Origin of the sequence: Paenarthrobacter sp. 2TAF44, assembly GCF_052114885.1 — a bacterium.
Classification (GTDB): domain Bacteria; phylum Actinomycetota; class Actinomycetes; order Actinomycetales; family Micrococcaceae; genus Arthrobacter.
Genome location: NZ_JBFRFP010000004.1, coordinates 57344 through 114572 on the forward strand (window position 1 = coordinate 57344; position 57229 = coordinate 114572).

A 57229-nucleotide genomic window follows, 5' to 3' on the forward strand; every position below is an offset into this window, starting at 1 on the left:
GATCGAAGGTCCAGTCGACCATCGGGTTCACCTTGACCAGGCCGAAGCCCTCGTCCCAGGTGATCACTGGCGTGTTGGTGCGGGTGGGTCCTTCGTCGCGTCGCACACCCGTGAACCACACTTCGTAGCCCGCAAGCGAGCGACGAAGCGGCTGGACCTTGCGCAGCGCGCAGCACTGGGCGGGGTCGCGGGCGAACAGGTCCTTGCCCAGCAAACGGTCCTGCTGTTCCACGGTGTTCTCCGGGAGGACGTCCACCACGTTGACGCGCAGGTTCGCCGCTACTTCATCGCGGGTCTCGTACGTTTCCTTGAAGTGATAGCCGGTCTCAAGGAACAAAACGTCGACGCCGGGAAGCTGGTCCGCGACCAAGGCCGGAAGAACGGCGTCGGCCATGGAGCAAGCCACGGTTACCGCGGGCAGCTCGAAGTTCCGGGCTACCCAGGCGATGACATCGCGGGCGGGCGCGTTCCAACCAAGCTCTGCAGCTCCGGCTTCGGCCAGTGCCTTGAGTTCTTCGTGTGAGCGAAGTGCGGGGCGTGCCGGCAGCGTTTGGGGATCTGTCACTGGAGGTCTCCTTCGTCTGCGGAGAGTGCCCATTCGGCGAAGGTCTGGCCCTCGGCGCCGACGGCGACGAATTTGCGGACCACACGCTCCACGTAGTCGGGCAGGTTTTCGACCGTGACCTTGAGGCCGCGGACAGTGCGTCCCAAACCGGCTTCCTCACGCTCGTTGTTAGCCAGCCCGCCACCGAGGTGGACTTGGAAACCCGGGGTGGGGTCGCCGTCGGGCGTTGGCAGCATCATGCCCTTGAGGCCGATGTCCGCGGTTTGAATGCGGGCGCAGGAGTTGGGGCAGCCGTTGATGTGCAGGGACAGTGCCTGCGGGAGCTGCTTGGTCTCCACGAGGTCGGCCAGGCGGCGTTCCAGTTCAGCAATGGCGGTTGCCGCGGTGACCTTGGTTTCCACGATGGCCAGCTTGCAGAACTCGATGCCAGTGCAGGCGATAGTGCCGCGGCGGAACACGGACGGACGGGCGGAGAAGCCCAGCGTGTCCAGTTCGGCGATGAGCGGCTCTACCTGCTCCTTGGCGACGTCCAGGATGACGAGTTTCTGGTGAGGAGTAGTGCGGAGCCGGTAGCTGCCGTGCTTCTCCAGGGTGTCGGCCAGCGTGACAAGTGCCTCGCCGGAGGTACGTCCAACCGTGGGGGTAACGCCGATGAAGAACTTGCCGTCCTTCTGCTCGTGGACGCCGATGTGGTCTCCGGGAGCCGTGGGCTTGGGAGCTGCGGGGCCGTCCGGGAGCTTGAAGCCGAGGTATTCGTCTTCAAGGATCTGGCGGAACTTGGCGGGGCCCCAGTCGTTCATCAGGAACTTCAGGCGGGCCTTGGTACGCATGCGGCGGTAACCGTAGTCGCGGAAGATGCTGGTGACGCCGAGCCACACTTCAGCGGCGACGTCGGCCGAGACGAACACGCCAAGGCGCTCTGCCAGGCGCGGGTTGGTGGACAAGCCGCCGCCAACCCAGAGGTCGTAACCGGCACCGAGTTCGGGGTGGACAACGCCCACCAAGGCGAAGTCGTTGATCTCGTGGACCACGTCCTGGGAAGGGTGGCCGGTGATCGCGGTCTTGTACTTGCGCGGCAGGTTGGCCAGCTCGGGGTCGCCGATGAAACGCTCGGCGAGCTCGTGGATGAGCGGCGTGGGATCGATGATCTCGTCCTTGGCGATGCCGGCAACCGGCGAACCGAGGATGACGCGGGGAACGTCGCCGCAGGCCTCGGTGGTGGACAGGCCGATGGATTCAAGACGGCGCCAGATTTCCGGCACATCCTCCACGCGGATCCAGTGCAGCTGGATGTTCTGGCGGTCCGTGAGGTCGGCCGATCCGCGGGCGAAGTCCACGGAGATCTGGCCGATAACGCGCAGCTGCTCGGTGGTCAGCGCACCGCCGTCGATGCGGACGCGAAGCATGAAGTACTTGTCTTCGAGCTCGTGCGGCTCAAGTGTTGCGGTCTTGCCGCCGTCGATCCCGGGCTTGCGCTGGGTGTAAAGACCCCACCAGCGGAAACGGCCGTGGAGATCGGTGCCGTCGATCGAGTCGAAGCCCTCTTTGGAGTAGACAGACTCAATCCGCTCACGGACGTTCAGCCCGTTGTCTTCCTGCTTCCAGGTTTCGTTGGCGTTGAGCGGCTCAGTGCCATCAACCTTCCACTGGCCGTGAGGCTTGGCGGCAGGGCGGGTGCGTGCTGGGCGCGAGGGGACTGCGGAGTCCGCGGGCGCACCGGCTACAGCTGTATCTGTCATACGTCGACTTTAGGTGTGGCCAGTTTTGGTCAGCAAAGGTCCGGAAACGCTAAGTCACCTAGGGAAACATTTCGTCACGAACACGCCAGCGGCCTTGTCCCAAGAGCCTGTATATGCAGGTCCTTTTTGGGCTCCCGCCGCGCAAATAAAGGTTAGGACGCCCTTGCCAGTACGGCGTCAAAACGCTCCAGTGCTATCTCCGCGAGAACCGGCGACGGCAACAGCGGAGCCGTAACAATGTCCGCCCCAGCCTTGGCCAGCTGGTCGTGGAAATAACCCGTTGCGAGCAGGTACGAGGCGATGAAAACCCTCCCGTTTGCCCCGTCGTCGGCGAGTTCGGCACGCAAGGAGGCGACGCCGTCGGGCACTGTCGGCTGCGCGCTGGCACCGTAGGCCACCCGCACCTTGTTCGGCAGCAGTTCTGCGAGGAGTCGCGCCTGCTCCTCGGAGTCCACCGAGCCGTCTGGAAGGGACGATCCCGCGGCAGCCAGCAGCACGCCGTCGTTCTCGTTCAGCCCGGCAGCGCGCAAGTGGGTGGCAAGCAGCTCCGCCAAGCGCGGATCCGGACCCAGCGGCCTCGCGGCCACGACCTCCGGCCGGCTCTTGATCGCCTTGGGCACGTCAACCTTGATGTGGAAGCCGGTACTCAGCAAAAGCGGCACGACGACGGCGGCAGTCCCCGCGGGCAGGCCCTCCACCACCCCGGACAGCTCAGGCTCCTGCACGTCCACGTACGCCTCAAGGACCTGGAGGCCGGGACGCTGGGCTTCAATTTCTGCCATGACGCGGCGGATGGCGGCCTGGCCTTCGGCGTTGCGGGTTCCGTGGGCACAGGCGATCAAAACGGGGCTGTTCATGGGAGCTAGCGTAACGTTGAGCCAGCACCTACTGAGAGTCGCAGGCAGAAAGAACCCGTCCACTTGATTTCCATCGACATTGTCCTTCTGTGGCTTGACCTGGTCGGCGTGTTTTTCTTCGCGGTCTCGGGTTCACTGCTGGCGGCCCGCAAACAATTCGACATCGTGGGTTCGGTGCTCCTGGCATCCATTGTGTCGCTGGGTGGCGGTGCGATCCGCGACGTCGTCATCAACGCCGGCCCGCCTGTGGCGTTCACAAACCCGGTCTACCTGATCCCGCCCCTGTTCGCCGCCCTGCTGGTGTACTTCCTGTTTTCTTCCGTGCAGCGCTTCACGTCCTTGTTAACACTGTTCGACGCCGGCGGGCTGGCCCTGTTCTGCATCACCGGGACGTTGAAGGCACTCACGTCCGGCATGAATCCCGTGGCTGCGATCCTTCTGGGAGTGACAACAGCAGTGGGCGGCGGCCTGTTGCGCGACATCACCGCCAACGAGATTCCTACCCTTTTTGATGCCCGCGACATCTACGCGCTACCCGCATTTGTGGGGGCCGGATTGACCACCCTGCTCTGGCACCTCGGCCTGTTCAGCGGGCTCACCGCATGCTTAGTGGCAGGCATTGTTTTCGCCTTCCGTGTCACAGCCTGGAGGCGCAGTTGGTACGTTCCCCTGGCCGTGCGCGGATGGCAGCGTGCAGGCACCGGCGGGGGCGCAATTTCGGGTGCCCGCGATTAGCTAGGATAAGAGCATGACTGACATGTTCCTCGAGAAGTTCCGCGCGCTGGTCCCAAAGTATCTCGAGGATGAATGGCAGGAAGAAGACGGGCTCACCTCCGGGGAACTGGACGAGGCCCTCGCCGACCACTCCTTCACCATCCCGCTGGTTCTGCGCGAGTTCTACCTCGCCCTCGGTGGCTGCGAAGACCTCATGGAGGCCTACCACTACTTCTGGGATCCCGAGGAACTCGAGGTGGATGACGAAGGCTTCCTCATGTTCCTGGAGGACGAAGAGGAACAATTCACCTGGGGCTTCCGCATTGCCGATGTCAGCATCCCGGACCCCATCGTGTGGCGCCGCAACAATGCCCGCGGCCAGTGGAAGAGCGAAGAAGGCACATTCTCCGAGTTCGTCTTCGACATGTTCGAGTGGGCGTTCAACGACGAAGACTAAGTTTTGGCTGGCAGCCCCTGCGCCCCCGTTTGGGGGTGTGGGGGCTGTTTTGTTTGGGCGGCCTGTGCGGCCACCACCCACTTTGAATTTGGAACTGCCCTGACACGCCGCTTCCGGGGTGTTTCGCCGGAAAATTGGGGTCAAAGTAGGTGGTTGCGGGACAAACTCACGACGACGGAACCCACGCAGGCGCGTACCTCGCCGGCGCGAAGCGGCCAACTTCCCTGTTGAACAGGACTGCCATGACTTCGGCGACCATCCTCTCCGGATGATGAACGACGTCCACGTAGTAGTAATGGAGGCTCAATAGCCCTCTGCGCATGCCTGCGTTGTTCCTATACTGATCCTTCTTGACCTGTTTTCCCTCAAGGTGCGTGCCGCCGTCGAGTTCAACGATCAGGCATTCGTTTACCAAGCAGTCCACCTCCCCTACGCCCGGGATGTCCACGTGCATCTGGACCCTAAGACCTGCGCGGGTGAAGTGGGTGTGCGCGAGTACTTCCAGGAGTGAGTCGGCCCGAGGCAGAACCAAGTCCAGGGTTTCCCGAACCTTGCCGTTCCTGTTGCCAGGAAGCTTTGATTCCAGGAAATCCTTGGAAAGGAGCGCCAAGCTGACCGCGCTCTGCACCATGACCAGCGCTTCGAGTTCAGGCAAACATCGGAGGGCGTGGATCAGGACATCGGCCACGCCCGCTATAGGCAGATACGAGTGGACTGGGTGCAGGCAGGCTCCGTGGTGGACTACACCCGCCTCGCTTGTCCCGTGCTGCAGCTGAGATGGAGAGCGCCTGCGCCCCCTAGTGTCCAGAGACCATAGAAGCGCCCTGCCGAGATGCAGGTAATTAAGCCGTCGGCTCGGAAGGCGGCAACGACGTCGGGGTCTGATGCCCGGGACATGTAGACGCCGCGATGAAGGCGATTGACTACTCCGTCCCTCACTGCCTTTGTGAGCATGCGGCGACTAAAACCCGCAGTCATCAGGGTGGACGTGGTTGCTACTCCACGCCGGCTTCGGAGGAAATTGTCGATGTCCATACAGCCATGCTGAGTTCTTCGTAGCCTCTGCAATGGGCGCGAAGTCCCCTATGTGGATAACTGCCGCGTACCTCCCCCACCTGATTTGGGGGCCCTGAGGTTGTGGCACACCCCAAATTCGGCGAGTCCTCCCTCCCGAAAATCCGAAGTTAGTGGTGGAGGACCGGCGCTTGGTTGTAAACCACTCTGCGGGACCGCGAAAACCATTGACTCGAAGAGTTGCATATGTGACAGGATTGTCATAAGCTATTTACGGATCCACTAAATGCCTCCGGTGGGTCTGATGCGAACGGAGATTGTGGTCCCGGTTCGGTGCAGCGTATGACTCGTAACGTTGCAGCGAGCCGGGGCCATTCCGTTTTTCCAGGGGACTAAAAGTTTGGGCGCGTACGGCCACCACCCACTTTGGTTCCACCGATGGCACAACACACCGCAACCACCGGCGTGTCACCACGCCCGCAGCCTCAAAGTGGGTGGTGAGGGTACACCAAGGCCCGGGCCCAAAATGCGCGGAACAACAAGCAGGCGCCCGGCCCACGAAGGTCCGGACGCCCGTCAAAAGGACGAAGCTAGCTGCTCCGATCCACCACTGCGTGCGCGAAGTTAGTCAGCGACGCCTTCACAACGCCCTCCGGCAGCGGCGCCAAGGCGGCAACGGCCTCGGCGGACCACTGGCGGGCGATCTTCCAGGATTCTGTGGTCACCGGGTGCTCGCGCAAACCAGCCACGGCGTCGGCAAGGGCGGCATCTGACGTCAAGTCCCCGTCCACAAGTTTCAAGAGCGCAGCCGCTGAGGAATCACCTGCAGCAGCATCGCGGCGCAGCAGCAGCACGGGCAGTGTGGGAACACCTTCGCGGAGGTCGGTGCCCGGGGACTTTCCTGACTTGACCTTAACGCCGGTGACATCGATGACGTCGTCGGCGAGCTGGAAGGCCACGCCAACCTTCTCGCCGTACTCAACCAGGAGGTCCTCGTACGCGGGATCGGCACCGGCGAAGATCGCGCCGAGTTGGCCGGAGGCTGCAACCAGGGATCCAGTTTTGTCGGCGATGACGGACAGGTAGTGCTCCACTGCGTCTTCGTCCTCGCGCGGGCCGACGGTTTCGTGGAGTTGGCCGAGGCAGAGGCGTTCGAAGGTCCGGGCCTGGATGCCGAGAGCACGGGAGCCGAGCTCTGAGACCAGGATGGAGGCCCGAGCAAAGATGAGGTCGCCGGTGAGGATGGCCACGGAGTTGCCCCACACTTCGTGGGCGGTCGGAGCGCCACGGCGGAACGGTGCAGAGTCCATGACGTCGTCGTGGTAGAGCGTTGCGAGGTGCGTCAGTTCAACCACGACTGCAGCCTGGACAACTTCAGGACGGGAAGCATCTCCAAGGTGCGCGCACAGCAGTGTGAGCAGCGGACGGATGCGCTTGCCGCCGGCTTCCACCAGGTGGCGCGACGTTGCGTCAGCCAGGGGGTCCGAGTTGGAGATGGCTTCGCGAAGCTTCTTTTCCACGCGGGCGAGGTTGGTGGTGATGGCTGGGCCGAGTTCGGCGTCGCCGGCGATGGCGGCAAAACCGGCGGGCAGCTGGAGGCCCGTTGCGATCGCGGTGGTGTTGGGGGCAGGCTCAACAGAGTCCGGCAGGCCGTGCCCGGCATGCGTCCAGCTGTGTTCGGCAGAGTTCGTCACGGCTTAACCCTAACTAGTTGTTGCGGAAACCGCGGTGTCGGAGTCTGCCGCCTTAAAAGGGCGGACAGAGGAAGTGTTGGACGTGGCCGGAACGAGCATCTCAAGGACGCGGATTACGCGGTCTTCGAAGCCCTTCGCGGACGGATCCGTGAGGTTGGCGAGCATACGCACCACAAAGCGCATCAACATCGGAATCGGCATACCCGTTCGCAGGGCAAGCTTCATCACGGCCGGCTTCCCGATCAAGGAAGCAAACATTCGACCCAAAGTGAAGTGCGATCCCCACTGGTCCCGCACATAGTCCGCGTACCGCGAAAGGTGGGCGTCGGCGTCGTCGGCGGTCCATCCGGCGGAGGCCGAACGTGAAGCAGCGTCAATCAGGAACTCAGCCGCGAACCGGGCAGACTCCATGGCGTAGGAGATGCCCTCGCCGTTGAACGGTGACACCATGCCGCCGGCGTCGCCCAGCAGGAGCAGCCCGGGCGAGTAGTGAGGCGTGCGGTTGAAGCCCATGGGCAGAGCGGCGCCGCGGATCTCCCCAACCTGGTTCTCAGGGGTAAAGCCCCAATCAGAGGGCATTCCAGCGGTCCATTCGCGCAGGACCTGCTTGTAGTCCAGCTTGCCGAATTCCTTGGAAGAGTTCAGGATGCCAAGGCCGACGTTGGACGTTCCGTCGCCGACGCCAAACACCCAGCCGTAGCCGGGCAGCGGTTTGCCCGACTTGCCAGGGAGCTCCAGCCAGCCTTCCATCCAGTCGTCTTCGTGCCTGGGGGATGTGAAGTAGGTGCGAACGGCGACACCCAGCGGGCGGTCGTCACGCTTGTGCATACCCAGCGACACGGCGGTTCGCGTGGAGTTACCGTCCGCGGCGAGTACGACGTCGGCATGGAAGTCGCGCGTTTCGCCCGTCTTGCGTCCGGACTCGTCAAGGATGGAGGCCCGTGCGCCGATGACGCGACCGTCGTCGGACTGCAAGGCTGAAGTGACGCTGTGGCGTTCAAGCACGACGGCGCCCGCGGACTGCGCGTGACGGGCCAACTCTTCGTCGAACCCCAGACGTGTCCGAATCAGTCCGTACGTGGGAAAGTCTGAAACCTCGGGCCACGGCAGCTCAATGGTACGGCCGCCTGCAATGAGTCGAAGCCCCTTGTTTCGGCGCCAGCCCTCGGACTCAGCATGCGGCAATCCGAGCTTCTGGATCTCACGGACGGCGCGGGGGGTCAGACCGTCGCCGCAAACTTTTTCGCGGGGAAAGGAAGTCTTTTCCAGCACTGTGACATCAATGCCGGCTTGGGCGAGGTAATAGGCCGCGGTGGACCCAGCGGGCCCCGCGCCAACAATCAGTACTTTCACGTCGTCCTAAATAAGTGGCACGTCAGCTGGGCTGGCTGCCGGACCGGCGCGGTTTGATCTGGCGGCGGAGCTTGGCCACGGGAACGCTTTCGCGGTGCTCGGCCGGCTTCTGTGCGCGGTGTACCGCGACGATGCCGCCGCTGAGGTTGCGGTAGGTGATGTCCGTCCAGCCTGCTTCGCTGAGCCACTGGGCCAGGTGGTCCTGGTCCGGCCAGGCGCGGATGGATTCGGCGAGGTACACGTACGCGTCCGGGTTGGAGGAGACCTTGGTGGCGATGGCCGGGAGGGCGCGCATCAGGTATTCGGTGTAGAGGTTGCGCCACAGCGGCACCACGGGGTGGGAGAACTCGGCGATGACCAGCCGGCCGCCCGGCTTGGTGACGCGCAGCATTTCCTCGAGCGCTTTGCGCGGTTCGACAACGTTCCGCAGGCCGAAGGAAATAGTGGAAGCGTCAAAGCTGTTGTCCGCGAACGGCAGGTTGGTGGCATCTCCGGCGATGAAGTCGATGTCCGGGCGGCGTCGTTTGCCCACTTTGAGCATGCCCAGGGAGAAGTCGCAGGCCACAACATTCACACCGGCATCGGCGTACGGTTCGCTGGAGGTGCCCGTTCCAGCGGCGAGGTCCAGGACCTTCTGGCCCACCTTCACATCCATGGCATCCACCACGATCCGGCGCCACCGACGCGTCTGCCCCATGGAGAGGACGTCATTCACGACGTCGTATTTAGGGGCGACATCGTCAAACATCGTCGCAACTTCGTCCGGACGCTTTTCCAAGGATGCTCGGTTCACCCTGCAATTGTCTCAGACATTCAGCCGACTTTGCTGCGCTGTAGAACTCGGCTCAGGTTCTGGTGGCACGCGGGAGTACTGTTGTTCCATCATGACGAGCACGCTCCGTACCTTGACAGTCCCCCTCGATGTCGAATCATCCTCCGGGGGGCTGCCGTCGTTTCTGGTCCGGGACGACGTCCTCTGCTGGTCACGCCGCGAAGCCGGCCTGGTGGGGTACGGCGAGCTCACACGGTTCAACGCCTCGGGCCCTGAGCGCTTCCTTGAGGCTGATATCTGGTGGCGGCACCTCATTCTTGAGGCCGAAATCACTGATCACGTGGAGATTCCAGGCACTGGCCCGGTTGCGTTCGGATCGTTCGCTTTTTCCAAGATGTCCCCGCACGTTTCCCGGCTGATCGTCCCTGAGATGGTGATTGGCATGCGCGACGGCCGCGCCTGGGCCACCCAACTAACGTTCGACGACGCCGAGCTCACCGAGGCGGGCGTCCTCGCCGCCCTGGACCGCTGGCTGACAAGCGCCGACCAATGCGAAGACGATGGTGAGGCCCTAGCGGCAGGACGGGCCGACGTCGGGCTGTCACCTGACGCTCTTTCGCCCAACGGTGCGGCTGGTTACCTCAGCCGCGGTTCCTTGAGCGAAATGGATTGGATGCAGGCCGTCTCCAACGGCGTGGCGGAAATCCGCACCGGCAAGCTGGAGAAACTTGTCCTGGCGCGCGACGTCGTAGCCAACCTTCCTGCCGGCGTGAACGCTGCGGAGGTGCTTCGCCAGCTGGCGGCACGGTACCGGGAATGCTGGACGTATGGTGTTGACGGTTTGGTGGGTGCGACACCTGAAATGCTGATTCAGGTGGAGGGTCGCACGGCCCAGGCCCGCGTGCTGGCCGGAACGTTGGATCGCCGCGACGCCGAAGGTGTAGACGGATCCCCCATGGCGTACGCCGAGCGGGTTCTGGCCGGATCTGAAAAGCAGCGCCACGAGCACGAAATCGCGATTGATTCGCTGACCCGCCAGCTGGCGCCGTTTTCCGAGGCGATGAACTCCCACAGCGAGCCCTTCATTCTGGAACTGCCCAATGTGTGGCATCTGGCCTCGGACGTCAAAGCTGAGCTTGCTGATATCGAAGGCCACGTGCCCACGTGCTTGGCCCTGATCAACGCGCTACATCCAACTGCAGCTGTCTGCGGAACGCCTACCTTGGTGGCCGGTGCGCTGATCCGAAAACTGGAGCACCTGGACCGTGGCCCCTATGCCGGGCCGGTGGGTTGGCTGGACGCTGCCGGCAATGGCGAATGGGGCATCGCTTTGCGCGGTGCGGTCATCGAGGACGCCAATACAGTGCGCCTTTACGCGGGCTGCGGGATCGTGGAGGGTTCACAGCCGGAGGCTGAGCTTGCCGAGACGTGGGCTAAATTCCGGCCAATGCTTGAGGCCCTGGGCATTCAGCGTTGAATCTGGGATCTCAGACTGGGACTCGCCGAGGGCGCTTGCATATTCGCTAAACTAGTTATCCAATAGTGAAACTTAGTTTCCTGTGATGCACATCTCAGGTTCGGCGCTACACTAAAACCGACTCAGTTCAGCATCCACTGCAACAAAAGGTAAAAAACATGCAGATCTCCCGTTCGGTTCTGTCCGGCACCAAGATGGCCGCCGTGCTCGCAGCAGGCGTCCTGGCCCTGACCGCCTGCGGTGGTGGCTCCTCCACCCCGGCAGCCTCGAGTGGATCGGGCCCCAAGCTCATCAACGCCGGCAAACTCACGGTGTGCTCGGATGTCCCCTACGAGCCCTTCGAGTTCCAGAAGGACGGCAAGATCGTCGGCTTCGACATGGACATCGCCAATGAACTGGCCAAGGACCTCAAGGCCGAACTCAACGTGGTGGACAGCTCCTTCGAAGCCATCGAGACCGGCACCGCACTGACTGGTTGCGACGTCTCCATCTCCTCAATCTCCATCACGGACACCCGCAAGAACGTCATGGACTTCTCCAACCCGTACCTTGACGACGACCTCACCCTCGTGGCCTCCTCGTCTTCCGGCATCAGCAACCTCGATGGCGCCAAGGGCAAGAAGGTGGGTGTCCAGCAGGCCACCACCGGCGCCCAGTACGCCAAGGACAAGGGAATCGACGCGCAGCAGTTCGAAGACTCCGGACTCCTGGTTCAGGCCCTCAAGGCGGGCACCATTGACGCCGCCGTCGGCAACCAGTCGGTTCTGGGTTACGCCATCAAGGACGACTCCAAGCTCAAGCGCGTCGAAGACTACGCAACGGGCGAAAAGCTCGGCATCTCCATCAAGAAGGGCAACACCGCCATGGCGGACGCCGTCAATGCCACGCTCAAGCGCCTCACTGATGACGGCTCCATGAAGAAGTTCGAGACGACCTGGTTCGGCGAAGCCACCAAGAAGTAGTCCGAGCCCCGGCTCCCAAGAATCACGCAGGCGGGCCCCGCAACGATCTGTTTAGGCAGTTCCGTTCGGGGCCCCACCTGCGCAACACGAATGTGAGAACACCATGGCAATGACTGCACGTCAACGAGCCAAAGTCAGTCTGTACGTCCAGGCCGGGATCTTCGTTGTGGCCGTGGCCGCAGTGATCCTCGCCGTGGATTGGAAGACCGTTGGAAACAGCGTCTTCAACTTCGCCAAAATTGGCCCGATGTTCCCCGACATCTTCCTCATCGGCCTCAAGAACACCCTCATCTATACGGCGCTTGCCTTCGTTGTGGGCCTCTCCGGTGGTCTGCTGCTCGCCCTGATGAAGCTCTCCTCCTTCCCGCTGTACCGCTGGCTCGCCACCGGATACATCGAGTTCTTCCGCGGCGTCCCCGCCCTGCTGGTGTTCATCGCCTTTGGCTACGGCGTGCCCCTGGCCTTCGGCGTTCAGTGGGACGTCAACATCGTGGTGATGGTCTCCCTCGGTATGGTGGCCTCCGCATACATCGCCGAAACCCTGCGCGCTGGCCTCCAAGCCGTTCCCAAGGGACAGATGGAAGCCGCCCGCTCACTTGGCATGCCCCACTGGCGCGCGATGGTCTCCATCGTCATTCCGCAGGCGTTCAAGATCGTCCTGCCGCCGTTGACCAACGAGATCATCCTGCTCACCAAGGACTCCTCGCTGATCTACGTCCTGGGCCTCACCGCGTCCCAGTATGAGCTGACCAAGTTTGGCCGCGACGGCATCTCCAGCCTCGGAGCCGGGCTGACCCCGTTGCTCGTGGCCGGCGCCTTCTACCTGGTCATCACCATCCCCTTGAGCCTCCTGGCACGGAAGTTCGAAAGCCGCTCCGCGCGGACGAAGCGATAGGCAGGACAGTCATGAACGACGTCGTCAACAACTCAGCGACCGTCCAGGCCGCGGGCGTGAACATCAAGGATCTGCGCAAGTCCTACGGAAGCAACGAGGTCCTCAAAGGAATCTCGCTGACCGTGAAACCCGGTCAGGTTGTCTGCCTGATCGGGCCTTCCGGCTCCGGAAAATCCACTCTCCTGCGCTGCGTGAACCTGCTTGAGCACCCGAATGCGGGCACCATCAACGTGGGCAAGTTCGAGGCAACCGATCCCGACGTAGACCTCAACCGCATGCGTCAAAGCGTTGGCATGGTGTTCCAGCACTTCAACCTGTTCCCCCACCTCAGCGTGCTGGACAACTGCACCATCTCCCAGATGAAGGTCCTCAAGCGGTCCAAGTCCGAAGCCGCCGAGGTAGCGCGTCGCAACCTGGAGCGCGTTGGCCTTGGACACTTGGCTGACCGTTTCCCGGACCAGCTCTCCGGTGGCCAGCAGCAGCGCGTAGCCATTGCACGCGCGCTGTCCATGGACCCGCAGCTGATGCTCTTCGACGAGCCAACCTCTGCCCTTGACCCGGAGACGGTGGGCGATGTCCTTGCCGTTATGCGCAAGCTGGCCCAGGAAGGCATGACCATGCTGGTTGTTACCCACGAGATGGGCTTTGCCCGCGAAGTGGCTGACCGTGTGGTCTTCATGGATGCCGGCGTCGTCGTGGAAGAGGGCCCGGCGGAACACGTCATCAGCGCTCCGACCCAGGCACGAACCAAGGAATTCCTGCGTCGCGTCCTGGACCCGACGCACATCGACGTCGTGGAGGACTAGGTCCTTTCGGCTCGCTGATTCTTGCGGTTTGCTGGACAGCTGGCGCCATGAAAACGGGAGGGTGACACCTACATATAGGTGTCACCCTCCCGTTTTGTGTCCGCTATGAATTTGGCTGGCGGCGGGAACCCTACTAGCCCGCCGTCAGGACCTTACCCACGGCACCGGAAACTGCTTCCTTGATGCGGGCATGAAGTCCCCGCAGGCCCGCCCGGTCAACGCGCACCTCCACAATGGTGCGTCCCTTCAGCGGCGACTTGAGCGCCTCCGCGAGTTCCGCCGTCGTGCTTACCGCCTGATGCCCGACGCCGTACGCGGCCGCGAGTGCCGCGATGTTTACGGAGTGTGGGGTGCTGAAGAGGCGTTCGACGGCGGTGCCGTAGGCCCCTGAGTCCTCCACCGCGCCGTGTTCGAGGAGGCTGAAGATGGCGCCGCCGGAGTCGTTAAGGACCACGATCCGAAGATCGGGAATGGGTTCGCCGTGGCCCAGAAGCAGTCCGCCGGCGTCGTGGAGGAAGGTGACGTCGCCCAGCAGAAGCGTGGTTTCGCGTCCGCTGCCGAGGGCAATTCCGGTGGCCGTGGCGATGGTGCCGTCGATGCCGGCAAGGCCCCGGTTGGCGTAGACGGTGGCGATGGGGTCGGGGTGCGGTTGGCCGGCGAGGTCGACGTCGCGGATGCCGTTGGAGGATCCGAGGACCAATTTGCCGCGCGAGTGCTCCCAGACAGTGGCTCCGACGGAAGGACCGTTGGCAGCCGATTCCCCGGCCAATATTCCGTCCAAGGCATGTTGGGCGGCAGCCCCGGCCAAGAGCCAGGAATCCAGCCAATCGCCTGAGCCCTGGCCGGCAAACCTGGCCAACTCAGGGAGGGTTTCGATGGGTGTCTCGCGGCGACGGCCCGCCTCGTACCAGGCCACGGGGACCGGCTGGTAGATGGCGGATTCGACGGTGGGACGAGCCAACAGCGCGGCCACCGGTCGGGAAAGGGTGGCCCTGCCGAACAGGACCACGCGCTCAATCGGTGTAGCCGAGTCCGGGCCGAAGTGCTCCAGCAGAACCCGGTATGGGCCCACGGCATTGGGGCCGAAACGCGCGTTGGATGAAGGTTCGGCAAGCAAAGGAAGGCCGTGCGCGCGTGCGAAGGCCTCGGCCACGGGACCGGCATCATGGCCTGCGAGAACCACGGTGCGTCGCTCGGCGAGCGCGTTCGAAGCCGCTGGGAGATCCAGTGCCTGGGGACCGGCGTCGTAATGGAACACGCTGTGACCAGCCGCAGTGGGAAGGGCATCGCCCGCGCTTGGAACCAACGGGTCGCGGAAGGCGAGATTCACCTGCACCGGGCCCGGCGGCGTGTCCTCGAGGGCACCGGTGGCGGCATACAGCGCAGTGGCAACTGCCCGTTGAGGGCTGTCCCCCGCGGCGACGTCGACGGCGAAGCGAACGTGATCGCCAAACAAGTCCAGTTGGGTTGTGGTCTGGTTCGCGCCGGTACCGTGAAGCTCCTCGGGCCTGTCCGCGGAGACGACCACCAGCGGCACAGCTGAGTGGTTGGCCTCCATCACGGCGGGCAGCAGATTCCCGACGGCGGTCCCCGAGGTTGTCAGGACGGCGGCGGGCGCTTCGGTTGCGAGGGCGAGACCCAATGCCGTGAACCCTGCATCCCGTTCGTCGATCCTGACATGGAGGAGAACTTTGCCCGCCGCTTCTGCCTCGGCGAGGGCGTAGGCCATGGGTGCAGAACGCGAACCCGGCGCCACCACCACGTGCCGCACACCACCGTCGAGCAATGCCGTAACGGCGATTCTGGCGGCGGCGATGGATGTCAGAGAGTCCTGGGAAGTCACCATTCCAGTCTATTGGCGTCCACCCGCCCCCAATCCTTCTCCCACATCCAACGGCCTTCCACGGGATCCTCTCGCACATCCAACCGGCTTCCACCGGATGCTCTCGCACATCCCACCGCCTTCCACCGGATCTTGTCGCACATCCAACCGGCTCCCACACGATGCTCTTCCACATCCAACCGGCCTCCACCGGATGCTCTCGCACATCCAACCGGCTTCCACGGGATCCTCTCGCACATCGTGGGCCACTAAAAGGACCGGCCCGAGCCCGTCGGAAGTGAAAGAACAACCGCCTAAAGGCCGCAGGAAATGATAGAACGATCGCCCAAACGCCGCAGGAAGTGACAGAGCGATCCCCGAAAGTCCGCGGGAAGTGAAAGAACGATCGCCCAAAAGCCGCAGGAAGTGAAAGAACATCCGTCCGAAAAGCCGCAGGAAGTGAAAGAACAACCGTCCAAAAGCCGCAGGAAGTGAAAGAACAACCGCCCAAAAGCCGCAGGATGTGAGAGAGCATCGGGAAGACAGAAGCGCTCCCCCACCCGTCGACCCGGGCGAGGGAGCGCTTCGTCGGCTACGTTACTTGCGGAAAACCTGGACGATCGACGGCCGTGGCGCCCGCACCGTACCGGCGGCAGGCGCGGCTCCAGCGTCCACGTAATCTGGGAAGAACGAGTGCTGGTCCGCGAACGTGCCTTCCTCGCCCGGGTGCTGGACCGCTACGAAAACGCTGCGCTCCTCGTCGTGGACGATCGGGCCACAGGTCTCGGCTTCGCGCGGGACTGCGAGGAACTGCTCCACCTTTCCGCGTTCGGGGCCTTCGAGGGTGACCTTGAACAGCCCGTCTGCGTAGCCGATGGTGGACGGTGCACCGTCGGTGGAGATCCAGAGGTTGCCTACGGAGTCGAAGGCCACGTTGTCCGGGCAGGAGATCGGGGAAACCTTGTTCGCCGGGAATCCGGAGAAGTACGTGGACGTGTTCTTGGCAGGGTCGCCAGCCACGAGCAGCAGGGTCCAGTTGAACTTGGTGCCAGTCTGATCCGGGCCCTCAGTGATTTCCACGATGTGGCCGTCACGGTTCAGCGTTCGGGGGTTGACCTCGGTGGCGCCTTCCTTGCCGGCCTTGCCGCGGTCCGAGTTGTTGGTGCAGGCCACGTAAACCTTGCCGGTGAGCAGGTTGGGCTGGACGTCTTCGCAGCGGTCCATCTTGGTTGGGCCCACTTTGTCAGCGGCAAGGCGGGTGTAGACAAGGACTTCAGCAACAGACATTCCGGGAACCGCCGAGACACCACCCACTACGAGGGGCAGCCACTCGCCGGTGCCATCGAAGGCGCCGTCGGCAGGAACCTTGCCAGTGCCATCAATTTCTGCCGCCGGGGAGTCACCGGTGAAGCGGGCAACGTACAGGTCACCTTCGGAGAGCAGGCTCATGTTGTTCTTGCGGGCATCCGCTGAGTCGCCGGGCTGGTATTTGCCCTTGGACACGAACTTGTAGAGGTAATCGAAGCGCTCGTCGTCACCCATGTACGCCACAACCTGGCCCGACGGAGCCACAATCACGTTGGCGCCTTCATGCTTGAAGCGGCCCATGGCGGAGTGCTTCTTCGGAGTGGAGGTGGGGTCGAACGGGTCAACTTCCACGATCCAGCCGAAGCGGTTGGTCTCGTTGGCGTAGCCGGCGTTGCGCGTGTCGAAGCGGTGCTCGTCCAGTTCCCATTGACGCGTGGTCGGCTTCGCAGAAATGCCGTAGCGCTTGTCGCTGTCGCTGGTGCCGGGGGCGGCAAAATAGCCGTTGAAGTTCTCTTCGCCGGAAAGGATGGTTCCCCACGGAGTGGTTCCGCCGGAGCAGTTGCCCAAGGTTCCCTTGATCCAGCGGCCCTCCGGGTCATCGATTGTCTTGACCAGGTTGGTGCCTGCAGCAGCGCCGGTCAGCTCATAGACGGTGTCCGTGAGGAAGCGCCGATTCAGGGGTGCACCCTGAACGTAGCTCCAGGGCTGGTTCTTGTTCTTGCGCTCCAACTCCACCACCGTCAGGCCGTGACCGGCTCGACCAATGGCACGGGTTTCAGCGGCGTCAAAACCTGCCGGCAGCATGATGTTCTCGTTGGTGTATTCATGATTCGTGAACAAGACGGCTCGGCGGTCCTTGGACCCGGGAACCGGGACGATGTCCGTGTAGTCGTTGTTGTAGCCGAATTGGCGTGCTTGGCCAGCAGCCGTCTGCGCGTTGAGGTTGAAGGCCGGCGAATCGGCGAAAAGGGGGTCACCCCAGCGGATGATCGGCTTCCAGTCGAACCCCTCTGGAACTGTGAAAGCGTCAACAGCGGCGTCAACAGGCTTGATTGCCGTGAACTGGAGCTTGGACTTCCCGAAGCCCTTCTTGGCTGCGTCCGACAAACCGTTGCCGGCATCGGCAACCGCAGAGTCGGCACCAGTCACTGCACTACCAAGAACGACGGCGAGCGCACCGGCGGCGCCAAGCCCCAGGGCGGCGCGGCGGCTCATGGCCGTTGAGGCGATGTCGCGGAAGTAGCCGTTGGAGCTGGTGTTGCAAACATCGCCGGCACAGGCGTTGTCGCACTTGAGAGCGCACGTGACCGCGCTGCGCTTGCCTTTGGTGTGGCCGAACATGGGCAGCAGTGGGAATGTGCGTCCAGTGGTATCAGACATGAGGGGACCTTCCAGAGAATGTACGAGGTTCCCGCTGAGCCTTTCAGCGCAATCGGAATCCGAGAGGACTCTCTGGTTAAGTTTCGGTGAACAGGTCTTCTTGGGAGGACGCGAGCGCCGAATGTACGCGTCTGAGCCTCTCTAACCACCAGTCCCGACGTTCCCCCGGAGCCGCATAGTGCTCCAGCAGCCCAGGATCGGCGACGGCCTCGCGAAGGCGGATGGCGCCGTCGTCGGCTACCAAGGGATCCAGTGTGATGTCCGAGGCGAAGAGCGAAACGGTGCCAAGCCCGCAGGCGTATGGCAGCGAGGGCAGCGCGGCTGCGAGCGCCAGACCGCCGCGGATTCCGATGGAGGTATCCAGGGCGGAGCTGACGACGGCGGGAAGGCCGGCCTGGGCGACGATGTCCAGGGCGCGTGCCACTCCCCCGAGCGGCGCTACCTTGACGACGATCAGGTCTGCAGCCCCCGCCCTGGCAACGCGAAGGGGGTCGGCCTCTTTCCGGACGCTTTCATCGGCGGCTATCAGGACGGGTGTTCCCGCGGCGGCAAGGCGACGGCGCACCTCAGCCAGACCCTCAATGTCCGGCACGGGTTGCTCTGCATATTCAAGTGCGACAACTGACAGTTTGCCCAATGCCTCTACAGCCTGATCAACATCCCAACCCCCGTTCGCATCGACGCGGATGGCTGCGTCGGGAAGGGCGTCGCGCACGGCGGTGACCCTTGCGAGGTCGTCGGCAAGAGATTGCCCACGCTCAGCAACTTTGATCTTGACGGCATCCACTCGGCCGAACCGAGCAAGTACTTCCGGCACACGCTCCGCAGGGACTGCGGGAACGGTGGCGTTCACGGGAATGCTCTCCCGAAGAACTGGAGGGAACCCAGTCCAGCCTGCTTCCAAGGCGGCAGAGAGCCAACGCGAGGATTCGTCGTCGTCGTATTCCGGAAAGGGGCAGAATTCACCCCAACCCAGAGGCCCTTTCAAGAGAAGTGTTTCCCGCTCCATGATGCCGCGGAACTTCACGCGCATGGGCAGTGAAACAACGTGGGCATTATCGAGGAGTTCTTCGAGCGGCGGCACATCAGGAAGGCGAGCGGGCATATTGCCACTGTACCGGCGGCTCCTCACGCCTAAGGCACGTCAATTGGGCTATGTGGACAACTGGATCAGGGAGCTTTTGGCGGCCGCGGACTCTTCCACGGCAGCGAGGATGTGCTGGACGTTGAGGCCCTCTTCGAATGATGGCGAGGGCTGGTTTCCGTCCCGAATGGCAAGGAGGAAGTCCCGGATTTGGTGGGTAAAAGTGTGTTCCCAGCCGATGATGTGGCCTTGGGGCCACCACGCACCCATGTAGGGATGTTCGGGTTCGTTGACGAGGATCCGTCGGAAGCCTTGCTCTCTGATGGGAGAGGTCGCGTCCAGGAAACCGAGCTCGTTCAGGTTCTCGAGATCAAAGGTCAATGATCCGGATGAGCCGAAAACTTCGATTCGAAGGCTGTTCTTCCTGCCTGTGGCAACCCGGGATGCTTCGATCGAGGCGCCGACGTTTCCTGTGAGGCCAAGGGTTGCCCAGACAGCGTCGTCCACCGTCACCTCCTCCATTCCGTCGGGACCGGGGCGCGCGGCGACAAAGGTCCGCAACGTGCCAGTGACCTCCGTGATGGTTTGACCGGTGAGGAACAGCACCTGGTCGATTGCGTGGGAGGCGATGTCACCCAAAGCCCCGGAACCAGCCATTTCCTTCCGCAAACGCCAGGTCATGGGTGATTTAGCGTCGGCGAGCCAATCCTGGAGGTATGCGGCGCGGACGTGACGGACTGTACCCAATCGTCCCTCGGCGATCAGTTCGCGGGCCAACGCCAAGGCCGGAACGCGACGGTAGTTGAACCCGATCATGGACTGCACGCCCTTTCCCCGAGCGATACCGGCGGCTGCGGTCATGGCTTCGGCTTCAGCCAAGGTATTGGCCAGGGGTTTCTCCACGAGGACATGCTTGCCGGCTTCCAGTGCGGCGATGGCGATTTCAGCGTGCATCCAGCCAGGGGCGCAGATATCGACGATGTGGATGTCGTCGCGTTCAATGACGGACCGCCAGTCGGTGGCGGACTCAGTCCAACCGTACTTGGCGGCGGCCTCGGCTACCAGGGAGGCGTCGCGGCCAACCAGGACCTTCTGCTCAAAGGCCGGGACGTCGAAAAAGCTTGCTACGTTCCGCCATGCATTTGAATGGACCTTGCCCATGAAGGCGTAACCAATCATGGCCACGCCCAAGGGACGGTTCTGTTCCCGCTCGAAGCTTGGTTTCGGGGATTTCAAGGCGGTCTCCTACAGTGTTTGGGCCGACGGGTCCCAGTCCTCCGGGAGGGCAACGGAGGCTGGTGCAAAGCTTTCGACGTCGATGAAAGCGCCGGATTCGATTGATTCGTTGATGGAGACCATCGCGTCCAGGACGTGGTAGGCGAGGTTCCCGGTGGCCCGGTGTGGGACGCCTGAGCGGATGGAACGGGCCATGTCCAGCACTCCCAAACCGCGGCCATCTGAAGGGCCGGTAGCCGGAATCGTGGTCCAGTCCTCGTCCCCGGCCTTCCAGATACGGACGTCACCGTCGAATTCGTTGGGATCAGGAAGGGAAATGGTGGCCTCCGTCCCTGTGATCTCCACGAATCCCATCCGCTCACGTGGTGATTCGAAGCTGAAGACGCTGTGGGAGGACGCACCGTTGTCGAACTGGGCCATGGCGAAGACGTGCGTGGGTACGTCGACGGCGAACTCCTCCCCTGCCCTTGGTCCGGACCCGATCACGCGCATCTCCTTGGCTTTTGAGCCGAGGGCAGCAACTCGCCGGACAGACCCGAAGGTCTGAACGAGGGCGGTGAGATAGTAAGGGCCCATGTCGAACAGCGGTCCGGCGCCGTACTGGAACAGGAAGCCAGGGTTGGGGTGCCAGGATTCCGGGCCAGGTGTCTGGAAAGTGGTCATGGCCGTGAGGGGCGTTCCGATATCCCCGCGCTCAATAACCCGCCGCGCCGTCTGCAGCCCGGCGCCCAGGAACGTATCGGGCGCGCAACCCAGACGAATACCTGCTGCGTCGGCTGCCTTCAGCAGGCCAAGCCCAGATTCCCGGTCCAACGAAAACGGCTTTTCGGTCCAGACGTGTTTTCCGGCCAGGACCGCAGCAGTCGCAACTTCCACATGCGCGGCCGGGATGGTCAGGTTCACTACGATTTCGACGTCGGGATGGTTCAGCGCCGCTTCGACCCCACCCCACTCGGGGATGCCGTACTCCGTGGCCCGCGATTTGGCCGCATCCTCGAACAGGTCCGCAATGATGTGGACTTTCAGGTCAGGGAAGCCTGTGAGGTTGTCCAGGTACTGTTTGCTGATGTTGCCGGCGCCGATGACGGCGACCCCGACCGGCCCGTTGCCGGTGGCGATTAGGCCGTTCATGCCGGCTCTCCTGCGTTTACTGCTGCATTCTCCAGATACCTCAAGCTCTGGCTGATGCCTTCGAAGATGTCCCCTGCGTAGTCGTCGAACTCAACGACGCCCACTTCGAGGGACTTGGCTGCCGCAATGACGTCCAGGACAGCGATCCGGCCCTGGCCAGCGGGTTGCTGTGCTTTGGTGTCGGCAGTTATCGGGCCGTCCTTGATATGGATGAACTTCACCCGCTCACCGAGCCGCCGGAGGAGGGCTTCGGGATCCTGGCCTCCCACGGCCGCCCAGTAAACATCCACCTCCAGAACAACCTCCGGATCCAGCAGCCGGGCGAAATACTCAAGCGCCGGCTTGCCCTCTATCACCGACTCCAGTTCCCACTCGTGGTTGTGATACCCCACCCGAATTCCATACGCGGCGCCCTTCTTCGCCGCGGCATTGAGCTTTTCAGCCGTGGCCTGGATGTCCTCGGCCTTTTGCCAATGCTCTGCCGGCAGGAAAGGGTCGATCACCGTAGTGATGCCCAGTTCCTTCGCAGCCGCAAAGATTTTGTCCTGATCCTGACTCATCAGCGGTGCATGGCCAGAAGGCGCCGACAAGCCGTGCTCGGCCAGTGCAGCACCGAGCTCCTTGGCTGTGTCCACGAAGTCGTAGGGCTCCACTTGGGTGAAGCCGATCTCAGCGACCCTGCGGATGGAACCCGGGAGATCATCCTCCATCGCCTTGCGAAGGGTGAACAGCTGAATTGAATATGGCATTTCTTTCCTTGGAGGTTGGGCTTGGTGGCAAGAGGGGATCTCTTGCCACCAAGCGCGGTGAGGGTGGTCCCTGAAATTCAGCTGTACAGGCGCACGTCAGCGATGCTCCACCAGTTGCCGGAGTCGCCTGTGGAAGAGATGCGTATATAGCGGGCGTTGGTCGCTGAAATGTCGATGTTCGTTAGCTGTGCCGTGCCAGCCCCACTTGCTTTGAGGGCCCAGTTCGTGCCATCGGTCGAGGTCTCGAGGCGCCAGTTGCGGGCGTAGTCTCCGAGGTTGCCTCCGGAGTCCACCGCGACGCGGCTGAACTTCTTTACCTTGCCCAGGTCGATGGTGAGGTTCTGGCCTGCCGACTGCGCCTGGCCACTTGACCAGCGGGTGGAAGCGTCCCCGTCGATGGCCAAGGGCGCGTCCGTTGCAGAACTTGTCGCGGTCGCCGTCGCGCCTGTGATGTCTACCGGTGCGTGGTCGTCCTCGAGTGCCTTGGAAGCCGGCCAGGTGAAGGTCGCCAATGCGCCTCCAGGCAGGGTGTATTCGAATGAGCGGGAGCCCACCGATACGGCGAACGAGCGGGGTTCGTCGTTTTCGTTGTGCACTACGAGGGCGGTGGAGCCGTCGGGGTTTCGGAATGCGGCGTCCATGATCTGACCGTTCCACCCTGCCGTGCCAAACGAGGTACTGGCGATCCTTACGGCGCCGGGCTTCACGAACTTCGACAGGTGACCGATGGTGTAATACTCGGCGTTCGTCGTCACGGTTCCGTCTGGATGTGATGTGACCAGCCCGGTGCAGGTATTGCATCCACCCAAGTGCGGGCCGCCATTTTCGTCCAGGGCAATGTTCCAGTTCACTGCGGTTTTGGCCCAGTTACGCGTGACGCCCAAAGTCACAGTGCGGGCGTGCCAAGTGAGGGTGTCGCGGAAGAACTTTGCTGGCGGGTCATCGACGCCGTGCGAACCGGAGCATTCGGTGAACCAGATGTCCTTGTTGGGAAACTGGTTGTGCAGCTCCGTCTGGGCGCTGGGGTCTCCGTAGTAGCAGTGGAAGGCAGTCCCGGCGATCCATTTGGATGCCTTGCTTGACAGCAGTTGGGAGGCGTAGTCGGTTTCCGGGTCCTGGCCTGCGGGTGTGTTGGCGACGTCATCCGGGTGTGTAGCCCAGTTGTGGTCGTAGCCGAGGATCTTGGTGGCAGGGCTCTCCCGTTTGAGCATGGGCCCAAGGGCAGAGATCACCCTGGCTTCGTCAGCGACCGGCATGTCCGTGCCGGGATAGCCATCCGGCTTCCGGAACTGGGGTTCGTTCTGCACGGTCAGATAGTCGATCGGTACGCCCGCGTCCGCGTATGCCGTAACGAACTTGGTGAGGTATTTGGCGTAAGCGTCGGCGTAGGGCTGGCCGGCTTTGAGAGTCCCGCCGTTGAGAGACTCGCCAGTTTTCATCCATGCCGGAGGGCTCCATGGGGTTGCGACGATCTTGAGGGCGGGGTTCAGTTTTTTGGCTTGGCGCAGAAGAGGCAGGATCTGCGCCTCGTCGTGTTTGATGCTGAACTTGTCCATGGGGAAGTCGGTCTCACCCAGAGGCACGTCGTCGTAGGTGTAATGCGCAGCCGCCGCCGTGAAGTCCGAGGAGCCCACGGGTTGGCGGAGGAAACTAACGCCGATCCCGGCTTGGGGGTCGAAGAGCTTGCGCATGGTCGCTTCCCGCTGGGCTGGACTGAGCCCGGAGATCACGGCGGCCGAGGAGTCTGTTATGGAGGCGCCAAAGCCGTCCATGGTCTGGTAAGTCGTTTCGGGATCGATCACGATCGTCGGAAGTGATGAGGCAGCGGACCCGAATGGTACCGGCGCCTGCTCGTCCAGGAGCTTCGACTGGTCCACCGAGGTGAGCCACACGCGCGCCTGCGGTGGCTCCTCCTTTGCCACTGCTGGGCTGCCAACGGAGGACGCGGCCAGGATCGCGGTAGCGGCAACCGCCGCTGCTGACCGACGTCGAAATTTGGCCATTGCGCCCGGGGCGCGCTTTTCACGGCTTGGCCTACACAATTCAGCGGGGATGGTCATAGCTGCTTCCTTGGATGTGAGTGAGGGTATCGGGAGGACTGTGAAGGGCTCATTTGATGCCGGTCGCGGCTACGCCTTGGATGAAGAATCGCTGCAGGCAAATGAAAAGCACCACGATGGGGGCGATGACCAGCACCGAGCCAGCCAGCAGCAGCCCGTAATCTGTCGCGCTTTCACCGGTCGAGAACAGGGACAACGCGACGGGCAGCGTGTACTTGTCCTCGCTCTGGGCAGCGACCAGGGGCCAGAGGAAGTTATTCCATGATCCGAGGAAGGTAAGGATCCCCAATGTGGCCAGCGGCGGTCCGCAAAGCGGCATAACGATCCTGGTGAAGGTCCGCAATTCACCGGCCCCGTCGATCCTTGCCGCCTCGATCAGCGAATCCGGGATCCCCATCATGAACTGCCGCATAAGAAAAACGCCCAGGGGTGAGACCAGGAAAGGCAGGATCAACGCCGGGTAGGTGTTGACCAAGCCCAGCTTGCTGACCATGACAAACAAGGGCACGAAGGTCACAACGCCCGGAACCATGAGGGTCACCATCACCAGCAGGAACAGGACCTTCTTTCCCGCGAAGTCCATCTTGGCCAGGGCGTAGCCCACCATTGAACAGAACAGAAGATTTCCCAGGACCGTGACGACCGCAACGATGAGGCTGTTCATGAAGAAGCGGTCTATGTGCAGATCGGTGAACCAGCGCACGTAGTTGTCCAAGGTGGGGTCCTGGGGCCACCATGTGACGGGTCTGCGAAGGAGTTCCCCCTGGGTTTTGAAGGATCCCAACAGCATCCAAACAAACGGCAATATGGTTGCGGCTCCGGCAAGAATCAGCCCGCCGTATACCCACGGCTGTTTCCCGATGCCGGGCTGCTGCCTGCGCGTCGTGACGGCCCTGCGGGGCGCCGGGCGGGCCGGCGCTGCAGGAGCGGTTTTTGTATTGGTCATCGTCTACTCGCTTCAGTCTTTGGAGCGGAGGGTACGGAATTGGATCAGGCTCAGCAGCGCAATGGCTATGAACAGCACGTAGCTGGCGGCAGAGGCCAGTCCATACTTACCGAACCCGAACTGGTTGAAGGTGAAGTAGCTCACCGAGAGCGTGGAGTCCAAGGGACCACCCTTGGTCATCACGAAAGGCTCCTCAAAGAACTGCAGGAACCCGACCGAGAGCAGGACGGCGCCCAGCAGCAGGGTGGGGCGCAGGATAGGGAGTGTTACCCTGGCGAATCTCTGCCAGGCGTTGGCGCCGTCCACTTGTGCCGCTTCAAGAATCTCGGTGGGGACGTTCTGCAGCCCCGCCAGGAAGATGATCATCAGGGTGCCCATGTTCCGCCATACCGCCATCAGGATCATCGCAGGCATGGACCATTCGGTGCTGTTCAGCCAATCCGGCCCGGCGATGCCCACCCAGCCCAGCACGAGGTTCAGTAGCCCGTCCGGTTGCAGGATGAACCGCCATACGACGGCGATGGCGACGATGCTGGTCACCACCGGTGTGTAGAAGCCCACCCTGAAGGCGCTGCGGAACCGTGTAATGCCGTTGTTCAGTGCCACAGCCAGGGCCAGGCCCGCCGCCATGGTCAACGGGATTCCGACGACGACGAAGTAGCCCGTGTTGAGCAGCGAGTGAAGGAACTGCTGATTGGAGAACAACTCAGCGAATTGGTCCAGGCCGACGAAGCCGACGCTGAAGGGGTTCCTGACGTCCTTGCTGGTGAAGTCCGTGAAGGACATCACGAATGAAGACAGCAGCGGCATCAGCATGAAGACACCGAATATGAGGACGAATGGCAGGGCGAACAGCCAGGCGACCAGTGTTTTCCTGCGGCGTCTGGAGGCTGGACTACGGTATTCCGGCGTCCGGGGCAGGCCAGCGGACGGGGTCCGGCCGGTCTGCCCCGTGGCCGTTGCGGCGGTCATGGTTACTTCCCGGTTCCGATTGAATCGGCCGCGGCCTGGAGGTCCTTCATCGCCGCTGCGGGATCCTTGCCGGCCTTTACGATCTGTTCAAGCTGCGTGTCGGCCGCCGCGGAAACCTGGGTCCAGGTGGAGATGGTGGGAGGGAAGTTGGTGTCCTTCAACTGTTCACCGAAAACGGCCAGCTTCTTGTCATCAGCCAATGCGGGATCCTTCCAAGCGCTTTGCAGGGCCGGGAGGCTTCCCGATGCCTTGTGCCACTTGATCTGGACTTCCGGCTTGGCCAGCCACTGTGCAAGCTTCCAGGCACCGTCCCGGTTCTTGGCGTCCTTGAAGACCACCATGTCTGATCCGCCGATGAATGATGTCCCGCTGACCTTCTTGGGGAAGGGCGCCACCATGTACTTGTCTTCAAAGCCCGGACCGCCGGCCGCATTGAGCTGCGCGAGGCCGGAGGGTCCTATGATCATTACCGGGGCTTCGCCGTTGACAAAGGCAGCTTCGCCGGCGCCCGCCCCGGTTGCCGGGTTCTTGTTGGCAAGCTCGTCGGTGAAGAAGCTCTGGTAGTACTTCAGCGCGTCCACAATCTCAGGGGTGTCGAACGTCCACTTTGAGTTGTCCGCGCTGATGAACTGTGCACCGTTGGACCACAGGAACGGAAGCATGGACTGGAAGGAATCAGCACCGGATACCGGCAGTTGAAGTGGGTACTTCACGCCATCCTGCGACTTCAAGGCCTTCGCCATGGCAGTCAGGCCGTCCCACGTCTGAGGGAATTCCGGGTAGCCGGCCTGTGCAGCCAAGTCCTTGCGGTAATACAGGACCCGCGTGTCGACGAACCACGGCACGCCCAGGGTAGCGCCGCCGACCTCCGTGGATTTGACGGAGCTGGGGAAGAACCCGGACGTATCAAGCTCGGCCGGCTTGGGATCGAAGGCATCACTGAAATCGGTCATCCAGGTGGTACCCATCTGGGCAAGATCCGGAGTTGTTCCACCGGCGATTGCCGTCTGGTACTTGTTGTGGGCCGCATCCCAGGGGATGGCCGTAACGTTTACCTTCACTCCGGGGTTCTCAGCCTCGAAATCCTTCATCAGCTCAGGCAGCAACTTCGCTTCGCCTCCCTGCGCCCATAAATTGATCGTGCCGGTGGCGGCACCGCTCGCGATTGCCTTCCCGGTCTCCGTGCCGCTGGAAGCCGGGTTATCGCGTCCGCAGCCGGTCAGCAAAAGCCCGGCGACAAGGCCAAGCACCGCGATTTTCCTCATTCGGACGCGCGTGTCCGCAGTGGTTTGGATCATCATTGTTCCCTTCAGTCGGACGCCTGAAAGCGCCAGATGTAGACCGGATTTATGCGCTTAGACTCCAGTAAAGAAGGGATTCAATGCGCTTAGATCGGTGGATGTACTCAATCTAAGCGCATTACTGTGACTTTGACAACAGTTTCGGAAGAAACTCCGTGCGGGATTACGTTTTCGGGCAGCCGCAGCTTTCGCGAACCACGAGATGCACCGGCAGCTGCCTCTCGACCAGTGGGGAATCGGGCCTGGAGATGGCATCCACCAGGATCTCCACTGCTGTGCGGCCCATCAGTTCCATGGGCTGGCGGACCGTAGTCAAGGTAGGGCTGACCAGGCGCCCGGCGACGACACCGTCAAAACCTGTTACAGCAACCTCAGCCGGCACGGCGACGCCGGCAGCCTTAAGTGTCTCCATGACCACCAATGCTTCTTCATCGTTGGCGCACACGAAAGCCTCGGGAAGGGAACCGGAGCTCCGGAGGTCCGCGATCAACTCGGCAGTCACAGCACTGGCTCCGGGCCTGCTTTCCAACACGGGGAGAACATCCAAGCCGTGGGCATCCATGGCAGCGCTAAAAGCCTCGTACCGTGCCTCCGTCTCTACGTTGGGGATGCTGACGAACATCAACCTCCGGAACCCGTGAACTCCCAGCAGGTGTTCCATCAGCTGCCGCACGCCCGAAGAGTTGTCCACCGTCACACGGTGAAGCCCGTCATCGTGTGATGGTTCAGAGAGTTCAAGAACGGGAATGCGGGCTGAAATGCGTCGTGTCATTTCTGCGGGTATGGTGCGCGGAAAAATGATCAGGCCGTCCACGCGCCCCGCAATGTCAGTCACCGCCCGCTCGCTGCTGGCCTTGTTGCCGCCGCCGATCATCAGTGCATAGCCCCGGCTAAAACTCTCCAGCTGGACGCCTCGTTGGACTTCGTCAACCCAGACAGGAAACAAGCGGCAATTATCATTAGGCGCCACCACAGCAGCGGCGCGGTCCTTCTTCATACCCTCGGCATCGGGCAGGAAATTGAGGAAGTCGAACGCAAAGAGCCCAAGGGCACCCGTTCGACCCTTGGCAAGGCCGCGGGCGCTGGCGCTGGGCACATACCCGAGAGCCCGAGCAGCATCCAGGACAGAATTCCTCGTCGAATCCTTGACCCTGTGAGGCTGGCTGAAAGCAAACGACACCGTGGCAATCGAAACCCCCGCCCGTTCCGCAACGTCGTAAACTGTGGGTCCTTTGACCACTGCCACCACTCCCCTAGATACGCAGACTATGCGCTTAACAATAGAGGCGAAAGCGGAAGCGGATCTCGTCAACACCACGTGGCATGTCGGTCGCAGATCCCTCGACTCTTACTCCGTCCAGTATTTCCGTATCTTGCCCAGTGCATCGCTCAACTGCTCACCGGACAAGGTAAGGGAACTTTCCGGCATACCCAGCTCATCCCACCGAGCCACCAGTTGCGTATCGCCGTCGAGCGGCAAGGGCCACAACCAGTAGTGCGCCGTGGACTGAACGACCTCATCATTACTGCTACCGCCACCGCCACCCAGCGTAGTCAGCACGGGACCGGTGACGTCGTCCGTCCCTTCGTACATCGACGTCCCGTGGACGGCTGCTACTGCCTTGCGACCATCGGGGAAAGCGACACCGACCTGTAAACCTGTTCCGATATCGAGGCTTGAACGCGGATGGTTAAAGGACCGATCCATGACGTCCCGCCACTCCCTGTCCGACTCGTCGCCACGGCGAACCGACCACACGAGGTCCAGAACACATCCCGTGGAATACACCTCCACCAGTTTCAAGGCCATCACCATCTGCCGGCTGTTGTGAACGAACTCCCCGATGTGAACCACGCCAGGCAGCTCGTCCGACGGCGGACCAGACCACCCGGGGCGGAGCGGCTGGGGTTGGCGCGGACGTTGGGGTGGCTCTGGAAGATCGTCGAAGAACGTCATGTTCCATGCTTACACCGCCACGACAGCTAAAGGCAGGGTTGCCATCCGAACGGAATCGTGGAACCGCGCTATCCTCTGATTCACGACTCAATTCAGGGGAATTATGACGCACGCACCCAACGGCTCCACGACGCCCGCCGGCTGGTACCCGGATCCTTCCTTCCCGCAGCAGATGCGCTGGTGGGACGGTTTTCAGTGGACACCGCATTTGGCACCAGCCAGCCAGCAGTTCATGCCGCTCCAGCGGGTCCTGATCAGCAACCAAACGCCTGTGCTCAACCCCTTCATTTGGGCCTTGGTGCTGCTGCCGCTGGTGTCGCTCCTGCTGGTGCTTACCTGGCAGCCCGAATTCCGAACCATCACCACCAGGCAGGGCGTCACCACCCTCGACCCGATGTCGATGTACACGCCGGGCTACTTCCTGCTCCAAGCGTCAGGGCTCGTTGTTTATGGCGTATCTGTCCTGATGGCTTACTTGGACTATCGGCGGCTGGCGCGTTCCGGCGTCGTCCGTCCCTTCCACTGGGCATGGTGCTTCCTGAGCCCCGCCGTGTACGTCATCGGCCGCACAGTGATTGTCCGGAAGGTGGCTCCCGGCCGTGGGATGGGGCCGGTGTGGGGGCTCATTGGCATGGTGGTGTTGTCCCTCATCGTGGCCGGCTTCAAGATGGCCAACATGATGCAATCGCTGTACTCCCAGTTCGGTTACTCGATAAACGCCTGATGTCCTGGCAACAACGACTTAGGCAGTGAGCGCATACGCCGCACGAACCCAGCTCAGGAACTCTGCGTCGATTTCAGTGACGTCCTTCAATATGACCTCGTTGTGCCACCGGTTACTGGATACGCGCTCAGCCCGGTGAACACGGTCTGACTCGATCTCGCTCTCGAGAACTATGTTGACCAGAATGCCGCCACGACGAGGATGGATCCCCAGAAACGCGCGCCCATGTGTGACGTGGAAGGATGAGGCGTTCTCTTGTAATTCCCAGCCTTCCAACCCGGAGAGTGAACCCAAAAGGGCTTGGAAAATGCCGGATGAAGCAGGGTCGGTTTCAATGCGCTCTTTAGCGGTGCGTGCCATGCTGCCAGCATAAGTGTCGCTTCCCTGAACCGGGACGGCACCAGTCCTCACACGCGTTAGGTAGACTGCTGAGAAGTGACGGATGGAAGGACCTCCCGATGAACCGCAAGGCCACTGCACTGGACGTCGCCAAAAGGGCGGGAGTGTCCAGAAGCGCGGTCTCGCTCGTGCTCAATGGCCGCGGCGACGGCAACGTGGCCAAGGAGAGCCAGGACCGGATCCGTCTGGCCGCGCAGGAACTCAACTACTCCCCCAACGCGATCGCGCTCAGCCTGCGGAATCAGCGATCGCGGGTGATCGGCATACTCTCCGACGAAGTTGTGGTCAGCCCCTTCGACGGCAACATCATCGGTGGCGCGGACGACGTCGCCCGCAGTCGCGGCTTCGTCACTGTCGTCATGGACACCGAGCGCGACACCGCCCGGGATGCGAGCGCAATCGAAACCCTCCTGGACCGCCAAGTGGACGGGCTCATGTACGTGACCGTGGGTTTAAAGCCCCTCGACGTGCCCCCTGGCATGCTGCGCGTCCCGTCAGTCCTGGCCAATTGCTACGACAGCAGCTCCAAACCTCAACTTCATCACGTCATCCCGGACGAAGTCACCGGCGGCAGGGACGCTACCGAGCACCTGCTGAAGTTGGGTCATCGGGACATCGCCTTGCTCGCTGGCGCTGAGGAATCCCCGGCCGCTCCCCTGCGCGTCGAGGGCTACCGGGATGCCTTTGCCGCGGCCGGCCTGTCGGTTCGCGCGGACAGGATCACCATGGCGGGCTGGGATATCGACGCCGGTTTCCACGGCGCCATGAAACTGCTCGACGGCGTGTCCCCGGCCGAGCGGCCCACGGCCATCATGTGCGCGAATGACCGCCTGGCAATCGGTGTTGCCCTGGCTGCCGCCCGTTTGGGCCTGAACATCCCTACCGATCTCTCAGTGATGGGTTACGACGACGAATCACGCATCGCCGACACCATGGTCCCCGCCCTCACCACCATGGCCCTGCCGCTGCGTGAGATCGGCCAGGCGGCCATGACCACACTTCTGGACAGGATCGAGGGCGTACCCGCCGGCACAGAAGGCACCACCGACACGAGTGTGGAAACGATGGTCTCCTGCCGCCTGGTTATCCGGGAATCAACCGGCCCTGCGCCGACACGCTGACCACGTCCACCGGTTCTCTGGGCAACCCCGTTGCTGACCCGCTATTCCGTTGTTTGGCAACAACGAAATAGCGGGTTTCCCACGTCGATCCATCCACGCCGGACGCGCCTTCTATCTCTCGAGCCCGATCTCCTCGGGGTGCCGCGCAACCAGGCTCCCGAGCAGACGGAGAGCGTGGTCAGTGGCGGAGCCGGGTTCGGCTGTGAAACCCACTAATTGGAGGCCCGGATCGGTCATCAGTTGCATGGCCTCGTAGCTGAGATCCAGGTCGCCCACGTCCGGGTGGTGGAAGAGCTTCTTGCCGGCCAGGTGTATCCGCACGTCGTGGGCTTCCCAAAGCGCAGCGAACTCGCTGCTGCCGTTGATGAGTTCTTCAATGAGGTTCCGGAGGGCACGATCGGACGGAACGCGACCTGATTCAGCGCGGAGCAGGGCGACAACTTGCTCCGACGAATCGTTCCACTCGCGGTAGGCCAGCTTGGCTCGGGGATTCAGGAAGAGGAAACGCGCGAAGTTCACCGGCTCGGTGGGTTCCGCATACATTTCGGAGAACAGAGCGCGCCCCAGGGCGTTGCTCGCGAGGACGTCCATCCGGCCATTCTGGATGATTGCAGGGAATGTCATCGCGTCCAGTAGCTGCCGGGTGCCCGGGCGGATCTGATGGGTTCGGGACGCGGGCTTTCGTTGCGGCGTCCTCGCACCCCTGTTCGCGGCACGAACCAGATCATACAAGTGGGCGTGCTCGGCGTCGTCGAGCTTAAGCGCACGACTGATCCCGTCAAGGATCGCGTCGGATATCCCTGATGCGTTGCCCCGTTCCAGCCGCACGTAATACTCAACGCTCATCCCGGCGAGCAGCGCGACTTCTTCGCGGCGAAGCCCGGGCACACGACGACGACCTCCGAAGTCCGGCAATCCCGCTTCCGCCGGGGTCAGCCGCGACCGGCGCGAAATGAGGAATTCGCGAATGTTGGCGGCGGTGGTCATGCTCCAAATGTACGTCAGCGGCTTCCCCGTAGGGGGGCCCGCTTATTAACCCTATAAAGCGGGTCTGCCTCCGGTTCGCGCGTACTCCTTTACTGGATCTATCACGTCAACGGGACGACAACGAGCCAGCCCACACAACAAAAAGGACCACAAATACTATGAAAACCGCACGCCTCGGAGGCCTGGAAGTCTCCGCCATCGGACTGGGGGCCATGACGATGGCTGGCATCTACACCAGCGAAGGCTCGCTGGATAACGCGGAGTCGATCCGCACCATCCATCGCGCTCTTGATCTCGGGGTCACCCACATCGACACGGCCGAGATCTACGGGCCATTCCTGAGCGAGGAGATCGTCGGCCAGGCGATCAAGGGACGTCGCGACCAGGTCAAGATCGCGACGAAGTTCGGCTTGGTATCCCACGTCGACGGCGGCCCTGGAGTCACGGACAGCAGTGCAGCCAATGTGAAAGCCGCGGTGGAAGGCTCCCTCAAGCGCCTCGGAACAGATCGCATTGACCTCTACTACCAGCACCGCGTCGACAAGACTACGCCGATCGAAGAAACTGCAGGCGCTGTTGCGGACCTGATCGCCGAGGGCAAAGTTCTGCACTTCGGGCTATCAGAAGCCTCGCCGGAGACCATCCGCAGGGCACACGCTGTCCAGCCGGTCACTGCATTGCAGACGGAGTACTCGCTGTGGACCCGAGACGTGGAGGAGGAGATCTTGCCACTGCTGCGTGAGCTCGGCATTGGCTTCGTCCCCTACTCACCGCTTGGTCACGGCCTGCTGACCGGTCAGATCCGCTCGGTGGATGACTTCGCCGACGACGACTGGCGCAAGACCAACCCACGCTTCACTGGCGCGAACTTCCGCCGGAACCTCGCGATCGTCGAGGAAGTGAAGGCAATCGGTGCCGAAATCGGAGCCACCCCCGCACAAACTGCCCTCGCCTGGCTACTGACACGAGGCGACGACATCGCCCCGATCCCCGGAACCCGTCGTGTTTCACGGGTCGAGGAAAACACCGCCGCCGCTGGCATCAAACTCACGGACCATCAAGTGGAGCGGCTGAACTCGCTCCAACCAGCCGCGGGCGAACGCCATGACGAAGCCAACATGGCCTCGATTGACAGCTGAATCCTGACCCCACAACGCACGACGTCGGCCTGCCGCCTACTCGGGGAGCGTCAACTCCCACACGTTGGCAGTTGCGCCGGCGGGCAGGTTGAGCTGCCACTCCTCGCCGGGCGCAGGGTAGGCGCGAAGTGTCGTCGCCACCGAACCCGTGCGGTAGACCTCCACGAGGGAAGCATCGATGAAGATCCGGAGCTCCTCCCCTGGAGCCAACGAACCCGAGTAGATTACTTGCCGGTTGTCCCCGGAGCCGTCTGAAGCCGAAACGAGCACCAGCTCCACGTCACCGGAAGACACTCCGCCGGAAGACTCAGCACCAGAAGGCACAGCACCACCCGTCACGAGCACCTCGGCAAACGCGGGAACCACCACCGAGCCAACAGCCCCCTCAACAACAGCAGCACCCCTGTAAGCCAACACCTCGGGCGCCGGGGAAACAGCCAGTGCCCCGTCAACCACGGACAGAACGCGAGGATGTGTCAGCACACCCGACCATCCGGCGTCGTCGATTTCTTCCTGGGTGCGACCTCGGCGACCATCCCGACCCGGACCTTCGTTAGCCCACCCCCACAACAACGCAGCAGGCGTAGAAGAAGCGGAACCATAAGAGAGCTGCACAATCTGCGGCGCATAGAAGTCGCGACCAAGATCCGACTTTCCACCGGAGGACGCCACAAACACAGGCAACCCGGAGACAGGATCCGAAGCCAGGGAACCAATCAGGTGCCCAACCCCGTTGGCGTGCTCGTGGTCGTCGCCGGAGAGCCAGAGCGAGAACATCATCACCCATGCAGCGGCCCCGGAGGAAGAAGGCACCTGCACCAGCTGCGGGCACTCCCAAATCTCGGCCGGCGTATGAACTGCAGCGACGGGATCGGCAGAGGTCAGCCAGATGCCCTCGTACTTCCAGTCGTCAAGGGACTCCACCGTGTACAGCAGCAAAGCGGCGCGCCCATCAGATAGACCCGCTCCCTGGATGGCGTATCGAGCACCGTTGAAGTGGAAGATGAACGGATCGCGCACGGCTGTGACCAGAGGATCGGAGGGCATGGATGCGGCGACGTGGCCCGTCTGCTCCCACGTCACCAGATCGGCCGAACCACGGGCAATCACCACCTGCGAATGGCCGCCGTGGTCCTGGACACCCGAATAGCAAGCGGTGGGCACCCCACCATCAGAGGTCACCACGCCGGTCCAGCAGCCTGCGGAATCGGGACCGCCCGGCTGAGGCGAAAGCGCAACGGGGTGTTCTTCCCAATGGACCAGGTCAGAGGAACTCACATGCCCCCAGTTGATCTGTGAGTGCCGCGCAGACGAGGGGTTGTACTGGAAAAAGACGTGGTAGCGGCCGTTGATGTAGCTGATGCCGTTGGGATCGTTGATCCAGCCTTGGGCCGGGCGCGGGTGGAAGCGCGGGAAGGCCGGATCCGGGTGCGTCGAGGCAGACAACAGGGAATCAAAAAATGCAAGGTCCGTCACTGGAACCCTTTCAATCAGAGAAGCTACTTGCCCGTTCCAGCGGTGAGTCCGTCCTGCAGTGCGCGCTGGCCGAACATGAACACCACCAGTGCGGGAATCATGGAGAGGACGACGCCTGCCAGCACCACGGAGATGCTGCCGGTGCCGAGGTTGCCCTGCAGCGATACCAGGCCCAGGGGCAATGTGAAGTTTTGCTCGGAGATAGTCATGATGAGTGGCCTGAAGAACTCGTTCCAGTGGAAGTTGAACGCCAGGATGCCCACGATCGCCAGGCCCGGCACAGCCAGCGGTGCGTACACGGAGCGGAAGGTACGCCACGGCGAGGCGCCGTCGATCGCCGCCGCTTCAGCGAGCTCACTGGGCAACCCCAGGAAGTACTGGCGCATCAGGAAGGTGCCGAACGCCGTCGGGATGGCCGGAATGATCAACGCGAGCAGCGTGTCCGAGAGCCCGATGCCGCGGATCAGCATGAACACCGGCACGATCGTCACCTGCGCGGGCACCATCATCGTGGCCAGCACGATGGAGAACAAAGCGCCGCGTCCCCTGAAACGCAGGTGCGCGAAGGCGTAACCGGCGAGGGCTGCGGTGAGCATCTGCCCGACGGCGATCAGCCCGGTGACCAGGGCGCTGTTCAGTACCAGTCCCACGATGTTGAGTTGCTTGAACACCTGCTGGTAGGAGGCCAGGTCCGGGTTCAGGGGCAGGAAGGCCGGCGGCAGTTTGAAGGATTCCGACGGCGGCCGCAGTGAGGTGGATAGCGTCCAGAGGACAGGGCCCAGGACAAAAACAGCTGCGATCAGCAAGGCAGCGACACGTCCGGCAACTGACCAGTCGCGCTTCTTGCGCGTAGCCACAGGCGCCGTGGTTTCAACACGTTCTGAAATGAGGGTCATGGCGGGCCTTACTGGTAGAAGACGAATCGTTTGCTGAGCCGGAACTGAGCGGCTGTGATGGCCATGATGATGAGCGTCAGGATCACGCCGATCGCCGAGGCCTGGCCGAATTCGAGTCGTTGGAACGCGGACTCGAAGATCACCATGACGGCGGTACGCGTCGAATCGCCGGGCCCGCCGCGTGTGAGCACGTAGGGCTGATCGAATACTTGCAGCGCATTGATGATGGCCATGACCGATGCCACCAAGGTGGTGGGGCTCAGCAGTGGCAGTGTCACGTAGAAATGCTTGCGCCAGCCGGTGGCGCCATCGATCGAAGCGGCTTCGTATGTCTCCACCGGGATCGAGGCCAGCCCACCAATGAACAGCAGGAAGGAGAACCCGAAGTTCTGCCATACATACACAAGAATCACGACGGCGGCCGAACCACCTGGCGTCGTCAGCCACGGTACCGCTGGGATGCCGACGAACGAGAGCAGCCAGTTCACCACCCCAAACTGCTCGTTGAAGAGATAGCGCATGAAGATGGACACCGAGGCTGCAGACAGGATCAGTGGGAAGAAGAACGCGGAGCGGAAGAACACTCTCAGCCAGGACGGGAGCTTCTCCTGAACCATGATCGCCAGGCCCAGTGCGAGTCCCAGTTGGAGGGCTACCGCCACGATGACGAACACGATGGTGTTAAGGAACGAGACGCGGACGGTCGGGTTCTGGACTACCTCGGCGAAGTTGTCGAAGCCCACGAACGTCGGCGCGGAGATGATGTCCCAGCGGAAGAAGGCGAGCGCCAGGGACGCGACGATCGGCAGCAGGGTGAAGATGCCCATGCCCACGATGGTCGGGGCAAGGAAAGCCCAGGGCAGCCAGCGCTGTTGGACGCGGCCACGCTTGGAGGGCTGGCTGTGCTTGTGGGTGGCTTGACGGCCCGGCTGCTTCCCGGTCCCGGTGGGGGTACTGGTTGCGGTGCTCATGGCTGCCTCCTCAGGGCCAGTTCAAGATCGCGCTGCATTGATTCGAGGGCCTGCTTGAGTTGGCGCTCGTCCCCGCTGACAGCCAGGGATACGTTTTTCATGAGGGCCGTTTCGACGGCGGCCTGCTGGGGTGGTGCCGGAATGGGACCTGTGGTGGGGAACTTGTCCAAGGTCTCGTAGAAGACTTTCCAGTTCCGTGGACCTGTGCCGGCATAGAGTTTCTCGTTGACCATGGATCGGCGCGCGGGTGTGGTGTTCGGTGTGGGGAACACAATCTGCATGGCCTCTTTGCTGGAGCTGAACTTCACCCATTCCCAGGCTGCGTCCTTGTCCTTGGCGGTCTTCATGATCGCGTAGCCTGCCGTGCCGAATTGGTGGCGCTGGGTCCGCCATTTCGGGAAGAACTGGACGTCGAAGTCGTTCTCTGTCATCCCCGCCTCGTGGAGGCCTTGTACCCAATAGCCGCCCGCCGGCGTCGTACCGATCCTGTTGGAGGCGAAGAGACCGATCAGTGCGCCGCCGCCGCCTTCCTCGGGCCGGACACCAAGTCCGTCCTTGACCAGGCCGCGGAGGTAGTCGAAGGATTCGAAGACGCGGGGATCGTCAGCGTTCGGTTCGAGCCACTGGTAGCCGCCGGAGCGGAGACTGCGCGAGGGGTCGTTGGCGTAGAAACCGTCCCAGAGCCATTCGCCGCCGGTGGACTTGGTTTCCTTGAGGAAGCTTGTCTCGTTGGCGTAGAGCCATGGCACCACTCCACCGAAGAGACGGTTGGTCCAGTAATAGGGGGTGAAGTCCTGCGGCTTGGCTTTCTTCATCGCAGCGAGGGTGCTGCGGAAGTCCATGTGCGTCCAGTCGTCGGCGGGGCGTTCCAAGCCGGCCTGACGGAGTGATGCGGTGTTGTAGTACATGTTGGCGGCATTCCAGTCGATGGGGAGCTGGAACAGGCTGCCTTTGTACATGAAGGCTTCAACCAGGCTGGGGTGGACGTCTTCGAAGTACTCCTTCATGTGGTCGGCGTCGCGGCGCAGGTACTCATCCAGCGGATGGGCCAGTTTCTCGGCGAAGAGCTGGGCACCTTCAGTGGCCACGTACACAACGTCCGGCGGCGTGCCTGCTGCCACCATGGTGAGGATCTTGGTGAAGAAGTCCTTCCAGTCCACGGCCTGGATGGCTTGGACCTTGACCTTGATCTCGGGGTGGACCTTGGCGAAGGCGTCGATGACCTTCTGCCGGGCTGCGGCGTCAGCGGCGGTGCCCATGATGGCGATACTGAGGCTGTTGTCTCCCCGGCCAGGAATGTCTGTCCCGGTCAATCGCGGCCATGACGCCGCTGTTGCTCCGACTATCCCGGCACCGAGGGCTGTGAGGGCTGTTCTGCGTGTGAATTGTCGCAAAGCCCCATTGGTTCCCGGCATGTAGATTCCCTTCCCTAACACGTGTCAGGTAGCCTATTCCTGCTACCTAACACGTGTCAATCGTCACGGGAATGTTGCACCGACCTCACCCCGCCGCCCGGCCCTAACCGGAGGGCCGGAGCCACGTCATGATTCTTCGCCGAGGCATTATCCAGTTGAGTTAGGTTAGGTTTACCTTGTTACATAGTCTTTCGTGACTACCCATCCGGACGTTGCCCAAATTTCGTTCGCCACTAGCCTGGCGTCCTTCGGCGACCGCACCGCCATCAGCACAGGCGAGCACTCCATCAGCTACCGCGACCTTGCCGCGCGCGTAGAGGACATGGCGCGCCAACTCGGCCCTGAGCGCCGCCTGGTTGCCCTTGAAGCTGACAACACCTTGCCGTCGTTGACCGTGTATCTCGCGGCCCTGGCATCGGGCCATCCACTGCTGATCCTGCCGGTCGGCGGCGGAAAAGCAGCCCAAACACTCATTGCCGCCTACGATCCAGACGTCATTGCGCGGTCCTCCAACGGCGAGCCTGTCCTGGACGTGCGCCGCCATGAGACAGCACACCAACTGCACTCGGATCTGGCACTCTTGGTGAGCACTTCAGGCTCCACAGGCTCGCCGAAACTCGTTCGCCTTTCCGCGGCTTCCATTCAGGCGAACGCAGAGGCCATCGCACAGTACCTGCACCTGCGTCCGAGCGATATTGCCGCCACGACACTTCCCCTCTCCTATTGCTACGGGATGAGCGTGGTGAACAGCCATTTGCTGGTGGGCGCATCTTTGGCATTGACAGACCTCTCCGTAGTGGATCCATGTTTTTGGGACCTGGTCCGTACCGAGGGCGTGACCTCGTTCGCTGCCGTCCCCTACACTTTCGAGCTTCTGGACCGTGTGGGATTCGAGCACATGGATGTTCCGAGCCTGCGCTACATCACCCAGGCCGGAGGTCGTCTGGCTCCCGAGCGCGTCCGATCCTATGCAGAGTTGGGCCGGGAGCGCGGCTGGGACCTTTTCGTCATGTATGGGCAGACCGAGGCCACAGCCCGCATGGCTTACTTGCCACCGGACCTTGCAGCGGAGCATCCACATGCCATCGGCGTCGCGATTCCCGGAGGAGAATTCCGGCTCGAACCAGTGCCGGGCTTGGATGACTGGGAGCTCGTCTACACCGGGCCAAACGTCATGCTGGGATACGCCGAGAAGCCCGAAGACCTGGCCCTTGGCCGGGAAATCACCGAGCTCCACACCGGTGACCTCGCGAGGCTCGGCCCTAATGAACTCTACGAGATTGTGGGCAGGCGCAGCCGTTTCGTGAAAATCGTTGGGCTGCGCGTTGACTTGGGACGTGTTGAGCGACTCCTTGCAGACCTTGGCCTCACCGCCGCTGCCGCAGGTTCAGACGATCGCGTGGTGGTAGCAGTGGAAGCCCAGGATGACCTTGGATTGGTTGCCAAGAGCCTGGCGCAGGACCTGGGTGTGCCGCGCGCGGCCGTCCAACTGCATTCGGTCCCGGACATTCCACGGCTCGGCAACGGGAAGCCTGACTATCCGGCGATCCTTGCGTTGTCTACACAGCCTGAGCCAGAGCAGACGGAGCCCCACCGCGGGACAGAATTCATCCATGGGACAGAGACTTTGCTTGAGATCTTCGCAGAGGTCCTGGAACGCCCCGACATCACAGAGACTGACAGCTTCGTTTCCCTTGGCGGAGATTCGCTCTCCTACGTGGCGGCGTCGGTAAGGCTTGAGCGTGCACTTGGCCGCATCCCGCAGGGCTGGCACCTCATGCCCATTTGCGAGCTTGTCCCGGCACGTGAAGCCGAAGCCGATCCAGCCCATGAAGAGGCGCGCGCCAAGGCACTTCTCCGGAACTGGCGGGGGAAGCTGACAGCACGTATGGAAACGGGAATCGTGCTCCGCGCGGTGGCCATCATTTTCATTGTGGCAACGCACATCAAGTTCTTCTCCTGGGAAGGCACCGCCCACGTGCTGATGGCAGTGGCAGGGTATAACTTTGCCCGCTTCCAGCTAACGGGATCCCGGCGGGAACGGCTCCGGAGGCAATTACGCGCTGTCGTGCGGATCGTCGTACCCAGCGTCCTGGTCATCGGCGTCGCTTTTGCCGTGACTGACGACTACGGCTGGCACAACGTGTTCTTGTTGAATTCAATCGTTGGTCCCCAGGGGTGGACGGATATGTCCCGCTTCTGGTTCGTTGAAGTGCTGGTTCATATCCTCATCGGACTGGCTCTCCTGCTCGCTATCCCCGCTGTGGACCGTGCTGCACGCAGATGGCCATGGGCGTTTCCACTCGCCTTGGCCGCCATCGACCTCCTGCAGCGCTTCGACATCATCGAGTTGCCCTATCCTGGCCAAGGGCCTGTCTTGTGGCTGTTCGCCTTCGGATGGGCTGCTGCCGTATCGCGGGAGTGGTGGCAACGCGCCGCAATGACCGCCTTCGCCCTACTCACGATCCCCGGGTCCTTCAGCAACGAACACCGCAGCGCGACCATCCTGGTAGGTTTCCTCATCCTTCTCTGGATTCCTACCTTGCCCGTGCCGCGCGGCCTGCACCGCGTCACAGCTCTGCTGGCCAGCGCATCACTGTATATCTACGTCACGCATTGGCTGGTGTATCCGCTCTTTGGACAGACCCATAAAGGGTTGGCCCTCGCGGCATCATTACTGGTGGGCGTGGCCTACTGGGCTACGGCGACGCGCGCCATGGGCAGCGTGGAGCGGTGGCTGCGTGACCGCCAAAGGCGGCGCCACTTCAATGCTCCCGGCCCGCGGCCGGATGGCGATTCCGGGTCGGACAGGTTTCCCGAGCCGGACAGGATTTCAGTGCTGGATGCGAGGATGCCGCAGCGATCGCGTGCTCGCGGATGAGTGTGAGAAGACAGGCCGTGCTCCCGAAAACGCCCTCCTGCGGCCGTCACGGCGGCCCCTCCGATTCGAGGAGGCCCCATCTTCCTCCTGGGAATGCGACGGAGCCAACAGCACCAGCGGCACAATGGTTATCCCCAGCCAGACAATCACAGCCAGCAACGCCAGCATCAGGCCTGTAGTAGGTTCCATAGGTTAAGAATAGGCTGATTCGCCCTTGACCATAAGGCACCTTATTGGTATGCGCGCCGGTGTGTGCGCCGCGCCCGACGCGTCCTCACATGAGCCTTTCAGCGAACTGTGGCAGTCTTGATTCAATGAGTTCCCAGCAGTCCCGCCCCATAGCGATGTCCCCTGACCGGTCAGCACAAGGTCGCAAGCCCGGCGTCGGTACAGGACTGCTTTTTGGCTTGGGTACAGTCGCCAGCATCCTGGGCTTGGTGGTCACGTACTACTTCTTCGTGCGGACCACCATGGGCCAGTTCATCGACGAGTCCGCATTGGTTGAGGCCACTGAATTGAGCGGATCTGCGGGCAGGGCGTCCACCAAATTCCTGGATATGCTGCCCATCCTGTCACTGGCGATCGCTATCATCGTGGTGCTCTTCGTGACTGTGGCGCGTCGCCGTTGGACTGCCGCCGGAATTGCCGTGGCCGCCTGCATTGCCGCCAACCTGGCTACGCAGGTATTGAAGTTGTTTATCCCGGACAGGCCCGATCGCGGCGTCCAAACACTTGAACTCAATTCCCTCCCCTCTGGCCACACAACGTTGGCAGCCTCTGCTGCTGCTGCGGTTTTCCTCATGGTCTCGCCCCGCTGGCGACCCCTGGCAGGTTTCCTCGGCAGCACCTTCGCCGTGGCCACTGGGGTTTCGACACTCATCAACCAATGGCATCGGCCCTCCGACGTCGTAGCCGCCTTCCTCGTGGTGGGCGCCGTCATGCTTCCTGCCGGATGGCTGATCCTTCGCAGCGGGACCAGCTGGAACGTTTGGAAAGGCTACGGCGAGCACTGGGCAGCGTCACGACTCTGGGTATGGTTGACCGCCGTTGCCTTGCTCCTGGCAGCTATCGTCGCCGGCTACTCACTGCTCCAGGTCATGCCGGGACTCAGCCCGGACAGCACCGTTGACTACTTCTGGGCCGGGACTGCATTCATTGTGGTTGCCGGGTACCTGTCAGCCCTTGGCGGGACGTGGCTGTTCGGCCTGGCGGCCAGGAAGCGCTAAAGCACCAGGGAGTTAAGGCTCGACGGCGGCAGCTTACTTCCGCTCGATGTGCCGGGCCTGAGCTCGGATGAAGTCCCGATCCTCTTCCGTAAGCAAGGTGCCTCCGTGCCCGTCGACAGGGCTATCCTCACCCGTCTCGTTGTTGAGGATGGCCGTTTGGGTTCGTGGGATGATCATGCTTCCCGGATTATCGATAAGCCACTGCTGCGTTTCCGGTGAAAGTTGATTCCAGAATTCCTTGATGTGCATAGTAATCAGCGCCGCCCCTTCAATGGTTGAGTACATTCCCACACTGGGCAGATTCCCTCAGTGCGTCAAGCATATTTTTACGAGATTACAAACACCTTTACGGATTATTTCGGGGCTGCAACATCTTCGGTTTCAAACCCGGAAAAACTTGATCCAACCTTGAGCCAGCGCCGCATGGACCCTTGATCTGAGACCGCGAAAGTAATCGCAAGGCAGAAGCCACAACAACACGAAAGAAGGTCTCACGGTGAAAAACACAACAATGCTTAAAGGCGCAGCGGCACTGGCACTTGGTGGAGCGCTGCTCCTGGGTGGCGGAGGAACACTGGCTTGGTGGAACGCTTCGGATTCCGCGGCAGCAGGCACCATTGTCGCTGGCAACTTGAACGTCCAGGCCGCAACCGGCGTTTGGACCGACCGCGCAGGCAACCCGGTCAACCTCGCCACGTACCTGGTGGTTCCTGGCGATCTCCTGACCTACACACAGGATCTGGACGTCACCCTCACCGGCGACAAAATGGCAGCCAACCTCGTTGCCGCGAACACCGGTGCAGGCGCAGGATTCGATCCCTCCAACGTCACGGTTACGTCACCCAAGCTGACGGACGCTCACGGGGCCGTCATCGCCAACCCGCTCACCACTTCGCAGCATGTCACGGCGAGCATCACCTTCGAATTCAAGTCCAGCACCTCAACCCGCACGGACAACAACGCAAGCAGGAACCTGGGCAACGTATCCTTCACCCTGACACAGGTCCAGCAGTCCGGCCTCCAGTAGTCCTGCCCCGCAACAACTTCAACAGGAGTGTCAATGAGAATCCCCAGGAGCATCAAGACGGCTGGCCTTATGGTCGCGGCCGTGCTCCTGGGGCTCATGGCCGTCCAAGGTACGTACGCACTCTGGTCCGCTACCGCTGTTGCCCAGCCGGGCACGGTCAAAGCATCCAGTTTTACCGTCAACCTGACAGGGAACCCTTCCGGGTCCTCGGTGCCCATGACCGTCAATGACCAAGCGACCACGTTGGCACTGACCACGGCACAGGCGCCCCTGGCGGACCTGGCCCGCGGCAGCTCCGTTTACACGTCCATGGGAATCGGAAACGCCAGCGACGCCGGTGGGGTCTTTGACATCACCGTCACCGCTACGGCGCCTACTGTCAGCAACGTATCCGGGGGCACCATGGCCGGCTATCTCACTGTGACTGCCGCCAGCGCCGCGTCGAGCACCGCATGCTCATCGGCCAGCGGCTATCAGCCTTTGACCGGGGCAGGATTTACGACGCCGGCAATCGCCAAAGGTGCCACCTCCACCCTCTGCTTCAAGGTGACCTTGGACGCTGCCGCACCTTCCAGCGTCGAGGGAAATTCCGTCTCAATCACTCTTCCGCTGCACGCTCGTCAGAAATGTGGGGTTCCCAATGGTTGCGCCTAGTACCCTCGTAGATCGCAATAGCCTTGATGAGCTCGTGCTGGACACGACGATTGACACCACATTTGGCGAATCTGGCGCCGACGCGTCCGTCGCAGTCGAACCCGAAAATGGGGAACTGAAGGAAGCCGGCCGGCTTTCCTCAGAACGTTCTTCCAACGCACGGGTACTGGCCCGCATCGGCCGGGGACTCGGCGTCGTACTTCTTTCCCTTGCACTCCTGGCAGTCACGGTGCTGATCATGCTGCCCAGGGTGACCGGCTCGCAAACGTATTCCGTGCTGACCAACTCCATGGCACCGAAGTACGCACCTGGCACGTTCCTGGTTTCGCAGGCAGCGGACTTTGACGAATTGAAGCTCGGCGACGTGATTACGTACCAGATCGAATCGGGCAAGCCGGGTGTCATCACGCACAGGATCATTGCTTTCGGGTTCCTCCAGACGGGCGAGAAGACGCTCACCACCAAGGGCGACAACAACGACGTCGCGGATCCCCAGCCCGTTCGTGAGATCCAGGTGCGCGGCAAGTTGCTGTACGCCGTGCCGTTCGTGGGGTTCGTCGCGAACGCCTTGGGCAACAGCGACCGCTCACTGTGGCTGGCCGTGGGCGCGGCGGGTTTGATCGGTTACGGTGGGTTCACCATGTTCCGGGAAATCCGGGGCTCGCGAAAGGAAAGGCAGTCTGCGTGAAGCGGGGAACTGGCCCCTCGGCCAAAGCCTGGGCGGTTGGCCTTTTCTGCCTGACTATATTGGTGGGCATCGGTGGAACGTCCGCATTCGGGCTGTGGGAGCAGAGCTCCAACGCAACCATGACTGTTCGAGCCGCGGTTTCCACGCCAACGCCTACCCCCACACCAACCCCAACTCCCAGCGCGCCTGTCGTATTGACGTTGACCTGCACGCAGATAACTACGAGCACTGTCCGGATCAGCATCGCAGGTCTGAGTTCCCCCACGGTGATGACGGTCGGCGGCAAGATGAGCACCAGCAGCGTCTATGTCTCCATCCCTGTGCTGCCTCCGTCTGCAACTTTGGATTTGACGCCGAGCAGTCCCATCTTCGCCACCGCCATCCTTGACGGCCACAACCCTGAAGTCGACGTTCAGGTGACAGCGTTGCAAAACACTGGGACCACAGCCACGGGCGAGCTACGCCGTTTGAAGCTCTCCGGTAATGGAAAATTCCTGACCTGTCCGGTGTAGCGCGGGTCGGCCTCGGGCAGCTGCAACCGCCTCGATAGGCTGACCCGATGACGACGATTCAGGCCTTGGGGCCGACCCTGCTAGGGATCGGCCTCCTCGTGACCCTGACCGCGGCAGTGCTGACCACCTATAAAGTGCCGTACAGGTGGGCGCCAGCGTTGGCGATCCTGAGGGGGACAGTTCAGCTGGCCGCTATCAGTGTCATCCTCAGCGGTGTCATCTCAAGTCCCGTCTTCGTGGCGCTGGCGCTGCTGATCATGTTTGCTGTGGCTGCAACCACTGCTGCCCGGCGCATCGGGTGGAGTTGGAAAACCCTTGGCCTCGTTGGCGGATCCATGGGTCTGGGGGTCGCCGTGACGCTCGGCGTCATCTTCGCCACTGGCGCGGTTGAGCTGACTCCACGTTATGCATTGGCGATGGGTGGCATCATCATCGGCAACGCCATGACCACGGCCACTCTGGCTGGACGCCGTTTCTCGGAGGCCGTTAATGATCACTGGGAGGAAGTGGAAGGGTGGTTGGCCTTGGGTGCAACACCTCGCCGGTCAACGTTGGAATTGGCCCGTCGCGCCGTCTATTCAGCGTTGATTCCCTCCATTGACCAAACGAAGACCACGGGGCTGGTAACTCTTCCAGGTGCCTTTGTCGGTGCGATTTTCGGTGGCATTTCACCGCTCGAAGCCGGCCGGTTCCAGATTGTGGTTCTGGCCGGAATCATGGCTGGCGGTGCGTTTACCGCCGTTTCAGTCATCGCTTCCCGTGCCGCTGTTCGGGTGCGACCGGCGCGCTTGGACCGGTGATCGGCTACTGGCGTCGTGAAGGCCAACGGCGGACGGAGCTTTGGGCCGTACCTTCCCGTGGGAGTCCTGGCTTTGTCGTTGCCAAGGGCAGTGTGATCCTCATGGAGGTGCCGTCTGGGCCCGTGGAGGCCACGTCCGCGGAGCCTCCTGCGGCGACGGCGATCTCGCGAACAAGGGACAACCCGATTCCGAAACTGCGCTGCTGCTGGCCCAGGCCAAGATGGGTGGTCCGAGCAAAACGGTCAAAGATCCGGGCCCGGTCAATGCCTGTGATGCCTGGGCCCGTATCGGTCACGGTGATTGTGGCCTGGCCGCCGGCCACGTTGGTGGCGACCATTATGTGGCCTCCCGCCGGCGTATGGACGAGTGCGTTCTCGGCCAGACCCAGGATCGCACGGTGCAGTCTTTGAGGATCAATAAGCGCCCGCGGTTGCCCCACGCTGGAACAATCCAGGGTGATGCCTCGGTCAACGGCTAACTGGCGGATACTGTCCACAACATCCTGGGCAACACCCGCGACGTTGGTCAGGGCAATATCCGGTTCCTGTACTGTTCCGGTGGCGGATTCCAGCAGCTCATTGACTATCGCGGTCAGCGCGGCAGTGTCGCTCCGGATCCGGGCAAGCGCTTGGGCGGCTGCCGTATCAGGTGGTGTGCCGCGCTGTGCCAGTTGAATTCTGGCGTCCAGGATGGCCAAGGGCGTGCGCATCTCATGGCTCGCGTCCTGGACGAAGCGCCGCTGCATGGCCAGCGCTTCGCCCAGCGGACGGATCGCACTGCGGGCACTGAGCCAGCCAATGCCCCCAGCCAGCAGGATGCCGGCTGCCCCTGCGATGATCATGGCTTTGATCAGATCATTGGTATCAAGATAGGCGTACACGGCGCCGGGTTCAGCCGGTTCCGGGATGCCGGACTGGTTAAGCAGGTAAAGCGTAGACGCCGCCAGGAGGCAGAGGACCAGAACTGCGCAGGCGGCACTGATGCGAAGAGCGATCCTCATGGATGCCCTACGCAGGAATGCCTGGTCCTGGTCCAAAGGAGCAGGATGTTTAGTCATTCGCATCGCCGATCTGGTACCCCACCCCGTGCACTGTACGGATGATCGATCTGGTGATCTTCCTGCGCAGGTGGTGGACGTAGGTGTCGATCACTCCGGGCAGTTCACCTTGGCTGGAGGTGGCATTGATGAGCTCTTCCCGCGTGAAGACGTGGTCCGGCTGCGCGGCTATCGTCGCGAGCAATTCACTCTCCTTGGCAGTCAATGAGGCGAGGAATCCGTGAATGGAACGGATGGACCTGGAAGAAGGGTCCAGTTCCCAGTCTCCAATACTTAAGGTCTTGAACTCTTGCTGGTAACTCCGGGTCAACGCCCTTAGCCGGGCCCCCAGTTCCAAAATGTCGAAGGGCTTGGTCATGTAGTCGTTCGCGCCGGCGTCGAGTCCCCTGACCTTCTCCTCCGTTGCGCCGAGGGCGGTGAGTATGAGGATAGGGGTGGCGATACCCCTGGACCTGAGGGCGGCAATCAGCGCGACGCCGTCCATGCCGGGCAGGCCCCGGTCCACCACCATCACATCCCAGATCCGGGAGAGTCCCCGATGCAGGCCTTCATGGCCGTCGACGGCGACGTGAACCTGGTAGTCCGGCTCCAGCAGTTCGGCGATGAGCGGCCCGAGGACGACGTCGTCTTCCACCAGGAGCAGGGATGGCTTGGTTGCAGTGATCACGAATCCATTGTTGCGCGCCGGTCTTTTTCCGACGCACGGGCCCGCTTGTGCTTGAGGAATTCGATGCCCCACGGCAGCACGGACACCAGGACCATGATGATTGCTATGACGTCAATATTCTTGGCCACGAAGTCAAAGCGGCCCAGCCAGGAACCGAGCAGCGTCACCGAGGCGGCCCAGAGGATTGCCCCGGTGATGTTCCAGAGAGCGAAGGATCTGTAGTGGTAGCGGGCAATTCCGGCGCTGAGCGGTGCGAAGGTTCGCACCACGGGTAAAAAGCGCGCCAGGACCAGTGCCGAGCCACCACGGCGCCGGAAGAACTCTTCTGCTTTTCTCAGGTGTGCAGTCTTCAGTATGCGGGCATCATCCGAGAACCATCGGCGTCCGAACCGGCGACCAAGCAGGTAGCCTACTTGGTCGCCTGCGATCGCCGCCACGCTCACGACGATGATGAGTACGGGCAGTGTCAGATTCAGTTGCTGGTGCAGCAGGCCAGCCGTGAAGAGCAGCGAGTCGCCCGGCAGGAAGGGGAACAGGACCCCGGACTCGATAAAGATGATCAGGGCCACGACAGCCAGCGTTGCAGGGCCCAAACCCTGCAGCAGACTGGCAGGATCCAGGATTGGCAGCAGTTCGGCGGGGCTCAGTGTCGGTGCGAGAGCGAGGGCTTCCATTAAGGCTTCTTTCGATGTGGACTCGCGTCGGAACGGGATGACCGGGCGGACTGCAGCCGGGCCACGATCGAGGGTGCTTGACGGTTCCAGAGACCAGCCATCAACACGACGACGCCAATGGTTGCCGGAAACGATGCCATGACATCCAGTGGATAGTGCGCGCCGATGTAGACACGGGACCAGGCGACGATCACTGCGAGGATCATTCCTGTCCAGAGAACCGGCTTCTCCGCGCGGCTACCCCGGGCCAGGAAATACGCTGCAATGGCCAGGGCGACGGCCAGACATGTGTGTCCGCTGGGAAAGCTGTTGGATATCGGCTCCGGCGCCAGCGGGTCCAACAACAGTGTCGGGTCCGGCCGGATCCTGCCGATGACCACCTTGAACAGTTGGCAGCTCAACCATCCCGAACCCACTGTGAGGGCAAACAGCACAGCTTTCTGTGGGGAACGTCGAATCAGCAGGAGATACAGACTTGTGGCGAGCACCACCAGCGCTCCCACCACAGGCTCGAACAGCAGGTTCAAGGCCAGAGCTAAACCGGTCAGGACAGGGTTATGGTTGCGGCTGAAGTTCTGATCCACAGCCAACTCAGCCGACGTGAAGCCCGGCACGGACTGGACCGCTAGCCCGACGGCGATGACGACTGCCACCAAAATAAGCCCAACGGTCAGCCAGTGTTTGGGGGCGGGCAGCCGCTGGACTGGTACGGAGCCAGGTGTGGATTGCGGGAACATGGGACCCTTCGGCAGGACGTATCGTTCTTCCAATCCTCCGTGAGGGCAATTAAGAACTCGTTAAGAAGTGTGTCCCGGCCGGATTGAGCCCATGATGAAGGAATGCAACGCGTCATCGGTTGGCTGGCCGCAGCCATCATCGTCACTCTGATCTTCGGAAGTACCTATGTCACGCTGCAGCAATTGGGCCGGCGGGCAGCGAATGATGCGCCGACGGCTGCTGCTGCGGCACGGGTTGAAGCCATTGATTCGCCGGCGCCGAGTACGCCGCCGCTGGAATTGAATCCTGACAGCGGTGTCTTCGTCATTGTCTACGGGGCGAATAACAAGCCGGTGTCCAGCACTGCTGTCCTTCATGGGTCCTTTCCCGTCCTTCCTGAGGGCGTGCTCGAGGCGGCACGACGGACCGGATCCGATGCTGTGACCTGGCAGCCGGAGCCCGGTCTGCGGATGGCGGTGGTGGCACGAGCCGCTGGGGAACAGGTAGTCGTCGCGGGTCAGTCGCTAAAACCTGTCGAGGACAGGAACTGGATGGTCCTGATCTTCCTGTCGGCGGCATGGCTGGGCAGCATGGTTGTCCTTGGCTTGGGATACGGCGCCGCAGAGATATTTCGGGGACGTTCGCTCCGGCGCTACGCTGAAACCGGAGATGCGGGAAAGGATCTGTCATGAGTGCTGAAGGAACGAAGGAAGACCCATGGGTGCTGGTCACGGCACCGGGCTCGTCGGAGTACTCCATGTACCGCGACCCGGAGTCAGACCCACCGGCCCTCGTTTGCCAAGTAGGGTCGACGACCCTGAAGTATCACCTGCGAGCCATCGAGGATCTGTCCGCCTGGCTCCGTGAGCAGGAGGACTGGGTGCCCCTGGGCGCAGCCGATGAGAGCAAACCAGCACCGGAGGGAAGCGTCGAGGCATGGGGACGGGATCCGGCCAACCCTGTATCCGGGTGGTACGGGCTCCGCAAAGGATACCGCGGCCGCTTTGGGATGTACCTCCCCCCGCTGCTCGAAAAACTCGGGCTGGTCGAACTGACCCACGAGAAACGCAACAACATGGTTCGAGCCCTCCCCAGCTAACCCATTGCCGTGGAGAAAGCGGCTTCCCACTCCGGTTGAAAGGGCGCGGCTAGTAGTTCCGCCGATGTTTCAGTCGAGGGATCGCGACGGCGAACACGGCTGCCGCTGCGAAGCCCAGGACGCCGGTGGCCCAGACGCCAGCAGCGAGCGAAATGGCAGCAGTCAGGGCAGACAAGAGCACCGGCCCACCCGTTGCACCAGAATCGGCAATGAACCGCCAGATGCCAAGGAAGTGGCTCCTTCCATTGTCCGGTGAGAAGTCAGCACCCAGTGTCATGATCAGCCCGGAACTGATGCCGTTGCCAAAGCCAATCAACAGGGCAGTCAACAGCAGCGGAAGGAACCCACCAGTGAACGGAATGAGGATCAACGCCGTCCCCATGATCACTGTGGACGGAACCGCCACCCACTGCCGTCCCTTGCGATCCATCAGCTTTCCAGCCGGATAAAACACCAACATGTCGATGGCGCCTGAGAGGCCGTAGATCAGCGATGCTTGCGTGGCGTCCATGCCTAAGTGATCGGCCCACAACGGGATGACAACTTGGCGCGAAGCACGCAGAGCGCTGAGCAGCAGAATTCCGAAGCCCACAGACAGGAACACCCCGGCATGGGAAGCAGCCACATTTCGCAGCGTTGACGCCGGGATGACTGGCCCGCCGTCGGACGTATCGGGAGCCACCAAGTCAGGGATGGTGAGCGACAAAGCAGCGGCCGCCATCATCCCGACAAAACCAACCCAGTACGCCCCGCTGATTCCGGCGAACTGCATCACGCCGGCACCGATGAACGGACCGATGAAGATGCCGATCCTCGTAACGCCGCCCAATGTGGACAACGCACGGGCGCGGAACATCACCGGAACTGCCTCGGTGAGGTACTTCTGGCGGGCCAGGTTGAAAACGCTCGCCGACATACCCACCAAGGTCATAGCTGCTGCCAGCAACCAGATCCCGTGCTCCATCTGTGGAGCGAAAGCTGCCGCGCCGAGGGCAAGGGCTCCTACGGCACCTGCCCCAACAATTGCCCAGCGTTCGCCGAACTTTATGGTGATGAGCGATGCCGGGATATTGAAGAGCCAGGACCCCAAGCCGATCAGCGTGACGATCAACGCGGAGACTGCCACGGATGCTCCAAGGTCACGCGCCGAGAGCGCGATGACCGGAAGAACCGCCCCCTCGCCGATACAGAACAACAGCGCAGGCCCGAAGGCCGGTAAAGCAATGCTGCGGAGGCTGAAGTTTTGGTCTTGCTGGGTGGTTGTCATCCCCTTCATCCTAGGACTCTGACCCAGCCGCCTCGCAGTTGTCGCAGTTCCGGAGATCCGGAACCGCAACAACTGCGCGCGAGACTAGGCCTCGTCCAGGTGACTAGATGCGGTTAGCCGTTGCCTTCCGACGTCCGGCTGCTGAAAGTGCCAAGCCTATGAGAAGAAGGCCGACTGCCCAGAGCGTGAAGCTGCCGTCCAATCCCGTAGTGGCCAGAGAGTTGGAACTCCCGACGCCGGTCGCAAGGCCTGCTGTCAGCACACCTTGAGTGCCGCCTGCAGTTACTGCGCTACCACCTAGCTGGGCACCGCCCATTCCGGTTGTCCCGACGCCAGCGTTCCCGAATACAGGACCCCCAATTTCGGTCCCCGGATTGTTGGTGCCAGAGTCAATGCCAAGTCCCCCACCACCAGCAGGCTGGCTAACCTCCGGCGGGTTGACGACGGGAGGGTTGGCCACCGGCGGATTCACAACGGGAGGATTCACAACGGGAGGGTTGACGACCGGCGGATTCACAACGGGAGGGTTGACGACCGGCGGATTCACAACGGGAGGATTCACAACGGGAGGCGTGATGGCTCCGACAGAGGCGCCACCGATGCCAAGCGATGTCGAGTCGACCGTGACCGGAGCGGTGATTGGAACAACCACCTGGGTCCCGGAAGCGACGCCGCCCGATCCATTAGTGGTAGCACCCGAGGTCCCCGCCGGTGCAGTTCCCCCGGAAGTACCGGCAGTGCCAGCCGACGAATCGCCCAAGACACCAGCAGACGTCGAGCCAACAGTCACCGGAGCGGTAACCGGAGCAACCACCTGCGTCCCGGAGCCAAGGCCCTTAGATCCCGAGGTCGTAGCGCCCGAGGTCCCCGCCGGTGCAGTTCCCCCGGAAGTACCGGCAGTGTTGGCTGACGAATCACCCAACACACCAGCCGACGTCGAACCAACAGTCACCGGAGCTGTAATCGGAGCAACTACCTGAGTCCCGGAGCCAATGCCACCAGAACCGTTAGTCGTAGCGCCGGACGTTCCCGCCGGAGCAGTCCCACCGGAAGTACCGGCAGTGTTGGCTGACGAATCACCCAACACACCAGCCGACGTCGAACCAACGGTCACCGGAGCTGTAATCGGAGCAGCCACCTGAGTACCCGAACCGATGCCATTAGATCCGTTTGTATTGGAACCTGTGGTTGTACCTGTACCCGTGCCCGAAGTACCGGACGTGCCACCGCTGGCAGACGAATCACCCAGCACACCAGCCGACGTCGAACCGACAGTCACCGGAGCGGTAACCGGAGCAACCACCTGAGTCCCGGAAGCTACCCCATCTGACCCGTTGGTCGTAGCACCCGAGGTCCCCGCCGGAGCAGTCCCACCGGAAGTACCGGCAGTGCCGCCATTGCCGCTGGCGGCTGAATCACCCAGCACACCAGCAGACGTCGAACCAACAGTCACCGGAGCGGTAACCGGAGCAACGACCTGGGTCCCGGAAGCAACGCCCTTAGATCCCGAGGTCGTAGCGCCCGACGTTCCCGCCGGTGCAGTTCCGCCGGAAGTACCGGCAGTGTTGGCCGACGAATCGCCCAGCACACCAGCCGACGTCGAACCAACAGTCACCGGAGCTGTAACCGGAGCAACCACCTGAGTCCCGGAAGCTACCCCTTCTGCCCCGCTGGTCGTAGCACCCGACGCCCCCGAAGGAGCAGTCCCACCGGAAGTACCGGCAGTGCTGGCCGCCGAATCACCCAGCACACCAGCCGACGTCGAACCAACAGTCACCGGAGCGGTAACCGGAGCAACCACCTGAGTCCCGGAAGCTACCCCATCTGACCCGTTGGTCGTAGCACCGGGAGTAGCGGCAGCAGGTGCGCTGCCCGTATTCGAGGGTGCGCCGGACGTAGCTGATGAATCTCCAGCCACACCCGCGGCAGTGGCTCCGATGTTAACAGGGACCAATATCGGAGCCACTACCTGAGCGCCGGATGCGATGCCTTCTCCCCCCGACGTTGTTGCCTGCGCAGGCGCTTGGGCCGGTGCAGAACCTGATGTTGCTGCTGGTGTTGTCGTTGCCGATGAGTCCCCCAGGACACCCGTCGACGTCGATCCCACAGTTACGGGGACCGTCACCGGTGCAACTACTTGGGTACCGGAGGCTGTGCCGCCGGAACCGTTGGTGCCAGCCGCCGTCGTCGAACTGCTTGGTGCAGTTGGAGCGGCAGGTTTGGCTGGGCCCGTCGCAGTGGAGCCCCCCAGCAGACCCACTGATGACGAGCCCAGGTTTATGGGCGCTGTTACGGGCGCGACTACCTGTGTCCCGGAGCCAGTCCCGTTGGAACCGTTGGTGCTGGCAGTTGGCGCCGTCCCTGTAGCCGGAGCGGCTGCGGGCGCCTTTGTGGTTGAGGATGAATCTCCCACGAGGGCCAGTGACGTAGCGCCTGTGCTGACTGGCGCTGTCACCGGTGCCACCACCTGTGTGCCGGAAAGGGTTCCGTCCTTTCCACTGGTCGTATCTGCCGCGTTGGCCGCGGTCCCGCCGAGGGCTATCAAGCCTCCGGCAAAGCATGTGCCGATCAGGCACCTGCGAATTGTCGAGTTCATTGTGATCTTCTCCTGAAGGTCTTGTTCCCAAAGACGTCCGATGACGGATCGTCCGGCTAACCATCGGCCGCATGTAGAGGCGCGGCTGGGCTGGGGAACTAGTCAGGAGAGGAGCCGGGATCGAAAGAAACCGGCTTTGGATGATCTTCATTGCTGGCCGCTGCTGGACCAGAAAGTGTGTCTGCAGGAACGATTGGCGCCCCATGCAGGAAGGCTGCGGCAGGGCTTGGCGGCCCGTTTTGTGAGGTACCCGAGCCCGCGCCGGTGACACCAAGAGGTGTCGTTTCCGGGTCGGCCGGCAGCTCGGCTGGAACCTCAGGTTCGACGATGACAGAGGCGCCGATTACGGCACCAGGTGAAGCAGGGGCAAAACCTCGCGCCAGAGCAAAGGTCAGTGAAACGTCGGCATTGAGGGTGGGCGGAGTTGTCCCGAGGGGCAGGCCAGCGGATTCCGTCCCCGAACCGCCGCCGGCTGAAGCCGTTGGTGAAGTCCCGACGGCGGGTGGCGGCACAGTTCCGGCACCTGGCGTCGTGGGGAGCATGGCGCCGTCGCCGCCCAAGAGCGGGGGAAGCAGGCTTCCGGGTCCAGCAATCGGAGGTAAAACGCTGCCGACAGGCGGGAGGACCTTATCGATGACCTCAACGATGGGGGCCACGACAGGCTTCGTCACGCCCGTCACCGGGTCCAGGCCGACGGGTTTCAGAACATCATTTACCGGAGGAACAACCGCCTCGACGGTGTGGTCAATAGTGCCCGTGGCTGGTTTGACGACCGTGTCCACAACGCTGCCGACTGTGTCGCTCGGAACTACCCGGTTAACAACGGGGAGTTTGGCGATGACTTTGTCCGCGGACTCCGCAACCTGCTTAACCACCGGGGTTACAGCTGGAACGTGCACGGTTATCGGATGTGCCGGGACAACGACTTTGGCGGGAGCCGGAAGAGGTACGTTCGGCACAGGGACAGTGACGACGGGGGCGGATGGCTTAGGCCCGACGGAAGTTGCAACGGACGCGGCCGCCTTCTTGACCGCACCCGTTGCAGCACTGAGTGTCTTGTTGGTTTGCTTGCTGGCGGTGTCGGCTGATGAAACGGTTGACGACACCGAAGATGTCACTCCGCCCAGCAGCGAGTGGTTATCAGTGATCCCGGAATCGGCGTTGGCGGCCGTCGCGGACAATGCCATCCAAATTGCGGTACCGGCGCCAGCGATCATGACGGAGCGGAGAATCTGAGTAGCGCGCGGAATTACGCGAATGGCCTTCATCTCGACACCCCCCAGGTAGCCGCAAACCGATGGTCGATTTCATCCTAGGACTGGTGTTGCCCAATAGTCCATGGGGAGGCAGTAATCAAGATGACAAATTTGTCAGTAACCTTCATTTATGAAGAAGGGTAAAAGCCAGTCTTCTCGGGTCCAAAGTCGGGCGTTGCCAGGGATCCACCAGCAACCCTTCCGTGCTGGGCATTGGTTTCCTGGAGCCGTTTGATGAACCAGCGCGACTGCTCCGGTCCATAAGGCAGTACAGGGATGGCCTTGGTTGCATCGTTGGGCATATCGCGGATGGACTGGGTTGCCTGCCGCACTGCAGTGCTCATGGTGTCGGCCATGGTCTTGACGAATTCGTCGCTCGCAGGCTTGCCGTGGCCCGGGACCAGGAACTCGTAGCGGTGACGCAAAGCGGAGATGTGCCGGAGGACGTCCGCCCACTCCTCGGGATACGAGTCCTCAAAGGAAGGGTGTGCGCCGTGCTCGACGAGGTCACCCACGAACAGCGTTGAGTTGGTACCCACCAGGAGGTCACCGTCGGTGTGGGCGCGGCCCAGATAGAACAGTGTGGCTGTAATTCCGCCGAGGTCCACTAGAACAGGCTGGTCGCCAACGATCGCGTTCGGAACAACGATGTCGACGGCGTCACCCTCCCCCGCGGCCATCTCCGGTTCGTTGGTGGCGACGAAGCGACGCTGGTTGTCGGCGTCCCGCTCGATGGTTGCCGCACAGTTGGCGTGCGCCCAGAACTCTGTCACGCCGTCGTCGGCAAAAACAGCGTTACCGAAGAAGTGGTCGTAGTGCGCGTGGGTGTTGACTACCACCAGCGGAAGCTGGGTCTTTTCGCGGACAGCAGCGAGGATCTCGCGGCCTTGGCGGGGGCCACATCCGGTGTCGATGACCATGGCGAGCTCACTGCCCACCACAAGCCCGGTGTTGAGTAAGGACCCCTCGGTCTCCAAGACGTAGTTGTCCGTGCCAAGTTCATGCCAAGCTGACAATGAGTTCTCCGTATCCAGTGCAATCCGGCGATGTTCAGGCCTCGATTCTACCCATGCGCAGCTGGGAGAAGCCGGAATGACCCGGTGGCAGGTGAACTCCGTGCCGGACTAGAGGATGGCCGTCATGACGTTCCAGCCGGACCCAATCTGGCGGGCAGCAAGCCACCCACCCGAGCCGTCACCCGGGTAGAGCCACAAAACACCGGAGCTGTTGCGGGCAATGACGTCAATCTTGCCGTCGCCATTGAAATCACCGGGGCCCTCAATAGCGGTCATGACATTCCAACCGGAACCAACCTGCCGGGCAGCAAGCCAACCACCAGAACCGTCACCGGGATAGAGCCACAGAACGCCCGACCCGTTGCGGGCAAGAACATCAGCTTTGCCGTCGCCATTGAAATCACCGGGGCCTTCAATAGCGGTCATGACATTCCAGCCGGAACCAATCTGGCGGGCAGCAAGCCAACCACCAGAACCATTGCCCGGATACAGCCACAGAACACCATTGGCATCGCGGGCTATCACATCGGCTTTGCCGTCCCCGTTGAAGTCACCGGGTGCCTCGATCGCGGCCATCCCATTCCAGCCTGCACCGATCTGACGGGCAGCAAGCCAGCCACCAGAACCGTTGCCCGGGTACAACCACAAGACACCGTTCGCATCCCGGGCGATCACGTCCATTTTGCCGTCCCCGTTGAAGTCACCGGTTGACT

54 protein-coding genes (2 of these 54 cut by a window edge) are annotated in these 57229 nt (G+C 62.2%); 18 read left to right on the plus strand and 36 right to left on the minus strand.

Features of this window, described 5'->3' with window-relative positions:
- The 3 genes from AB4Z15_RS05830 to AB4Z15_RS05840 all read right to left on the minus strand — a co-directional run.
- Positions 1–565, minus strand: partial view of a phosphoadenylyl-sulfate reductase gene (locus AB4Z15_RS05830; RefSeq protein ID WP_442016488.1) — the 5' portion only. 170 nt of this gene lie to the left of the window's left edge; only the first 565 of its 735 coding nucleotides appear in the window; the start codon lies at positions 563–565; the stop codon falls past the left edge of the window.
- Complete coding sequence (locus tag AB4Z15_RS05835) at positions 562–2304, minus strand: nitrite/sulfite reductase (RefSeq protein WP_442016489.1); 1743 nt, start codon at positions 2302–2304, stop codon at positions 562–564. Before AB4Z15_RS05835 ends, AB4Z15_RS05830 begins: the two co-directional genes overlap by 4 nt.
- Before the next feature lie 152 nt (positions 2305–2456).
- A complete protein-coding gene (locus AB4Z15_RS05840) occupies positions 2457–3224 on the minus strand; it encodes a sirohydrochlorin chelatase (protein ID WP_442016490.1) in 768 nt (255 codons plus the stop codon).
- Between AB4Z15_RS05840 and AB4Z15_RS05845 the strand changes: the two genes are divergently transcribed.
- Together AB4Z15_RS05845 and AB4Z15_RS05850 are read left to right on the plus strand one after the other, a co-directional pair.
- Positions 3225–3896 carry a trimeric intracellular cation channel family protein gene (locus tag AB4Z15_RS05845; protein WP_431116081.1) on the plus strand — a complete coding sequence of 224 codons (672 nt, stop codon included), beginning with the start codon at positions 3225–3227 and terminating at the stop codon, positions 3894–3896.
- A gap of 13 nt (positions 3897–3909) precedes the next feature.
- Entirely contained in the window at positions 3910–4332 is a 423-nt protein-coding gene (locus AB4Z15_RS05850) for a hypothetical protein (protein ID WP_442016491.1), read from the plus strand.
- Positions 4333–4498: 166 nt separating this feature from the next.
- Here the strand turns inward: AB4Z15_RS05850 and AB4Z15_RS05855 are convergent, their stop codons facing one another.
- From AB4Z15_RS05855 to AB4Z15_RS05875, 5 genes are all read right to left on the minus strand, one after another.
- The gene (locus AB4Z15_RS05855) at positions 4499–5020 is read right to left on the minus strand and encodes an endonuclease domain-containing protein (protein ID WP_442016492.1); all 522 of its coding nucleotides are present in this window, start codon (positions 5018–5020) and stop codon (positions 4499–4501) included.
- A 53-nt stretch (positions 5021–5073) separates the two neighbouring features.
- Positions 5074–5367, minus strand: a complete 294-nt coding sequence (locus AB4Z15_RS05860) for a type IV toxin-antitoxin system AbiEi family antitoxin domain-containing protein (protein WP_442016493.1) — start codon at positions 5365–5367, stop codon at positions 5074–5076.
- Between the two features lie 569 nt (positions 5368–5936).
- Positions 5937–7040, minus strand: a complete 1104-nt coding sequence (locus tag AB4Z15_RS05865; RefSeq protein WP_431116084.1) for a polyprenyl synthetase family protein — start codon at positions 7038–7040, stop codon at positions 5937–5939.
- A gap of 9 nt (positions 7041–7049) precedes the next feature.
- Positions 7050–8393, minus strand: a complete 1344-nt coding sequence (locus AB4Z15_RS05870) for a geranylgeranyl reductase family protein (RefSeq protein ID WP_442016494.1) — start codon at positions 8391–8393, stop codon at positions 7050–7052.
- Between the two features lie 22 nt (positions 8394–8415).
- Entirely contained in the window at positions 8416–9186 is a 771-nt protein-coding gene (locus tag AB4Z15_RS05875; protein WP_431116086.1) for a demethylmenaquinone methyltransferase, read from the minus strand.
- A 91-nt stretch (positions 9187–9277) separates the two neighbouring features.
- Between AB4Z15_RS05875 and AB4Z15_RS05880 the strand changes: the two genes are divergently transcribed.
- The 4 genes from AB4Z15_RS05880 to AB4Z15_RS05895 all read left to right on the plus strand — a co-directional run bounded on the left by AB4Z15_RS05880 (position 9278) and on the right by AB4Z15_RS05895 (position 13305).
- Positions 9278–10642: an isochorismate synthase gene (locus AB4Z15_RS05880; RefSeq protein ID WP_442016495.1), complete on the plus strand. Its 1365-nt coding sequence runs from the start codon at positions 9278–9280 to the stop codon at positions 10640–10642.
- Between the two features lie 158 nt (positions 10643–10800).
- Complete coding sequence (locus AB4Z15_RS05885; protein WP_442016496.1) at positions 10801–11604, plus strand: ABC transporter substrate-binding protein; 804 nt, start codon at positions 10801–10803, stop codon at positions 11602–11604.
- Between the two features lie 103 nt (positions 11605–11707).
- Positions 11708–12499 (plus strand): amino acid ABC transporter permease, encoded by a 792-nt coding sequence (locus tag AB4Z15_RS05890; RefSeq protein ID WP_223934202.1) that lies wholly within the window; start codon positions 11708–11710, stop codon positions 12497–12499.
- Between the two features lie 11 nt (positions 12500–12510).
- Positions 12511–13305 (plus strand): amino acid ABC transporter ATP-binding protein, encoded by a 795-nt coding sequence (locus AB4Z15_RS05895; RefSeq protein ID WP_442016497.1) that lies wholly within the window; start codon positions 12511–12513, stop codon positions 13303–13305.
- Positions 13306–13438: 133 nt separating this feature from the next.
- On the opposite strand, the gene menD is transcribed toward AB4Z15_RS05895, so the two are convergent.
- The 12 genes from menD to AB4Z15_RS05955 all read right to left on the minus strand — a co-directional run bounded on the left by menD (position 13439) and on the right by AB4Z15_RS05955 (position 29251).
- Entirely contained in the window at positions 13439–15151 is a 1713-nt protein-coding gene (gene menD, locus AB4Z15_RS05900) for a 2-succinyl-5-enolpyruvyl-6-hydroxy-3-cyclohexene-1-carboxylic-acid synthase (RefSeq protein ID WP_442016498.1), read from the minus strand.
- 573 nt (positions 15152–15724) lie between these two features.
- Positions 15725–17815 carry a PhoX family protein gene (locus AB4Z15_RS05905; protein WP_442016499.1) on the minus strand — a complete coding sequence of 697 codons (2091 nt, stop codon included), beginning with the start codon at positions 17813–17815 and terminating at the stop codon, positions 15725–15727.
- 76 nt (positions 17816–17891) lie between these two features.
- Positions 17892–18920, minus strand: a complete 1029-nt coding sequence (locus AB4Z15_RS05910; protein WP_442016500.1) for an o-succinylbenzoate synthase — start codon at positions 18918–18920, stop codon at positions 17892–17894.
- A 48-nt stretch (positions 18921–18968) separates the two neighbouring features.
- Complete coding sequence (locus AB4Z15_RS05915; protein WP_442016662.1) at positions 18969–20078, minus strand: Gfo/Idh/MocA family protein; 1110 nt, start codon at positions 20076–20078, stop codon at positions 18969–18971.
- Positions 20079–20144: 66 nt separating this feature from the next.
- Positions 20145–21266 carry a Gfo/Idh/MocA family protein gene (locus tag AB4Z15_RS05920; protein WP_442016501.1) on the minus strand — a complete coding sequence of 374 codons (1122 nt, stop codon included), beginning with the start codon at positions 21264–21266 and terminating at the stop codon, positions 20145–20147.
- The gene (locus AB4Z15_RS05925; RefSeq protein WP_442016502.1) at positions 21263–22015 is read right to left on the minus strand and encodes a sugar phosphate isomerase/epimerase family protein; all 753 of its coding nucleotides are present in this window, start codon (positions 22013–22015) and stop codon (positions 21263–21265) included. Before AB4Z15_RS05925 ends, AB4Z15_RS05920 begins: the two co-directional genes overlap by 4 nt.
- A gap of 77 nt (positions 22016–22092) precedes the next feature.
- The gene (locus AB4Z15_RS05930) at positions 22093–24075 is read right to left on the minus strand and encodes a discoidin domain-containing protein (protein WP_442016503.1); all 1983 of its coding nucleotides are present in this window, start codon (positions 24073–24075) and stop codon (positions 22093–22095) included.
- A 49-nt stretch (positions 24076–24124) separates the two neighbouring features.
- Positions 24125–25021, minus strand: a complete 897-nt coding sequence (locus AB4Z15_RS05935) for a carbohydrate ABC transporter permease (protein WP_442016504.1) — start codon at positions 25019–25021, stop codon at positions 24125–24127.
- A 12-nt stretch (positions 25022–25033) separates the two neighbouring features.
- On the minus strand, positions 25034–25993 hold the full coding sequence (locus AB4Z15_RS05940; RefSeq protein ID WP_442016505.1) for a carbohydrate ABC transporter permease: 960 nt from the start codon (positions 25991–25993) through the stop codon (positions 25034–25036).
- A gap of 2 nt (positions 25994–25995) precedes the next feature.
- Positions 25996–27294: a sugar ABC transporter substrate-binding protein gene (locus AB4Z15_RS05945; RefSeq protein WP_442016506.1), complete on the minus strand. Its 1299-nt coding sequence runs from the start codon at positions 27292–27294 to the stop codon at positions 25996–25998.
- Between the two features lie 163 nt (positions 27295–27457).
- Positions 27458–28540 carry a LacI family DNA-binding transcriptional regulator gene (locus AB4Z15_RS05950; protein ID WP_442016507.1) on the minus strand — a complete coding sequence of 361 codons (1083 nt, stop codon included), beginning with the start codon at positions 28538–28540 and terminating at the stop codon, positions 27458–27460.
- Between the two features lie 102 nt (positions 28541–28642).
- Positions 28643–29251: a hypothetical protein gene (locus tag AB4Z15_RS05955; protein WP_442016508.1), complete on the minus strand. Its 609-nt coding sequence runs from the start codon at positions 29249–29251 to the stop codon at positions 28643–28645.
- A 103-nt stretch (positions 29252–29354) separates the two neighbouring features.
- Between AB4Z15_RS05955 and AB4Z15_RS05960 the strand changes: the two genes are divergently transcribed.
- The gene (locus tag AB4Z15_RS05960) at positions 29355–29975 is read left to right on the plus strand and encodes a DUF2510 domain-containing protein (protein ID WP_442016509.1); all 621 of its coding nucleotides are present in this window, start codon (positions 29355–29357) and stop codon (positions 29973–29975) included.
- Positions 29976–29993: 18 nt separating this feature from the next.
- Here AB4Z15_RS05960 and AB4Z15_RS05965 read toward each other — a convergent pair whose 3' ends face one another.
- Complete coding sequence (locus AB4Z15_RS05965) at positions 29994–30335, minus strand: DUF5655 domain-containing protein (RefSeq protein WP_442016510.1); 342 nt, start codon at positions 30333–30335, stop codon at positions 29994–29996.
- Positions 30336–30433: 98 nt separating this feature from the next.
- Between AB4Z15_RS05965 and AB4Z15_RS05970 the strand changes: the two genes are divergently transcribed.
- The gene (locus tag AB4Z15_RS05970) at positions 30434–31495 is read left to right on the plus strand and encodes a LacI family DNA-binding transcriptional regulator (RefSeq protein ID WP_442016511.1); all 1062 of its coding nucleotides are present in this window, start codon (positions 30434–30436) and stop codon (positions 31493–31495) included.
- A gap of 111 nt (positions 31496–31606) precedes the next feature.
- Here the strand turns inward: AB4Z15_RS05970 and AB4Z15_RS05975 are convergent, their stop codons facing one another.
- Positions 31607–32482: a helix-turn-helix domain-containing protein gene (locus AB4Z15_RS05975; protein WP_442016512.1), complete on the minus strand. Its 876-nt coding sequence runs from the start codon at positions 32480–32482 to the stop codon at positions 31607–31609.
- 158 nt (positions 32483–32640) lie between these two features.
- Between AB4Z15_RS05975 and AB4Z15_RS05980 the strand changes: the two genes are divergently transcribed.
- Positions 32641–33621, plus strand: coding sequence for an aldo/keto reductase (locus tag AB4Z15_RS05980; RefSeq protein ID WP_442016513.1), 981 nt, complete (start codon positions 32641–32643; stop codon positions 33619–33621).
- Between the two features lie 36 nt (positions 33622–33657).
- Here AB4Z15_RS05980 and AB4Z15_RS05985 read toward each other — a convergent pair whose 3' ends face one another.
- The 4 genes from AB4Z15_RS05985 to AB4Z15_RS06000 are packed head-to-tail and all read right to left on the minus strand — an operon-like array spanning position 33658 to position 38379.
- Complete coding sequence (locus AB4Z15_RS05985) at positions 33658–35097, minus strand: glycoside hydrolase family 32 protein (RefSeq protein WP_442016514.1); 1440 nt, start codon at positions 35095–35097, stop codon at positions 33658–33660.
- 23 nt (positions 35098–35120) lie between these two features.
- The gene (locus AB4Z15_RS05990; RefSeq protein ID WP_442016515.1) at positions 35121–35993 is read right to left on the minus strand and encodes a carbohydrate ABC transporter permease; all 873 of its coding nucleotides are present in this window, start codon (positions 35991–35993) and stop codon (positions 35121–35123) included.
- An 8-nt stretch (positions 35994–36001) separates the two neighbouring features.
- Positions 36002–36964, minus strand: coding sequence for a carbohydrate ABC transporter permease (locus tag AB4Z15_RS05995; RefSeq protein WP_442016516.1), 963 nt, complete (start codon positions 36962–36964; stop codon positions 36002–36004).
- Complete coding sequence (locus AB4Z15_RS06000; RefSeq protein ID WP_442016517.1) at positions 36961–38379, minus strand: extracellular solute-binding protein; 1419 nt, start codon at positions 38377–38379, stop codon at positions 36961–36963. The genes AB4Z15_RS05995 and AB4Z15_RS06000 overlap by 4 nt, the downstream gene beginning before the upstream one ends.
- A gap of 193 nt (positions 38380–38572) precedes the next feature.
- Between AB4Z15_RS06000 and AB4Z15_RS06005 the strand changes: the two genes are divergently transcribed.
- Positions 38573–41260, plus strand: coding sequence for an AMP-binding protein (locus AB4Z15_RS06005; protein ID WP_442016518.1), 2688 nt, complete (start codon positions 38573–38575; stop codon positions 41258–41260).
- A 314-nt stretch (positions 41261–41574) separates the two neighbouring features.
- Positions 41575–42486, plus strand: coding sequence for a phosphatase PAP2 family protein (locus AB4Z15_RS06010; RefSeq protein WP_442016519.1), 912 nt, complete (start codon positions 41575–41577; stop codon positions 42484–42486).
- 33 nt (positions 42487–42519) lie between these two features.
- On the opposite strand, the gene AB4Z15_RS06015 is transcribed toward AB4Z15_RS06010, so the two are convergent.
- Positions 42520–42771: a hypothetical protein gene (locus AB4Z15_RS06015; RefSeq protein WP_442016520.1), complete on the minus strand. Its 252-nt coding sequence runs from the start codon at positions 42769–42771 to the stop codon at positions 42520–42522.
- Between the two features lie 211 nt (positions 42772–42982).
- Here AB4Z15_RS06015 and AB4Z15_RS06020 point away from each other — a divergent pair, with 211 nt between their 5' ends.
- The 5 genes from AB4Z15_RS06020 to AB4Z15_RS06040 are packed head-to-tail and all read left to right on the plus strand — an operon-like array spanning position 42983 to position 46167.
- Entirely contained in the window at positions 42983–43513 is a 531-nt protein-coding gene (locus AB4Z15_RS06020; protein ID WP_442016521.1) for an alternate-type signal peptide domain-containing protein, read from the plus strand.
- Positions 43514–43546: 33 nt separating this feature from the next.
- The gene (locus tag AB4Z15_RS06025; protein WP_442016522.1) at positions 43547–44167 is read left to right on the plus strand and encodes a SipW-dependent-type signal peptide-containing protein; all 621 of its coding nucleotides are present in this window, start codon (positions 43547–43549) and stop codon (positions 44165–44167) included.
- Positions 44154–44855 carry a signal peptidase I gene (locus AB4Z15_RS06030; protein ID WP_442016523.1) on the plus strand — a complete coding sequence of 234 codons (702 nt, stop codon included), beginning with the start codon at positions 44154–44156 and terminating at the stop codon, positions 44853–44855. Before AB4Z15_RS06025 ends, AB4Z15_RS06030 begins: the two co-directional genes overlap by 14 nt.
- Positions 44852–45367 (plus strand): hypothetical protein, encoded by a 516-nt coding sequence (locus AB4Z15_RS06035; RefSeq protein ID WP_442016524.1) that lies wholly within the window; start codon positions 44852–44854, stop codon positions 45365–45367. The genes AB4Z15_RS06030 and AB4Z15_RS06035 overlap by 4 nt, the downstream gene beginning before the upstream one ends.
- A 47-nt stretch (positions 45368–45414) precedes the next feature.
- Positions 45415–46167, plus strand: a complete 753-nt coding sequence (locus AB4Z15_RS06040; protein WP_442016525.1) for an ABC transporter permease — start codon at positions 45415–45417, stop codon at positions 46165–46167.
- 4 nt (positions 46168–46171) lie between these two features.
- Here AB4Z15_RS06040 and AB4Z15_RS06045 read toward each other — a convergent pair whose 3' ends face one another.
- Genes AB4Z15_RS06045 through AB4Z15_RS06060 form a run of 4 tightly spaced genes read right to left on the minus strand, consistent with a single transcriptional unit; the run spans position 46172 to position 49302 of the window.
- Complete coding sequence (locus AB4Z15_RS06045; protein WP_442016526.1) at positions 46172–47224, minus strand: sensor histidine kinase; 1053 nt, start codon at positions 47222–47224, stop codon at positions 46172–46174.
- Complete coding sequence (locus AB4Z15_RS06050; RefSeq protein ID WP_442016527.1) at positions 47217–47891, minus strand: response regulator transcription factor; 675 nt, start codon at positions 47889–47891, stop codon at positions 47217–47219. Before AB4Z15_RS06050 ends, AB4Z15_RS06045 begins: the two co-directional genes overlap by 8 nt.
- Positions 47888–48565 (minus strand): DedA family protein, encoded by a 678-nt coding sequence (locus AB4Z15_RS06055; protein ID WP_442016528.1) that lies wholly within the window; start codon positions 48563–48565, stop codon positions 47888–47890. The genes AB4Z15_RS06050 and AB4Z15_RS06055 overlap by 4 nt, the downstream gene beginning before the upstream one ends.
- Positions 48565–49302 carry a phosphatase PAP2 family protein gene (locus AB4Z15_RS06060; protein ID WP_442016529.1) on the minus strand — a complete coding sequence of 246 codons (738 nt, stop codon included), beginning with the start codon at positions 49300–49302 and terminating at the stop codon, positions 48565–48567. The genes AB4Z15_RS06055 and AB4Z15_RS06060 overlap by 1 nt, the downstream gene beginning before the upstream one ends.
- 102 nt (positions 49303–49404) lie before the next feature.
- On the opposite strand from AB4Z15_RS06060, the gene AB4Z15_RS06065 reads away from it, so the two are divergent.
- Positions 49405–49974: a hypothetical protein gene (locus tag AB4Z15_RS06065; protein ID WP_442016530.1), complete on the plus strand. Its 570-nt coding sequence runs from the start codon at positions 49405–49407 to the stop codon at positions 49972–49974.
- Positions 49971–50381: a DUF6855 family protein gene (locus AB4Z15_RS06070; RefSeq protein ID WP_442016531.1), complete on the plus strand. Its 411-nt coding sequence runs from the start codon at positions 49971–49973 to the stop codon at positions 50379–50381. Before AB4Z15_RS06065 ends, AB4Z15_RS06070 begins: the two co-directional genes overlap by 4 nt.
- Before the next feature lie 49 nt (positions 50382–50430).
- Here the strand turns inward: AB4Z15_RS06070 and AB4Z15_RS06075 are convergent, their stop codons facing one another.
- The 5 genes from AB4Z15_RS06075 to AB4Z15_RS06095 form a co-directional block, all read right to left on the minus strand.
- Positions 50431–51648, minus strand: coding sequence for an MFS transporter (locus AB4Z15_RS06075; protein WP_442016532.1), 1218 nt, complete (start codon positions 51646–51648; stop codon positions 50431–50433).
- Between the two features lie 103 nt (positions 51649–51751).
- On the minus strand, positions 51752–54244 hold the full coding sequence (locus tag AB4Z15_RS06080; RefSeq protein WP_442016533.1) for a beta strand repeat-containing protein: 2493 nt from the start codon (positions 54242–54244) through the stop codon (positions 51752–51754).
- A 98-nt stretch (positions 54245–54342) separates the two neighbouring features.
- Positions 54343–55512 carry a hypothetical protein gene (locus tag AB4Z15_RS06085; protein ID WP_442016534.1) on the minus strand — a complete coding sequence of 390 codons (1170 nt, stop codon included), beginning with the start codon at positions 55510–55512 and terminating at the stop codon, positions 54343–54345.
- A gap of 116 nt (positions 55513–55628) precedes the next feature.
- A complete protein-coding gene (locus AB4Z15_RS06090) occupies positions 55629–56516 on the minus strand; it encodes an MBL fold metallo-hydrolase (RefSeq protein WP_442016535.1) in 888 nt (295 codons plus the stop codon).
- A 108-nt stretch (positions 56517–56624) separates the two neighbouring features.
- Positions 56625–57229, minus strand: the 3' end of a protein-coding gene (locus AB4Z15_RS06095) for a S8 family serine peptidase (RefSeq protein ID WP_442016536.1). Its footprint extends 1819 nt past the window's final position; 605 of the gene's 2424 nt are visible here — the last part of the coding sequence; its start codon lies off the right edge, out of view — the gene reads right to left on this strand; its stop codon occupies positions 56625–56627.

Coding starts and splice junctions, on each gene's coding strand:
- AB4Z15_RS05965 (WP_442016510.1), bottom strand. CDS start 30,335: ATGGCACGCACCGCTAAAGAGCGCATTGAAACCGACCCTGCTTCATCC.
- AB4Z15_RS05980 (WP_442016513.1), top strand. CDS start 32,641: ATGAAAACCGCACGCCTCGGAGGCCTGGAAGTCTCCGCCATCGGACTG.
- AB4Z15_RS06025 (WP_442016522.1), top strand. CDS start 43,547: ATGAGAATCCCCAGGAGCATCAAGACGGCTGGCCTTATGGTCGCGGCC.
- AB4Z15_RS06060 (WP_442016529.1), bottom strand. CDS start 49,302: ATGTTCCCGCAATCCACACCTGGCTCCGTACCAGTCCAGCGGCTGCCC.
- AB4Z15_RS06010 (WP_442016519.1), top strand. CDS start 41,575: ATGAGTTCCCAGCAGTCCCGCCCCATAGCGATGTCCCCTGACCGGTCA.
- AB4Z15_RS05890 (WP_223934202.1), top strand. CDS start 11,708: ATGGCAATGACTGCACGTCAACGAGCCAAAGTCAGTCTGTACGTCCAG.
- AB4Z15_RS06040 (WP_442016525.1), top strand. CDS start 45,415: ATGACGACGATTCAGGCCTTGGGGCCGACCCTGCTAGGGATCGGCCTC.
- AB4Z15_RS06070 (WP_442016531.1), top strand. CDS start 49,971: ATGAGTGCTGAAGGAACGAAGGAAGACCCATGGGTGCTGGTCACGGCA.
- AB4Z15_RS05895 (WP_442016497.1), top strand. CDS start 12,511: ATGAACGACGTCGTCAACAACTCAGCGACCGTCCAGGCCGCGGGCGTG.
- AB4Z15_RS05955 (WP_442016508.1), bottom strand. CDS start 29,251: ATGACGTTCTTCGACGATCTTCCAGAGCCACCCCAACGTCCGCGCCAA.
- AB4Z15_RS05940 (WP_442016505.1), bottom strand. CDS start 25,993: ATGACCGCCGCAACGGCCACGGGGCAGACCGGCCGGACCCCGTCCGCT.
- AB4Z15_RS05915 (WP_442016662.1), bottom strand. CDS start 20,078: ATGATTGGTTACGCCTTCATGGGCAAGGTCCATTCAAATGCATGGCGG.
- AB4Z15_RS06045 (WP_442016526.1), bottom strand. CDS start 47,224: ATGACTAAACATCCTGCTCCTTTGGACCAGGACCAGGCATTCCTGCGT.
- AB4Z15_RS06000 (WP_442016517.1), bottom strand. CDS start 38,379: ATGCCGGGAACCAATGGGGCTTTGCGACAATTCACACGCAGAACAGCC.
- AB4Z15_RS05975 (WP_442016512.1), bottom strand. CDS start 32,482: ATGACCACCGCCGCCAACATTCGCGAATTCCTCATTTCGCGCCGGTCG.
- AB4Z15_RS05970 (WP_442016511.1), top strand. CDS start 30,434: ATGAACCGCAAGGCCACTGCACTGGACGTCGCCAAAAGGGCGGGAGTG.
- AB4Z15_RS06085 (WP_442016534.1), bottom strand. CDS start 55,512: ATGAAGGCCATTCGCGTAATTCCGCGCGCTACTCAGATTCTCCGCTCC.
- AB4Z15_RS05920 (WP_442016501.1), bottom strand. CDS start 21,266: ATGAACGGCCTAATCGCCACCGGCAACGGGCCGGTCGGGGTCGCCGTC.
- AB4Z15_RS06055 (WP_442016528.1), bottom strand. CDS start 48,565: ATGGAAGCCCTCGCTCTCGCACCGACACTGAGCCCCGCCGAACTGCTG.
- AB4Z15_RS05905 (WP_442016499.1), bottom strand. CDS start 17,815: ATGTCTGATACCACTGGACGCACATTCCCACTGCTGCCCATGTTCGGC.
- AB4Z15_RS06065 (WP_442016530.1), top strand. CDS start 49,405: ATGCAACGCGTCATCGGTTGGCTGGCCGCAGCCATCATCGTCACTCTG.
- AB4Z15_RS06015 (WP_442016520.1), bottom strand. CDS start 42,771: ATGTACTCAACCATTGAAGGGGCGGCGCTGATTACTATGCACATCAAG.
- AB4Z15_RS05910 (WP_442016500.1), bottom strand. CDS start 18,920: ATGCCCGCTCGCCTTCCTGATGTGCCGCCGCTCGAAGAACTCCTCGAT.
- AB4Z15_RS05960 (WP_442016509.1), top strand. CDS start 29,355: ATGACGCACGCACCCAACGGCTCCACGACGCCCGCCGGCTGGTACCCG.
- AB4Z15_RS06030 (WP_442016523.1), top strand. CDS start 44,154: ATGGTTGCGCCTAGTACCCTCGTAGATCGCAATAGCCTTGATGAGCTC.
- AB4Z15_RS05880 (WP_442016495.1), top strand. CDS start 9,278: ATGACGAGCACGCTCCGTACCTTGACAGTCCCCCTCGATGTCGAATCA.
- AB4Z15_RS05945 (WP_442016506.1), bottom strand. CDS start 27,294: ATGATGATCCAAACCACTGCGGACACGCGCGTCCGAATGAGGAAAATC.
- menD (WP_442016498.1), bottom strand. CDS start 15,151: ATGGTGACTTCCCAGGACTCTCTGACATCCATCGCCGCCGCCAGAATC.
- AB4Z15_RS06080 (WP_442016533.1), bottom strand. CDS start 54,244: ATGAACTCGACAATTCGCAGGTGCCTGATCGGCACATGCTTTGCCGGA.
- AB4Z15_RS06075 (WP_442016532.1), bottom strand. CDS start 51,648: ATGACAACCACCCAGCAAGACCAAAACTTCAGCCTCCGCAGCATTGCT.
- AB4Z15_RS05990 (WP_442016515.1), bottom strand. CDS start 35,993: ATGACCCTCATTTCAGAACGTGTTGAAACCACGGCGCCTGTGGCTACG.
- AB4Z15_RS05835 (WP_442016489.1), bottom strand. CDS start 2,304: ATGACAGATACAGCTGTAGCCGGTGCGCCCGCGGACTCCGCAGTCCCC.
- AB4Z15_RS05995 (WP_442016516.1), bottom strand. CDS start 36,964: ATGAGCACCGCAACCAGTACCCCCACCGGGACCGGGAAGCAGCCGGGC.
- AB4Z15_RS05860 (WP_442016493.1), bottom strand. CDS start 5,367: ATGGACATCGACAATTTCCTCCGAAGCCGGCGTGGAGTAGCAACCACG.
- AB4Z15_RS05930 (WP_442016503.1), bottom strand. CDS start 24,075: ATGACCATCCCCGCTGAATTGTGTAGGCCAAGCCGTGAAAAGCGCGCC.
- AB4Z15_RS05935 (WP_442016504.1), bottom strand. CDS start 25,021: ATGACCAATACAAAAACCGCTCCTGCAGCGCCGGCCCGCCCGGCGCCC.
- AB4Z15_RS05885 (WP_442016496.1), top strand. CDS start 10,801: ATGCAGATCTCCCGTTCGGTTCTGTCCGGCACCAAGATGGCCGCCGTG.
- AB4Z15_RS05850 (WP_442016491.1), top strand. CDS start 3,910: ATGACTGACATGTTCCTCGAGAAGTTCCGCGCGCTGGTCCCAAAGTAT.
- AB4Z15_RS05925 (WP_442016502.1), bottom strand. CDS start 22,015: ATGCCATATTCAATTCAGCTGTTCACCCTTCGCAAGGCGATGGAGGAT.